The 55,889-nt window shown below is 68.2% G+C and carries 52 protein-coding genes (1 of these 52 only partly in view); 34 read left to right on the top strand and 18 right to left on the bottom strand.

The genetic code is table 11. The annotated features are described in order from the left end of the window. Positions 1 to 160, top strand: the final stretch of a protein-coding gene (locus ACYVBS_RS12575) for a heparinase II/III family protein (RefSeq protein ID WP_460824017.1). The gene continues 1,625 nt to the left of window position 1, outside the view; only the last 160 of its 1,785 coding nucleotides appear in the window; the start codon falls outside the window, past its left edge; its stop codon occupies positions 158 to 160. Between the two features lie 273 nt (positions 161 to 433). Here ACYVBS_RS12575 and wecB read toward each other — a convergent pair whose 3' ends face one another. The 3 genes from wecB to ACYVBS_RS12560 form a co-directional block, all read right to left on the bottom strand. Then, on the bottom strand, positions 434 to 1,543 hold the full coding sequence (wecB, locus tag ACYVBS_RS12570; RefSeq protein WP_460824016.1) for a non-hydrolyzing UDP-N-acetylglucosamine 2-epimerase: 1,110 nt from the start codon (positions 1,541 to 1,543) through the stop codon (positions 434 to 436). Between the two features lie 88 nt (positions 1,544 to 1,631). Next, positions 1,632 to 2,570 (bottom strand): electron transfer flavoprotein subunit alpha/FixB family protein, encoded by a 939-nt coding sequence (locus tag ACYVBS_RS12565; protein ID WP_460824015.1) that lies wholly within the window; start codon positions 2,568 to 2,570, stop codon positions 1,632 to 1,634. A gap of 17 nt (positions 2,571 to 2,587) precedes the next feature. Further along, the gene (locus ACYVBS_RS12560; RefSeq protein WP_460824014.1) at positions 2,588 to 3,334 is read right to left on the bottom strand and encodes an electron transfer flavoprotein subunit beta/FixA family protein; all 747 of its coding nucleotides are present in this window, start codon (positions 3,332 to 3,334) and stop codon (positions 2,588 to 2,590) included. Between the two features lie 175 nt (positions 3,335 to 3,509). Here ACYVBS_RS12560 and rfbB point away from each other — a divergent pair, with 175 nt between their 5' ends. From rfbB to ACYVBS_RS12525, 7 genes are all read left to right on the top strand, one after another. Beyond that, on the top strand, positions 3,510 to 4,565 hold the full coding sequence (rfbB, locus tag ACYVBS_RS12555) for a dTDP-glucose 4,6-dehydratase (RefSeq protein WP_460824013.1): 1,056 nt from the start codon (positions 3,510 to 3,512) through the stop codon (positions 4,563 to 4,565). Beyond that, on the top strand, positions 4,562 to 5,476 hold the full coding sequence (gene rfbA / locus ACYVBS_RS12550) for a glucose-1-phosphate thymidylyltransferase RfbA (RefSeq protein ID WP_460824012.1): 915 nt from the start codon (positions 4,562 to 4,564) through the stop codon (positions 5,474 to 5,476). Before rfbB ends, rfbA begins: the two co-directional genes overlap by 4 nt. 6 nt (positions 5,477 to 5,482) lie before the next feature. Then, entirely contained in the window at positions 5,483 to 6,043 is a 561-nt protein-coding gene (gene rfbC, locus ACYVBS_RS12545) for a dTDP-4-dehydrorhamnose 3,5-epimerase (protein WP_460824011.1), read from the top strand. Between the two features lies 1 nt (position 6,044). Continuing rightward, positions 6,045 to 6,962: a dTDP-4-dehydrorhamnose reductase gene (rfbD, locus tag ACYVBS_RS12540; protein WP_460824010.1), complete on the top strand. Its 918-nt coding sequence runs from the start codon at positions 6,045 to 6,047 to the stop codon at positions 6,960 to 6,962. An 83-nt stretch (positions 6,963 to 7,045) separates the two neighbouring features. Further along, on the top strand, positions 7,046 to 7,783 hold the full coding sequence (locus tag ACYVBS_RS12535) for a CoA transferase subunit A (RefSeq protein ID WP_460824009.1): 738 nt from the start codon (positions 7,046 to 7,048) through the stop codon (positions 7,781 to 7,783). Continuing rightward, complete coding sequence (locus tag ACYVBS_RS12530) at positions 7,783 to 8,409, top strand: CoA transferase subunit B (protein ID WP_460824008.1); 627 nt, start codon at positions 7,783 to 7,785, stop codon at positions 8,407 to 8,409. The genes ACYVBS_RS12535 and ACYVBS_RS12530 overlap by 1 nt, the downstream gene beginning before the upstream one ends. Positions 8,410 to 8,463: 54 nt before the next feature. Next, positions 8,464 to 9,939: a glycosyltransferase family protein gene (locus ACYVBS_RS12525; RefSeq protein ID WP_460824006.1), complete on the top strand. Its 1,476-nt coding sequence runs from the start codon at positions 8,464 to 8,466 to the stop codon at positions 9,937 to 9,939. On the opposite strand, the gene ACYVBS_RS12520 is transcribed toward ACYVBS_RS12525, so the two are convergent. From ACYVBS_RS12520 to ACYVBS_RS12495, 6 genes are all read right to left on the bottom strand, one after another. Continuing rightward, positions 9,875 to 10,837, bottom strand: coding sequence for a glycosyltransferase (locus ACYVBS_RS12520; RefSeq protein ID WP_460824005.1), 963 nt, complete (start codon positions 10,835 to 10,837; stop codon positions 9,875 to 9,877). The genes ACYVBS_RS12525 and ACYVBS_RS12520 overlap by 65 nt on opposite strands. Positions 10,838 to 10,846: 9 nt before the next feature. Next, a complete protein-coding gene (locus ACYVBS_RS12515; protein WP_460824004.1) occupies positions 10,847 to 12,463 on the bottom strand; it encodes an electron transfer flavoprotein-ubiquinone oxidoreductase in 1,617 nt (538 codons plus the stop codon). A 171-nt stretch (positions 12,464 to 12,634) separates the two neighbouring features. Further along, complete coding sequence (locus tag ACYVBS_RS12510; protein WP_460824065.1) at positions 12,635 to 13,297, bottom strand: ABC-type transport auxiliary lipoprotein family protein; 663 nt, start codon at positions 13,295 to 13,297, stop codon at positions 12,635 to 12,637. 35 nt (positions 13,298 to 13,332) lie between these two features. Continuing rightward, a complete protein-coding gene (locus tag ACYVBS_RS12505; RefSeq protein WP_460824003.1) occupies positions 13,333 to 14,259 on the bottom strand; it encodes an MlaD family protein in 927 nt (308 codons plus the stop codon). A 3-nt stretch (positions 14,260 to 14,262) separates the two neighbouring features. After that, positions 14,263 to 15,090: an ABC transporter ATP-binding protein gene (locus ACYVBS_RS12500; RefSeq protein ID WP_460824064.1), complete on the bottom strand. Its 828-nt coding sequence runs from the start codon at positions 15,088 to 15,090 to the stop codon at positions 14,263 to 14,265. Continuing rightward, complete coding sequence (locus ACYVBS_RS12495) at positions 15,066 to 16,211, bottom strand: ABC transporter permease (protein WP_460824002.1); 1,146 nt, start codon at positions 16,209 to 16,211, stop codon at positions 15,066 to 15,068. The genes ACYVBS_RS12500 and ACYVBS_RS12495 overlap by 25 nt, the downstream gene beginning before the upstream one ends. Positions 16,212 to 16,301: 90 nt before the next feature. Here ACYVBS_RS12495 and ACYVBS_RS12490 point away from each other — a divergent pair, with 90 nt between their 5' ends. Beyond that, entirely contained in the window at positions 16,302 to 17,552 is a 1,251-nt protein-coding gene (locus ACYVBS_RS12490; protein ID WP_460824000.1) for a threonine/serine exporter family protein, read from the top strand. Positions 17,553 to 17,677: 125 nt separating this feature from the next. On the opposite strand, the gene ACYVBS_RS12485 is transcribed toward ACYVBS_RS12490, so the two are convergent. The 3 genes from ACYVBS_RS12485 to ACYVBS_RS12475 form a co-directional block, all read right to left on the bottom strand. Beyond that, entirely contained in the window at positions 17,678 to 18,043 is a 366-nt protein-coding gene (locus ACYVBS_RS12485; protein ID WP_460823998.1) for an H-NS histone family protein, read from the bottom strand. A gap of 310 nt (positions 18,044 to 18,353) precedes the next feature. Then, on the bottom strand, positions 18,354 to 20,069 hold the full coding sequence (locus ACYVBS_RS12480) for a proline--tRNA ligase (RefSeq protein ID WP_460823997.1): 1,716 nt from the start codon (positions 20,067 to 20,069) through the stop codon (positions 18,354 to 18,356). 178 nt (positions 20,070 to 20,247) lie between these two features. Next, entirely contained in the window at positions 20,248 to 20,646 is a 399-nt protein-coding gene (locus ACYVBS_RS12475; protein WP_460823996.1) for a DUF4124 domain-containing protein, read from the bottom strand. A 79-nt stretch (positions 20,647 to 20,725) separates the two neighbouring features. Between ACYVBS_RS12475 and pssA the strand changes: the two genes are divergently transcribed. Genes pssA through ACYVBS_RS12455 form a run of 4 tightly spaced genes read left to right on the top strand, consistent with a single transcriptional unit; the run spans position 20,726 to position 22,924 of the window. Beyond that, positions 20,726 to 21,496: a CDP-diacylglycerol--serine O-phosphatidyltransferase gene (pssA, locus tag ACYVBS_RS12470; protein ID WP_460823995.1), complete on the top strand. Its 771-nt coding sequence runs from the start codon at positions 20,726 to 20,728 to the stop codon at positions 21,494 to 21,496. Beyond that, positions 21,493 to 21,987, top strand: a complete 495-nt coding sequence (locus ACYVBS_RS12465; RefSeq protein ID WP_460823994.1) for a hypothetical protein — start codon at positions 21,493 to 21,495, stop codon at positions 21,985 to 21,987. Before pssA ends, ACYVBS_RS12465 begins: the two co-directional genes overlap by 4 nt. Continuing rightward, positions 21,984 to 22,472: a ribosomal protein S18-alanine N-acetyltransferase gene (gene rimI, locus ACYVBS_RS12460; RefSeq protein WP_460823992.1), complete on the top strand. Its 489-nt coding sequence runs from the start codon at positions 21,984 to 21,986 to the stop codon at positions 22,470 to 22,472. Before ACYVBS_RS12465 ends, rimI begins: the two co-directional genes overlap by 4 nt. After that, positions 22,472 to 22,924 (top strand): hypothetical protein, encoded by a 453-nt coding sequence (locus ACYVBS_RS12455; RefSeq protein WP_460823991.1) that lies wholly within the window; start codon positions 22,472 to 22,474, stop codon positions 22,922 to 22,924. The genes rimI and ACYVBS_RS12455 overlap by 1 nt, the downstream gene beginning before the upstream one ends. 38 nt (positions 22,925 to 22,962) lie before the next feature. Here the strand turns inward: ACYVBS_RS12455 and ACYVBS_RS12450 are convergent, their stop codons facing one another. The 3 genes from ACYVBS_RS12450 to ACYVBS_RS12440 form a co-directional block, all read right to left on the bottom strand. After that, positions 22,963 to 25,860, bottom strand: a complete 2,898-nt coding sequence (locus tag ACYVBS_RS12450; RefSeq protein WP_460823989.1) for a valine--tRNA ligase — start codon at positions 25,858 to 25,860, stop codon at positions 22,963 to 22,965. 165 nt (positions 25,861 to 26,025) lie between these two features. Next, complete coding sequence (locus ACYVBS_RS12445; protein WP_460823988.1) at positions 26,026 to 26,469, bottom strand: DNA polymerase III subunit chi; 444 nt, start codon at positions 26,467 to 26,469, stop codon at positions 26,026 to 26,028. Between the two features lie 42 nt (positions 26,470 to 26,511). Continuing rightward, complete coding sequence (locus ACYVBS_RS12440) at positions 26,512 to 28,002, bottom strand: leucyl aminopeptidase (RefSeq protein WP_460823987.1); 1,491 nt, start codon at positions 28,000 to 28,002, stop codon at positions 26,512 to 26,514. A gap of 211 nt (positions 28,003 to 28,213) precedes the next feature. Between ACYVBS_RS12440 and lptF the strand changes: the two genes are divergently transcribed. After that, positions 28,214 to 29,293 carry an LPS export ABC transporter permease LptF gene (gene lptF / locus ACYVBS_RS12435; protein WP_460823986.1) on the top strand — a complete coding sequence of 360 codons (1,080 nt, stop codon included), beginning with the start codon at positions 28,214 to 28,216 and terminating at the stop codon, positions 29,291 to 29,293. Beyond that, a complete protein-coding gene (lptG, locus tag ACYVBS_RS12430; RefSeq protein WP_460823985.1) occupies positions 29,293 to 30,405 on the top strand; it encodes an LPS export ABC transporter permease LptG in 1,113 nt (370 codons plus the stop codon). The genes lptF and lptG overlap by 1 nt, the downstream gene beginning before the upstream one ends. Before the next feature lie 24 nt (positions 30,406 to 30,429). Here lptG and ACYVBS_RS12425 read toward each other — a convergent pair whose 3' ends face one another. After that, on the bottom strand, positions 30,430 to 30,891 hold the full coding sequence (locus tag ACYVBS_RS12425) for an RDD family protein (protein ID WP_460823984.1): 462 nt from the start codon (positions 30,889 to 30,891) through the stop codon (positions 30,430 to 30,432). A gap of 29 nt (positions 30,892 to 30,920) precedes the next feature. On the opposite strand from ACYVBS_RS12425, the gene xerD reads away from it, so the two are divergent. The 16 genes from xerD to ACYVBS_RS12345 all read left to right on the top strand — a co-directional run bounded on the left by xerD (position 30,921) and on the right by ACYVBS_RS12345 (position 49,811). Beyond that, entirely contained in the window at positions 30,921 to 31,874 is a 954-nt protein-coding gene (xerD, locus tag ACYVBS_RS12420; protein ID WP_460823983.1) for a site-specific tyrosine recombinase XerD, read from the top strand. A gap of 141 nt (positions 31,875 to 32,015) precedes the next feature. Next, a complete protein-coding gene (locus ACYVBS_RS12415) occupies positions 32,016 to 32,888 on the top strand; it encodes a thioredoxin fold domain-containing protein (RefSeq protein WP_460823982.1) in 873 nt (290 codons plus the stop codon). 215 nt (positions 32,889 to 33,103) lie between these two features. Then, positions 33,104 to 37,030: a phosphoribosylformylglycinamidine synthase gene (gene purL / locus ACYVBS_RS12410; protein ID WP_460823981.1), complete on the top strand. Its 3,927-nt coding sequence runs from the start codon at positions 33,104 to 33,106 to the stop codon at positions 37,028 to 37,030. Positions 37,031 to 37,215: 185 nt separating this feature from the next. Next, the gene (gspE, locus tag ACYVBS_RS12405; RefSeq protein WP_460823979.1) at positions 37,216 to 38,919 is read left to right on the top strand and encodes a type II secretion system ATPase GspE; all 1,704 of its coding nucleotides are present in this window, start codon (positions 37,216 to 37,218) and stop codon (positions 38,917 to 38,919) included. A gap of 4 nt (positions 38,920 to 38,923) precedes the next feature. Beyond that, entirely contained in the window at positions 38,924 to 40,141 is a 1,218-nt protein-coding gene (gene xpsF / locus ACYVBS_RS12400; protein ID WP_460823978.1) for a type II secretion system protein XpsF, read from the top strand. 76 nt (positions 40,142 to 40,217) lie between these two features. Further along, positions 40,218 to 40,652 (top strand): type II secretion system major pseudopilin GspG, encoded by a 435-nt coding sequence (gene gspG / locus ACYVBS_RS12395; protein WP_460823977.1) that lies wholly within the window; start codon positions 40,218 to 40,220, stop codon positions 40,650 to 40,652. 62 nt (positions 40,653 to 40,714) lie between these two features. Further along, positions 40,715 to 41,170 carry a type II secretion system protein XpsH gene (gene xpsH / locus ACYVBS_RS12390; protein ID WP_460823976.1) on the top strand — a complete coding sequence of 152 codons (456 nt, stop codon included), beginning with the start codon at positions 40,715 to 40,717 and terminating at the stop codon, positions 41,168 to 41,170. After that, on the top strand, positions 41,167 to 41,601 hold the full coding sequence (xpsI, locus tag ACYVBS_RS12385) for a type II secretion system protein XpsI (protein WP_460823975.1): 435 nt from the start codon (positions 41,167 to 41,169) through the stop codon (positions 41,599 to 41,601). Before xpsH ends, xpsI begins: the two co-directional genes overlap by 4 nt. Continuing rightward, a complete protein-coding gene (locus ACYVBS_RS12380; RefSeq protein ID WP_460823974.1) occupies positions 41,598 to 42,323 on the top strand; it encodes a prepilin-type N-terminal cleavage/methylation domain-containing protein in 726 nt (241 codons plus the stop codon). Before xpsI ends, ACYVBS_RS12380 begins: the two co-directional genes overlap by 4 nt. Then, positions 42,320 to 43,201, top strand: a complete 882-nt coding sequence (locus ACYVBS_RS12375) for a type II secretion system minor pseudopilin (protein ID WP_460823973.1) — start codon at positions 42,320 to 42,322, stop codon at positions 43,199 to 43,201. The genes ACYVBS_RS12380 and ACYVBS_RS12375 overlap by 4 nt, the downstream gene beginning before the upstream one ends. Further along, on the top strand, positions 43,198 to 44,364 hold the full coding sequence (locus ACYVBS_RS12370) for a PilN domain-containing protein (protein WP_460823972.1): 1,167 nt from the start codon (positions 43,198 to 43,200) through the stop codon (positions 44,362 to 44,364). Before ACYVBS_RS12375 ends, ACYVBS_RS12370 begins: the two co-directional genes overlap by 4 nt. Further along, complete coding sequence (gene gspM / locus ACYVBS_RS12365) at positions 44,339 to 44,962, top strand: type II secretion system protein GspM (RefSeq protein ID WP_460823970.1); 624 nt, start codon at positions 44,339 to 44,341, stop codon at positions 44,960 to 44,962. The genes ACYVBS_RS12370 and gspM overlap by 26 nt, the downstream gene beginning before the upstream one ends. Further along, complete coding sequence (locus ACYVBS_RS12360; RefSeq protein ID WP_460823969.1) at positions 44,952 to 45,725, top strand: type II secretion system protein XpsN; 774 nt, start codon at positions 44,952 to 44,954, stop codon at positions 45,723 to 45,725. The genes gspM and ACYVBS_RS12360 overlap by 11 nt, the downstream gene beginning before the upstream one ends. 16 nt (positions 45,726 to 45,741) lie before the next feature. Next, entirely contained in the window at positions 45,742 to 48,042 is a 2,301-nt protein-coding gene (gene gspD / locus ACYVBS_RS12355; protein ID WP_460823968.1) for a type II secretion system secretin GspD, read from the top strand. 21 nt (positions 48,043 to 48,063) lie between these two features. Beyond that, positions 48,064 to 48,951, top strand: a complete 888-nt coding sequence (locus tag ACYVBS_RS12350; RefSeq protein ID WP_460823967.1) for a glycosyltransferase family 2 protein — start codon at positions 48,064 to 48,066, stop codon at positions 48,949 to 48,951. Beyond that, positions 48,948 to 49,811 carry a glycosyltransferase family 2 protein gene (locus ACYVBS_RS12345; RefSeq protein ID WP_460823966.1) on the top strand — a complete coding sequence of 288 codons (864 nt, stop codon included), beginning with the start codon at positions 48,948 to 48,950 and terminating at the stop codon, positions 49,809 to 49,811. Before ACYVBS_RS12350 ends, ACYVBS_RS12345 begins: the two co-directional genes overlap by 4 nt. 23 nt (positions 49,812 to 49,834) lie before the next feature. Here ACYVBS_RS12345 and pyrF read toward each other — a convergent pair whose 3' ends face one another. Both pyrF and ettA read right to left on the bottom strand, forming a co-directional pair. Further along, positions 49,835 to 50,647: an orotidine-5'-phosphate decarboxylase gene (gene pyrF, locus ACYVBS_RS12340; RefSeq protein ID WP_460823965.1), complete on the bottom strand. Its 813-nt coding sequence runs from the start codon at positions 50,645 to 50,647 to the stop codon at positions 49,835 to 49,837. Positions 50,648 to 50,802: 155 nt separating this feature from the next. Beyond that, the gene (ettA, locus tag ACYVBS_RS12335) at positions 50,803 to 52,467 is read right to left on the bottom strand and encodes an energy-dependent translational throttle protein EttA (RefSeq protein WP_460823964.1); all 1,665 of its coding nucleotides are present in this window, start codon (positions 52,465 to 52,467) and stop codon (positions 50,803 to 50,805) included. A gap of 412 nt (positions 52,468 to 52,879) precedes the next feature. Here ettA and glyA point away from each other — a divergent pair, with 412 nt between their 5' ends. The 3 genes from glyA (at position 52,880) to ribD (ending at position 55,866) form a co-directional block, all read left to right on the top strand. Then, on the top strand, positions 52,880 to 54,133 hold the full coding sequence (gene glyA / locus ACYVBS_RS12330) for a serine hydroxymethyltransferase (protein ID WP_460823963.1): 1,254 nt from the start codon (positions 52,880 to 52,882) through the stop codon (positions 54,131 to 54,133). Positions 54,134 to 54,182: 49 nt separating this feature from the next. After that, positions 54,183 to 54,704: a transcriptional regulator NrdR gene (nrdR, locus tag ACYVBS_RS12325; protein ID WP_460823962.1), complete on the top strand. Its 522-nt coding sequence runs from the start codon at positions 54,183 to 54,185 to the stop codon at positions 54,702 to 54,704. A gap of 64 nt (positions 54,705 to 54,768) precedes the next feature. Continuing rightward, positions 54,769 to 55,866 carry a bifunctional diaminohydroxyphosphoribosylaminopyrimidine deaminase/5-amino-6-(5-phosphoribosylamino)uracil reductase RibD gene (gene ribD, locus ACYVBS_RS12320; protein WP_460823961.1) on the top strand — a complete coding sequence of 366 codons (1,098 nt, stop codon included), beginning with the start codon at positions 54,769 to 54,771 and terminating at the stop codon, positions 55,864 to 55,866. Positions 55,867 to 55,889: the final 23 nt, after the last annotated feature.

The following is a 55,889-nucleotide window of genomic DNA, read 5'->3' as shown; positions in this document are numbered from 1 at the left end:
AGCGCTGTTGCGTCTGGGCGTTGCGACGAAGGCGACTGGCTTACTGGGTATCTGCTCGAAAAAGTACAATGCTCTCGAGCCCGTAACCGTAGTGCGCGCGGAGTATCTTGGGCAGGGGAGACTGGATAGTCGGGCCCGTCTGGTCCTGACGAGAGGCTGATTGCGCCCCCGGATGTACCCTTGCGGGGTTCGCATGGGCATCATTGGCGATCCCTATGGTGCTGCTCGGTGCTCTGGCCCGTAGCGTCACCAGCGCAGGCAAATCCGCCCCCTACAGTGTTAGTGCGGGTTGTGCTCCTGTCGCCATTGTGTGGCCAAGCCGCGCAACCCATCCAGTCATCGAATCTATCAGTGGCGCACTTTCACCAACCACGTAGCGGCAGCTTCCATTGGCAGTTCCCCTCAAGTGCGCCCTGCATTGCAGCACCTTGGTTCAGCCCATGCTGGCGATGGCAGAACAGATCCGCGAACAAGCCTGCCCATCACCGTAGGGATTGTGCGCCATCGACATCCGCTGGTACTCGGCTCGATCATCCAACAGTCTTGAGACTTCGGACACGATGCGGGAATCGTCTGTCCCTACTAGCCGAACAGTGCCTGCATCCACGGCTTCTGGCCGCTCTGTGGTGTCACGCATGACCAGGACGGGCTTGCCCAGGGAGGGAGCCTCCTCCTGCACCCCACCGGAGTCGGTGAGAATGAGGTAGGACTGCTGCATCAGGTAAACGAACGGCAAGTAGTCCTGTGGCTCAATCAGGTGCACGTTGCCAAGTCCGCTCAGGTGGCGGCGCACTGGCTCCTGCACGTTGGGGTTGAGGTGGACAGGGTACACGATCTCTAGATCGGGACGCTGGGCCAATTCGGCCAGCGCCTTGCAGATGCGCTCGAAGCCGTCGCCGAAGTTCTCGCGACGGTGCCCGGTGACCAGCAGCAGGCGCTTGTCGGGCGAGAGGAACGGGAAACGGGCCTGCATGGCGCATCGCAGGTGCTCGTCAGCTTTCAACTTGGTGTCTACCTGGAGCAGTGCGTCGATGACGGTGTTGCCGGTGACGTGCACCGTCGACTCGTCGACGCCCTCGCGCAACAGGTTTTCCCGTGAGCCATTGGTGGGCGCGAAATGCAAGGAAGTGAGCGGTGCCGTCAAGCGGCGGTTCATTTCCTCCGGCCAAGGAGCCTGCATATTGCCTGTACGTAAACCCGCCTCCACATGGCCGACGGGAATCCTTGCATAGAAAGCTGCGAGTGCCGTGGATAACGTGGTGGACGTGTCACCGTGGACCAAGACCAGGTCGGGTTTGAGGTCTGCCAGTACGGGAGTCATACCCTGCACGATACGGGCTGTTACATCGGGTAAGGTCTGACCCGGCTGCATGATATCGAGATCAGCATCCGGTGTGATCTCGAAAAGCTCAAGTACCTGGTCGAGCATCTGCCTGTGTTGGGCGGTCACCGCAACCAAAGGCTCCAATTCGGCATGTTCGCGTAGTGCATGCACGAGCGGTGCCATCTTAATGGCCTCCGGTCTCGTGCCAAAAACCACCATCACCTTTTTCCTGGACGACATCCGCTACTAAGCTCCATTACAAACAGGGGTGCTGCAGCACCCCTTCGATTATTCAGACCACGGTGTTTCAGATTACCGCCTGCAGTTCAGGGATCAATTGGAAAAGATCTCCCACCAGACCGATATCCGCAATCTCGAAGATCGGCGCGTCACCATCCTTGTTGATCGCCACGATGGTGCCGGCGTCCTTGATGCCGGTCAGGTGCTGGATCGCGCCGGAAATGCCCACCGCGACGTACAGCTCCGGCGCGATGATCTTGCCGGTCTGACCCACCTGCAGCTCATTCGGAACATAGCCGGCATCCACCGCGGCGCGCGAGGCACCGACCGCCGCGCCCAGCTTGTCGGCCAGGTCGTAGATGATCTTGAAGTTCTCGGCCGAGCCGACGCCGCGACCGCCGGAAACCACGCGCTTGGCGCTCTGCAGGTCAGGACGGTCGGACTTGCCGGCGGCGAGGCCGACATAGCGGGTGTGGCCCGGCAGGGTTGCCGTCACCGTAGCGGCTTCGACCGCGGCAGCGCCACCCTTGCCGGCTTCCGGCCAGGACGCGGTGCGCACGGTGGCCACCACCGGTTCGTTGGCCGGCGCTTCGACCGTGACGATCGCGTTGCCCGCGTAGATCGGGCGCTTGAAGGTGTGGCTGTCTTCCACGGCCATTACGTCCGACACCTGCGACACGCCAAGCAGGGCGGCCACGCAGGGCATCAGGTCCTTGCCGAAGGTGGTGGAGGGGCCGAAGACGTGGCTGTAGCTGGCGGCCAGCGCGGCCACCTGTGGCGCCTGCACCTGGGCGATGGCGTTGGCATTGGCGGCGTTGGCCACCGTCAGCACCTTGCGCACGCCGTCGAGCGTGGCGGCCTCGGCGGCGATGGCGGCCGGGTCGGCGGCCAGCACCACGATATCGATGGCGGCGGGATTCAGCGCCTTGGCGGCGGACACGCACTTGGCGGTGGAGGGGTTGAGCTTGCCGTCGAGGTGCTCGGCGACGATCAGGACGTTGGACATGTCGTTATTCCTCGAACTCAGAGCAGGCCCTTGGCCTTCAGTGCCGCGACCAGTTCGGCCGCATCCTTCACCATCACGCCCTTGCTGCGCTTGGCCGGCGCGGCATAGTGTGTGGTCTTGAGGCCGTCGCCTTCCTGCACGCCGAGGTCGGCAAAGGCGATGGTCTCCATCGGCTTGCTCTTGGCCTTCATGATGTCGGGCAGCTTGATGAAGCGCGGCTCGTTCAGGCGCAGGTCGGTGGTGACCACGGCCGGAAGGTCGACTTCCAGCGTCTCCAGGCCGGCGTCGACCTCACGGGTCACGGTGGCCTTGCCGCCTTCGACCTCAAGCTTGCTGGCGAAGGTGGCCTGCGGGCGGCCCCACAGGGTGGCCAGCATCTGGCCGGTCTGGTTGGCGTCGTCGTCGATGGCCTGCTTGCCCAGGATGACCAGATCCGGCTGCTCCTTCTCGACCAGGTTAAGCAGGGCGCGGGCGGCGGTCAGCGACTGCAGGGGGCCATCGGCGACCACATGGATGGCGCGGTTGGCGCCCATGGCCAGGCCATTGCGCAGGTGGGCCTGGGCGTCGGCCGGGGCGATCGTGGCGACCACGACTTCGGTGGCGATGCCCTTGTCGCGCAGGCGCAGGGCCTCTTCCAGGGCGATTTCGTCGAAGGGGTTGGCCGACAGCTTCACGCCGTCGGTGACCACGCCGGAGCCGTCCGGCTTGACCTGGATGCGGACGTTGTAGTCCACCACGCGCTTGTAGCCAACGAGGATCTTCATCGTGCGGGAATTCCTGGTGGGGGTGGGCCCGGGAGCCATGAACTGACCATTTTAGCCTGTTGTGGTCGGCTCCGTGGATTTCCGTACTGTGGCGAATGTTCGTGCGTCCGGTCGCCGTATCCCGTTTCGCCCCGCCGCTACAATGGGCAGTGGAATCAACCGATCCTGGAGCAGCATGGCCACGTGGCTAGTCACCGGCGGCGCCGGTTTCATTGGCGGCAATTTCGTCCTGGAGGCTGTCCAGGCGGGCGTGAATGTCGTCAACCTTGATGCGCTGACCTATGCCGGCAACCTGGACACCTTGGCCGCCATTGCCAACGACCCGCTTCATGTCTTCGTGCACGGGGATATTGGGGGCGGGGCGCTGGTCGAGCGCCTGCTCGCCGAGCACCGGCCTGACGCCGTCATCAACTTCGCGGCCGAGAGCCACGTCGACCGCTCCATCGATGGCCCTGCCGCCTTCGTGCAGACCAACGTGGTGGGCACCCTGAGCCTGCTGGAGAAGACGCGCGACTACTGGAAGTCGCTGGACGCCCCGGCGCGAGATGCCTTCCGCTTCCTGCACGTGTCCACCGACGAGGTGTACGGCACGCTGGGCGAGACCGGCAAGTTCACCGAGACCACGCCGTACGCGCCCAATTCGCCGTACTCGGCGTCGAAGGCCGCGTCCGACCACCTGGTGCGCGCGTTCCACCACACCTACGGGCTGCCGGTGCTGACCACCAACTGCAGCAACAACTACGGGCCGTACCAGTTCCCGGAGAAGCTCATCCCGCTGGTGATTGCCAAGGCGCTGGCCGGTGAGCCGCTGCCGGTGTACGGCGACGGCCTGAACGTGCGCGACTGGCTGTACGTGGGCGATCACTGCGCCGCGATCCGCCGCGTGCTGGAAGCGGGCCGCATCGGTGAGACCTACAACGTCGGCGGCGACGCCGAGCGCACCAACATCACCGTGGTCAAGACGATCTGCGCGCTGCTGGATGCACGCCGACCGCTGGCCGACGGCCGCGCGCGCGAGTCGCTGATCACCTATGTCAAGGACCGCCCCGGCCATGACCGCCGTTACGCGATCGATGCGTCGAAGCTGCAGTCCGAGCTTGGCTGGGCGCCATCGGTGACGTTCGAGGAAGGTATCGCGCGCACCGTGGACTGGTACCTCGATAACCAGCCGTGGGTGCAGCGCGTGCTGGACGGCAGCTACCGGCTGGAACGCATCGGGGGCGTGGCATGACCGCGCATGTTCCGGTGGCGTCCACCAGCGGCCGCAAGGGCATCATCCTGGCCGGTGGTTCGGGCACCCGGCTGTATCCGATCACCCAGGCGATCAGCAAGCAGCTGCTACCGGTGTATGACAAGCCGATGATCTACTACCCGCTCAGCGTGTTGATGCTGGCGGGGATCCGCGAAGTGCTGGTGATCAACACCCCGCACGAGCAGGCGTTGTTCAAGGCGCTGCTGGGCGATGGCTCGCAGTGGGGCATGAAGATCGAGTACGCCGTGCAGCCCAGTCCCGACGGGCTGGCGCAGGCGTTCCTGATCGGCCGGGAATTCCTCGCCGGCAGCCCGAGCTGCCTGGTACTGGGTGACAACATTTTCCACGGCCCCGGCTTGACCGCGATGCTGCGCCGCGCGGACGAACGCCTGGAAGGCGCGACCGTGTTCGGCTATTGGGTCAAGGACCCGGAGCGCTATGGCGTGGCCGAGTTCGACGCCGATGGCCGCGTGGTGGGCTTGGAGGAAAAGCCGCCCGTGCCGCGCTCCAACTACGCGGTGACGGGGCTGTATTTCTACGATGGGCGGGCCAGCGACTTCGCGGCGGGCCTGAAGCCGTCGCCGCGCGGCGAGCTGGAAATCACCGACCTCAACAAGTGCTACCTGGAAGAAAGCGCGCTGCACCTGGAGCGCCTGGGCCGCGGCTACGCCTGGCTGGACACCGGCACCCACCAGTCGCTGCTCGAGGCTTCCAACTACATCGAGACGATCGAGGCGCGCCAGGGCCTGCGTGTGTGCTGCCCGGAAGAGATCGCCTGGAACAACCGCTGGATCGGCAATGATGACCTGGTGCGCTTGGCCAAGCCGCTGAGCAAGAACGGCTATGGGCAGTACCTGCTCAGCCTGATCGACCGCGGCTACGTGCCCTGAGGACACATGAAAGTCATTGAAACCGATCTGCCAGGCTGCCTGGTGTTTGAGCCGCGCGTCTTTGGCGACGATCGCGGCTACTTCTTCGAGTCGTTCAACCAGGACAAGCTGGCGCCGCTGGGCCTGTCCCCGCGCTTCGTGCAGGGCAACGTCTCGCGCTCGGCGCGCGGCGTGCTGCGCGGGCTGCACTACCAGTGGCCCAATCCGCAGGGCAAGTACGTGTCGGTACTGGAAGGCGAGGTGTGGGACGTGGCCGTGGACATCCGTCGCGGTTCGCCCACCTTCGGCAAGTGGACGGCCGTGCTGTTGAGCGCGGAGAACAAGCGTCATTTCTGGATCCCCGAAGGGTTCGCCCACGGCTTCGTGGCGCTGAGCGAGCACGCGCTGTTCACCTACCTGTGCACGGCCACCTACGACGCGGCCGCCGATGCCAACGTGCGTTGGGACGACCCGGCACTGGGGATCGACTGGCCGGTGGCCGAGCCGGCATTGTCGGCGAAGGATGCGGTCGCGCCGTTGCTGGCGGACATCCCGCTGGATCGCCTGCCCGTCTACGAAGGCGCTTGAAGTGCGGATCCTGCTGATCGGCGGCAATGGCCAAGTCGGGCATGCATTGCGGCGGAGTCTGATGCCGTTGGGGCAGGTGGTGGTCACCACCCGAACCGGTCTCCTGCCCGAGGGCGGGGCATGCGAAGCCCTGGACCTGGCCATGCCGGGCGATGCGGCGCGCACCGTGCGTCGAGTGGACCCGGACATAGTGGTGAATGCCGCCGCGTGGACCGCAGTGGACAAGGCGGAGACGGAGCGCGAGGCCGCCTTCCGCGCCAACGCGGGTGCGGTGGACGAGATCGCGCGCGCATGCGCCGAGCGCGATGTGCCGCTGGTGCATTACTCCACCGACTATGTCTTCGACGGAAGCGCCTCGCGCCCGTACCTGCCGGAGGACCCGACGGCCCCGCTGGGCGTGTACGGTGCCAGCAAGCTGGCCGGCGAGCAGGCCATCCGGGACAGCGGCGTGCGCCATCTCATCCTGCGCACGGCGTGGGTGTATGGGCTGCATGGGCACAATTTCCTGCGCACGATGCTGCGCCTGGGCGCCGAGCGGGAGGAGTTGCGCGTGGTGGCCGACCAGGTGGGCGGGCCGACACCCGCGTGGCTGATCGCGGACGTCACCGCCGCGATCCTGCAGCAGGGCATCGGGAGTGGCGGGACGCACCATCTGGTCGCGGACGGGCAGACGAGCTGGCACGGCTTCGCCGAGGCGATCATGGACGAAGCAGTGGCCGTGGGCCTGCTCGCCAAGCGACCCCGCGTCGTGCCGATCACCACGGCGGATTACCCGACGCCGGCGGCACGTCCGGCGTGGTCGGTGCTCGACACCGGCTCGTTGCGGCAGCGCTGGTCGATCGCGCTGCCCGCGTGGCGGGACGCGCTGGTCACCACGCTGGGCGGCGGCCAGGGCGGCCAGGGCGGCCAGGGCGGCTGAGGCCGTCCATGCCCACTCGTACAGTGTCGGGCCCCGTGGCACACCGGTAAACTTGGCGCCCTCCCGCAATGGAGTTGTGCCCCATGGCCGAAGCCACCGCCGTGTCCCCCACGGCCAAGAAGAGCAAGGTGTTCCCCTCTGCCGCTGCCGCCCTCGACGGGCTGGTGGCCGACAACCAGACCCTGGCGGTCGGCGGTTTCGGCCTGTGTGGCATTCCCGAAGCCTTGATCGCCGCGCTGCGCGATTCGGGCGTGAAGGGCCTGACCGCGATTTCCAACAACGCCGGCGTCGACGGCTTCGGCCTCGGCCAGCTGCTGGCGACGCGGCAGATCCGCAAGATGATCTCGTCCTACGTGGGCGAGAACAAGGAATTCGAACGCCAGTACCTGGCCGGTGAGCTGGAGTTGGAGTTCAATCCGCAGGGCACGCTGGCTGAGCGCCTGCGCGCGGGCGGTGCCGGCATCCCGGCGTTCTTCACCGCCACCGGTTACGGCACCATCGTCGCCGAGGGCAAGGAAACCCGCGAGATCGACGGCAAGCACTACGTGCTGGAGACTGCGCTCAAGGCCGACGTGTCGCTGGTGAAGGCCTGGAAGGCCGACAAGGCCGGCAACCTGGTGTTCCGCAAGACCGCGCGCAATTTCAACCCGGCCTGCGCGATGGCCGGCCAGGTCTGCGTGGTCGAGGTCGAGGAACTGGTGGAGATCGGCGAGATCGATCCGGACCACGTGCACCTGCCCGGCATCTACGTCGATCGCATCGTGGTCAACGCCACGCCCGAGAAACGCATCGAACAGCGCACCGTGCGAGGAGCGAAGTAATGGCCTGGACCCGTGACGAAATGGCGCAGCGCGCCGCGCAGGAGCTGAGTGACGGCGCCTACGTGAACCTCGGCATCGGCTTGCCGACGCTGGTGGCCAACTACATCCCCGACGGGATGGACGTGTGGCTGCAGTCGGAGAACGGCCTGCTGGGCATCGGTCCGTTTCCGACCGACGACGAAGTCGATGCCGACCTGATCAACGCCGGCAAGCAGACCGTCACCACGATGCCAGGCGCCAGCTTTTTCGGCAGCCATGATTCATTCGCGATGATCCGTGGTGGGCACATCGACCTCGCCATCCTCGGTGCGATGCAGGTGACCGACAGGGGCGACCTGGCGAACTGGATGGTGCCCGGCAAGATGGTCAAGGGCATGGGCGGCGCGATGGACCTGGTGGCCGGCGTGAAGCGCGTGGTGGTGCTGATGGAGCACACCGCCAAGAACGGCGAGCACAAGATCCTGCCGGAATGCACGCTGCCGCTGACGGGCGTGGGCGTGGTCAATCGCATCATCACCGACCTGGCGGTGATGGACGTGACCAACGAGGGCTTGAGGCTGGTGGAGTTGGCGCCTGGGGTGACCGAGGACGAGTTGGTGGAGAAGACCGGCGTGGCGCTTGCCTGACGCTGGCATGCCTTAACATCTTCGTGGTGTGAGCTCGCTGCGATGGTAATGAGCATGGATGGCACGGTGAAAGGAGTCCCAGTGGCACGTTTTGTCGGGACGGTGGGTACGTCACGCTTGATGCTGCGCGAGCACGCGATCGTGATGGCTACCGTTTTGGCAGTGAAGCTGGCCTGGTTGCTGGCGGACGCCACTCTGCGCCTCTACATGGGCGACTCAATGGTCTTCATGCAGGCGGGCGCCTCGTTCAGCGGCGTTGGCGCCCGGTCCTATCCTTATGGATGGGTGCTGCATTGGGTGGCGTTCCCGTTCATGACGCCCTGGGCAATCCTGCTGTGGCAGTCGTTGTGGGGCGCGCTGACCTCGTGGGCCTTGTTCGGGTTCCTGCGCCATGGCGTTGGCCTGCCGTTCGCGTTCAGCTTGGTTCCAGCACTGTTGCTGTCCGGCGAGCCGGCGCAGGTATTCATGGAGCGGATGGTGATGGCCGAGTCGTTTGGTCTGCTGGCGTTCGTGGCAACACTGCTATTGCTCTCGGCCTACCTTGCGCGGGGTAACGGGTGGTGGTACCTGATGGCGTGCGGTATGGGGCTGCTGGCTGGTGCGTTGCGCACTAATGTCCTGCCGGTGGTCATGGGGCTGGGCGTCGTCACCCCGTTGATTCGACTGATGGCGACGGGCGTAGGGACGCGGCCGACGCGCGCCGCGATGCAACTCCTGTTGCCCTTTGCGATGCTGGTAGTAAGCCACGTCGCGTACACCGTGGCTTACGGGCGGGCAGCAGGTCAATCTCCGGGTTACCTCGTGCACACCGGCATGATGCGGATCGGTCTAGTTGCGCCGTTGGTGCGCCCTGAGCATTTCGAAGGAACGGGCGTCTCAGGCGACATCCTGAAACAGGTGCACAGGCCACTGAATGACCACTGGCAGCGTGGTCACCACATCTGGGCGGAGGACGGCTTATGGCGACAAATTGAACGCCATTCGCCCAACCCCGAGTTGGTGGCACGCACCGTGACGCGCCGGGCGATGCTGTCCGACCCGGTTGGACTACTGGCGATTAACTTCGACACTTTGGGGGGCTACTTCAACTCCGACAAGGTTTACTGGAGGATGATGGACGACAAAGGTGTCATCGCGCCGTCCGAACGCGACCTGGAGCTTGTGCAGGAGTGGTTGAACTGGGATGCACGAGGCGTGGATGCCCAAGAAACGCCCGCCAGGCGGTACTTCGCTGCGTCGCACGCGTGGCTAACCGCTTGCCTGTTGGCGTTGGCGCCGTTGGCACTGGTATCCGTAGCAATGGGGTGGGGCAGCCGCAATTGGCCCCAAGTACTGCTGCTGGCGTTCGCCTCTTGGGGACTGGTTGCGTCACACCTGCTGTTCGCGCATATCGTCTCTTTCCGCTACCTGCACTCGTTTCCCTGGTTCGTGCTGGCGAATCTTTCGACCATCGTGTGGTTCACGATCAGGCGCTGGCGCGGTATCCACACGCCGTCGGTGATGGAACCCGCAGGTACGCCAGTGCCTTGATCTCGCGGCGCCCTTTGGCGACCGCGTGCAGGATGATGCCCGCGAGCAACGACAAGACGGAGAGGGTCATGAGCGACGCGGCAAGAATCGCGGTCGGGATCCGAGGCACCAGCCCTGTCTGCAGGTAGGTGAGCAGTAGAGGTATGCCCAGCGCCACCGATGAGGTCGCAAGCAATCCGGCGACACTTCCGTAAAAGGCGATCGGACGTTCGGTGCTGAAAAGCTTCAGCATCGTTCGCAGGATGCGGAAACCGTCGCGCCACGTGTTGAGCTTGCTGGCAGAGCCTTCAGGGCGCTCGCCATAGGGCGTCGTCACCTCGGCAACTGGTACGCGGAGCTCGAGGGCATGGACGGTGAGTTCGGTTTCGATTTCGAAGCCGCTGGCTTCGGCCGGGAAACTCTTGACGTAGCGGCGGGAGAATGCGCGGTAGCCAGACAGGATGTCGCGGCACGGGCGACCGAACAACCACGACAGGAAGCCAGTGAGCGCCCGGTTACCCCAGGCATGGCCGGGGCGGTAAGCGTTGTCCTGGTTGGCCTGCCGGATGCCGACCACCATGTCGCTGCCCTGCAGTACCGCCTGCACCAGCTTTGGCGCGCATGCCGCGGAGTACGTGGCATCGCCGTCGACCAGCACGTAGACATCGGCCTCGATGTCGGCGAACTGGCGGCGCACCACGTTACCCTTGCCTTGCAGCACGACACGGCTGACCCGCGCACCGGACTCATGGGCGAGTTGCGCCGTATCATCGGTGGAGTTGTTATCACCAACGAAGATCTCTGCCTGCGGCAGCGTGTGACGAAATTCGGCGATGACCCGCCCGATCGTCACCGCTTCATTGAAGCAAGGGACCAGAATCGCCACCCGGGGCGTAGACTTAATACTGAGTGCGTCCAAGGTTGCTTCTCACAGATTCTGGTAGTTCGGCCCCGAACCGCCTTCCGGCGTGACCCAGTCGATGATCTGGTAAGGGTCCTTGATGTCGCAGGTCTTGCAGTGCACGCAGTTGGCGGCATTAATTTGCAGGCGCTTGCCCGCCTCGTCCTGCACGATCTCGTACACGCCGGCCGGACAGAACCGGGTACAGGGGTTGTCGTACTCCTCGGCGCAGCGCGTCACGCACACCGAGGTGTCGTGCACGCGCAGGTGCACGGGCTGGTCCTCGTCGTGCTCGGTTGCGGCGAAGTAGACGCTGGCCAAGCGATCCCGCGGGGCGAGGGTGCGTTCAAGGTAGTCGCGCTTGGGCTGCTCCTGGGCACCGACCTTGTCCAGCGAGGACCAGTCCGGCTTGTTCTTCAGCGTCCAAGGAGACAGGCCGCCGGTCGCGGTCTCCCACGCGGCGTTCAGCATGCCGAACCACAGGCCGCGCTTGAAGCCCGGCTTGATGTTGCGAACCTTCTTCAGTTCCGCCATCGCATCGGACGCGCGCAACTTGGCGTCGAAGCCTTCCGGTGCCAACTGCGAGGCCACCAGGTGCTCGGCGGCGAGCATGCCGCTGCGGATCGCCTGATGGGTACCCTTGACCTTGGGAACGTTGAGCAGGCCCGCGGTGTCGCCGATCAGCAGCGCGCCGGGCATCTCGCACTGGGGCAGCGACTGCCAGCCGCCGGTGACGATGGCGCGCGCACCTGCGGAGACGATGCTGCCGCCTTCCAGCAGCGGCTTGATCATCGGGTGGTTCTTCCATTGCTGGAAGGCCTCCCACGGCTTGTATTCGGGGTCCTTGTAATCCAGGCCACTGACATAGCCCAGCGCGATCCGGCCCTTGTCCAGGTGGTACAGGAAGCTGCCGCCGTAGGTGTGGCTGTCGGCCGGCCAGCCGAGACTGTGCACGATCTTGCCCGGCTGCACGCGGTCCTCGGGGACCTGCCACAGTTCCTTGATGCCGATCGAATACGCCTGCGGGTCGCTGTCCTTGTCCAGTGCGAAGCGCTTGACCAGGCGCTTGGTGAGGTGGCCGCGGGCGCCTTCGGCGAGCACGGTGACCTTGGCGCGGATGTCGATACCGGCGGTGTAGCCCGGCTTGTGCGTCCCGTCCTTGGCCACGCCCATGTCGCCGATGCGCACGCCGATGACCTTGCCGTCGGCGTCATGCAACGTCTCCGCGGCCGCGAAGCCGGGGTAGATTTCGACGCCCAATGCCTCGGCCTGCGGCGCCAGCCACGCGCACATGGCGCCGAGGCTGACGATGACGTTGCCGTGGTTGTTCATGCCCGGCGGCACCGGCAGCTTGCGGCCGCCGTCCTTGCTGAGCAGCCAGAATTCGTCGTCGGTGGCGGGCACGCAGATCGGCGGCGGATTGTCGCGCCAGTTGGGCAGCAGGGCATCCAGCGGGCCGGTTTCGATCACCGCGCCAGAGAGGATCTGCGCGCCAATGGTCGAGGCCTTCTCGATCACGCAGACCGAGATGTCCGGATTGAGCTGTTTCAGGCGGATCGCGAACGACAGGCCGGCGGGGCCTGCGCCCACGGTGACGACGTCGTATTCCATCACGTCGCGTTCGATTTCGGCCTGGTCGGTCATGCTGGCGTCCCCGCTTGCGTCAATTCCGCCATTGTCGCGGGTTTCGGCTAGAGCACCAAATCCAAACGACCGTGGCTGACCTGTTGAGGAGGCCGTATTGCGGACGGGCGGTCATGGCGTGCGCGTCTGGCGCAGGCGGTCGGGTCCGCGCCGCCGCGGTCTGGCGGACGCTCAGCGCGCTGGCGTCGCGGCCCCTGTCGCCAAGGTCCACCCCGCCAGATCGCGCGCCATGCCGGCGAGCGCGGTCTCGAACGCATCCACCACTGAGGGCACCGCGGTGTCGCGCGCGGGCACCGCCTGCAGGAAGGTGCGCGAGGCGACCACGTCGGGGGCAGTGCCGTGGAGCAGCTTGGCACGCACTTCGATGGTCGCCGCGGGTTGGCCGCTGGCGTAATCGGACTCGAAGCGGCGCAGGTCCAGCACGAGGCGGTAGTCGGTGGCGATGCCCGTTCCCTGTCGGCTGACCACGCCGATGCGGCCGGAATCTTCCAGCGCGCGGAGGAGGGCATCCTCCAGCATCTCGCTGGGGCGCTTGGCCCACTGCGCGCCCTTGTACACCTGCAGTTCCTGGGGGGTCGGGCGCACGGCGATGCGCGCACTGTCGATCGCGCGCGCGGCCGAGGGCTGCGCCACCGTCAGCGACCACGTGACCGACGGCCAGTCGGGCTGCACCTGCACGCGCGGATCCGGCGCGTACTGGACGACGCCGTCGCCCTTGCCGGCGCCCAGCAGTGCGCAGCCGCCCAGGGACGCGATCAGCCCAGCGGCCAACATGGCGCGAGCCAGGAAACCAATGCGCGTCAGGAGCCGCGAAGGGGAACGGGTAGGGTTCATCAGTAGCGAACGGAGGGCGGTCGGCTTGGCGAGGCTCATTTCGGCTCGAACTCCTTGGGCGCGTCCCGCCCGAGCAGGTAATCGGCGGCGCCGCTGTCGAGGCGGTCACTCATGCGGCGCAGGTCACGGACCAGCACGCGCAATTCGGTGAGTGTCGGCGCGATCTGGCCGAGGCCGTCATTGGTGAAGCTTCGGATGGCACCGCGGTTTTCGTTGATCAGGGCATCGGCACCGCCGACCGCACTGTCGAGGCGGGTCAAGGTGCTGTCCAGTTTCGCGATCAGCGGCGGCAGCTTGGCGACCAGCTCCCGGTCGAGGTCTTCCACTGCGCCCTGCGTGGTGGCCAAGGTCGAGGTCAGCTGTTCGCTGGCCTTGCGGCCGTTGACGATCAGCGCGCGCAGATCCTCGCGCTGGTCGGCCACCGAGCCAGTCATCGCCTCGATGTGCTCAAGCGTGTTGGCGATGCGCTTGACGTTCTCCTCGCTGAGCACCTGGTCCAGCCGCGCCACGAGGCGGTTGGCGGTGTCGGCGATGTTCTGCAGCGCGGAGGCTTCCGTCTGGATGACGGGGGCCTCGCGGCGGTCGGTGTCGGTAAGCGACGGGCTGTTCGGGCTGCCACCCGTGAGCTGGATGAAGGGCGTACCGGTGATGCCGGTGATCGAGAGCTTGGCACGCGTGTCGGACTTAACCGGCGTGTCCGCCTGGACGCGGAGGTTGGCGATCACCCGGCGCGGGTCATCCGGTGCCAGCCGAAGCGTCTTCACCGTGCCCACGGAAATGCCGTTGTACTGCACCGAGCTGCCTTCGCTGAGGCCCGTGACCGGCTCGTTGAAAATCACGACGTAATCCTGCCAGCCGCGCTCGGACGAGTACTTGGCCGCCCACAATGCGAACAGCAGGATGAACAGCGTCACCACGATCGAGAACGCGCCGATGAGGACGTAGTTGGCCTTGGTTTCCATGGATCAAAGGTCCCGGTTGGCGGCGTGGGCGTCGCGCGCGGCGCGACCGCGGGGGCCGTGGAAATAGGACTGCACCCACGGGTGGTCCAGCTTCTCTACTTCGGCGACCGGGGCGCAGGCAATCACCCGACGGTCGGCCAGCACCGCGATGCGGTCGCAGATGGTGTAGAGGGTATCGAGATCGTGGGTGATCAGGAACACGGTCAGCCCCAGTGCGCGCTTCAGCGTCAGGATCAGCTGGTCAAACGCCGCAGCGCCAATGGGATCGAGGCCGGCCGTGGGCTCGTCGAGAAACAGCAGGGGCGGATCGAGGGCGAGTGCCCGTGCCAGGCCGGCGCGCTTGCGCATGCCGCCCGACAGTTGCGAGGGCAGCTTGTCCAAGGCGTCGGCTGGCAGCCCGGCGAGCTTGACCTTGAGCAGCGCCAGTTCGTAGCGCAACGAGTCGGGCAGGTCGCGGTGATGCTCCTTGAGCGGCACCTGGACGTTCTCCCCCACGGTCAGGGAGGAGAACAATGCGCCATCCTGGAACAGCACGCCGGTGTTGCGCTCGATCTCGCGGCGGCTTTCGTCGTCATTGCGGCGCGCATCGATCCCGAATACCTCAATCTGCCCGGCGACAGGCTCCTGGAGGCCCAGGATCGTGCGCATCAGCACCGATTTGCCGCTGCCCGAGCCACCAACGACGCCCAGGATCTCGCCCGGGCGCACGTCCAGGTCGAGGTCTTCGTGCACGACCTGTTCGCCGAAGCGGTTGGTGACGCCGCGCACGCGGATGGCCGGCGTGGCATCGGGGGCGAGGACGGCGTTCAGAAGTTCATCTCCATGAACCAGATGGCGGCCAGCGCATCCAGCACGATCACCATCGAGATGGCCTGCACCACGCTGGAGGTGGTGCGCTCGCCCACCGACTGCGCCGTGCCCTGCACCTGCAGGCCTTCCAGGCAGCCGATCAGCGCAATCACCACCGCGAACATCGGTGCCTTCACCAGGCCGACGATGAAGTGGCGCACCTCCATCGTGTCCTGCATGCGCGACAGGTACTGGGGCGGGGGTATGTCGAGTCCGTACGCGCCCACGGTCAGGCCGCCGAGCAGGCCGAACACCATGGCGACGAACGTGAGCAGCGGCAGCATCACCACCAACGCCAGCAGTCGCGGGATGACCAGCAGGTCGATCGGATCCATGCCCAGCGTGCGGATCGCATCGACTTCCTCGCGGCTCTTCATGGCGCCGATCTGCGCAGTGAAGGCGCTGGCGGTGCGGCCGGCGAGGATGATGGCGGTCAGCAGCACGCCAAACTCGCGCAGGAAGGAGATGTTGACCAGTTCGACCACGTAGATGACCGCGCCGAAATCGCGCAGCACGTTGGCCCCGAGGAACGCGACCACCGCGCCGACCATGTAGCAGAGCAGCGCCACCAGCGGCACCGCGTCCAGGCCGACCTGCTCCATGTGGTGCACGGTGGCGGTCGGACGAAAGCGCGTGGGCTCCCGCACCATGCGCACCAGCTTGGCCAGCACTTCGCCCAGGAACGCCAGCAGCGCAGTGGACTCCTTCAGGTTGTCCACCACCGAGTGGCCCATGCGCTCCAGCGCGGCGTTGACGCCGTACTCGCGCTTGCGCTTGGGGCGATCGTCGGCCACGTCTTCGATGGCCCCGACCAAGGCACGGTGGCGCTCGTGGAAGGCGAACGTGGCGAAATCAAGGTCGCGACGGCGGGCGAAGCGCATCAGCTGCAACACGCCGAGGGAGTCCAAGCGGTCCACGCCGGTGGCATCCACCGACGACGCGTCCTGGGGTACGTCCGACAGCCGCTGCCGAATCGCATCGGCATGGTCGAGCGTCCACGCCCCCGTCAGGCGGATCTGCGAAGGTTGGTGCGGGTCGGTGGTGAGCTCGGGCTGTCGCACGGAGTGGGGGCGGGCGGCGGTATCGGGCACTGGGACGAGCATACAGGCTCGGTGCCATCGCGTGTCCGGACCGTGATGAAAGCGCTCGTCGGACGCTATCGATCCACTGTCTTGCGTGCCATGCTTGCCGCCATGTCGACCCACGCGCTGCACAGTGCCGCCAGCTACGCGGACCGTATCAACTTCCTCATTGAACTCGCCGAGCGGCTCCACCTGTACGGCACCACCGCGCAGCGCTTGGAGGGCGCCGTCACCGCGACTGCGCAGCGGCTGGACGTGGAGTGCGAGCCCTGGTCCAACCCCACGGGCATGATCCTGACGTTCAGTGACCCGACGCGGCCGCCCGGGGAGCGTGATACGACGCGCGTGCTGCGGTTGCCGTTGGGGCAGAACGACCTGTACCGGCTGGCCGAAACCGATCGGATTGCCGAAGAAGTGATCGCCGGTCGCATGGGACTCGCCGAGGCCCATGCCGCCATGGGGGCGCTGGACCGTCCGCCCGGCCTTCGCGCGCGGTTGATGGAAGTGTTGGCCTTTGGACTGGCGGCGGCGGGCGTGGGGGGACTGTTCCGCTTGCCCTGGCTGGACATTGGCGTCGCGGGCGTCAACGGCCTGCTAACCGGCTGGCTGGTGCAGTACGCCGCGTCCCGGCCACAGTTGCGCGAAACCCTGGACGCGGTGGCGGCGGTGCTCGCTGCGACGGTGGCGATCCTGGTGGCCAGCCTGGTGGCGCCCCTCAACCAGAACACCGTGATCATTGCCTCGCTGGTGGTGCTGCTACCTGGCCTGGCACTGACCAACGCCGTCAACGAACTCAGCAGCCAGCACCTCATGTCCGGCACGGGACGGTTCGCGGGGGCGGTCACGACCGTGATGCAGCTGGCGGTGGGCGTGATCATCGCCCTGTACGTGGCGGACCTGGTCGGGTTGAAGCCGCAGGTGCGCGCCTTGCGCCCGCAAAGCGACTGGGTGGAGTGGCTGGCGCTGGTGGCCGCGGCGTTTGCGTTTGCGGTGCTGTTCAAGGCACATCGGCGCGATTACCCGCGGGTGATGCTCGCAGCCGCATCGGGCTATCTCATTTCCCGCTACGCGGGGCAGGCCTTTGGGACGCCCGCGGGCGTGTTCCTGGCGGCACTGGCGATGACCGCGGCCGGTAACGCGTACGCGCGCTGGTGGCACCGGCCCGGCGCGATCATCCGCGTGCCAGGCATCATCATGCTGGTGCCCGGCAGCATCAGTCTTCGCGGCCTGCTCAGCCTGCTGCAGACCCAGGATGTCAACGCAGGGCAGGAAGCGATCCTGGCGGTGATCAATATCCTGCTGGCGCTGATCGCCGGCTTGCTGTTCGGCAATCTGCTGCTGTCCGCGCGGCGGAACCTGTAACCACGCCAGCGGTGCGCGCATGCGGCGCACGCAGTTTGGAAGCCCCAAGCAACGACGCCGGCACGGGGCCGGCGTCGGTGGGTGTCACGGGTGGCCGGCCTCGGTGGTCGCCGGGCCGTGATGAATCACTTGATCAGGAACTCGTCCAGGCTGCGGCCCGAGGCCGTCAGCGCGGCCAGCCAGCGCGGCTGTTTGCCGCGGCCCGACCAGGTTTCGGTGGAGTTGCCGGGGTTGCGGTACTTGGGGGTCACCTTGCTGCCCGCCGTCGATTTGCGCGCGGCTGCCTTCCTGGGAGTCGCGGCCCGGACGGTGCTGCCACCTGCACCGAACAATTCGGCCACGGTGTAGCCCTCGGCCTTGATCAGTGCCATCACCTTCTTGCGCACCGCGGCGATGGGCTTGCGCTTGGCAAGCGTCGTCTTGCGCTTCTTGGCCTGAGTGATCAGCGCCTGCAGTTCCTTGGCGGACAGGGTGTCGAGATTGATCGACATGAAACCTCCGGTAATGGTCGGGATTATCCCAGTCGTGCGGGCGGGATATACGGGCCGCGGTATGCGGCGTACGCGGCCGATAGTAATGCGCCAGTTCGTGCCGGTAAATGCGGCTAATGAACGAGGTGGTTATCGCGAGCGGCCGAGGCGGTGAAACGAAACCGGTTTTTTCCGCGATTATTCCCGTCGCTTGATCGGCAGGTTTCCCGGGCACCGGCGTGGCCAGGCAATGGGTGCGCAAACAAAAACCCGGCCTTTCGGCCGGGTTTTCGTGGATGGCACGCGTCTGCCGTTGGACAGCGCGTGGCAATCAGCCAGCCAGCCCCAGCTTTTCACGCAGGCCTGCATGGTCGAGATTCTCGGCTTCGCTGGCACGGCGGTGGCGATATTCAAACGTGCCTGCGGCCACGCCACGCTCGGACACGACGATCCGGTGCGGGATGCCGATCAACTCCATGTCCGCGAACATCGCGCCCGGGCGCAGGCCACGATCGTCCATCACGGTTTCAATGCCGGCGGCATTGAGTTCGCGGTACAGCGCCTCGGCGGCCTCGGCCACGGCCGCATCCTTCTTCGGGTTGATCACGCACACTGCGGCCTGCCACGGCGCCATCGCGTCAGACCAGCACACGCCGTTGTCGTCGTGGTTCTGCTCGATGGCGGCGGCGACGATGCGCGACACGCCGATGCCGTAGCAGCCCATCAGCGGCACGGCGGCCTTGCCGGTTTCGTCCAGCACCGTGCACTTCATCGCCTCGGCGTAGCGGCGGCCGAGCTGGAACACGTGGCCGACCTCGATGCCGCGCGCGATGCCCAGCGTACCGTGGCCATCGGGCGACGGATCACCTTCGACCACGTTGCGGATGTCGGCGACTTCGGGTTCCGGCAGGTCGCGGCCCCAGTTGACGCCGGCCAGGTGGAAGCCGTTCTCGTTGGCGCCGACCACGAAGTCGGCCATGGCCGCCACGCTGCGGTCGGCGACCACGCGGATCGGGCGCACGGCGTTGATCGGGCCGAGGAAGCCGGGCTGCGCGCCCAGGTGCTCGACGATTTCCGCTTCGGTCGCCAGGCGGTACTCACCCAGGCCGGCGAGCTTGGGCAGCTTGATCTCGTTGACGACGTGGTCTCCGCGCACCAGCGCCAGCACGAACTGCGGGTTGCCCTCGGCATCCTCGCCCATGATCGCAACGGACTTGGCGGTGCGCTCCAGCCCAATGCCCAGCAGCGCGGCCACGTCCTCGCAGGTCTTCTGCGTGGGGGTGTCGACCCTGCGCATGGCCTCGCTGGCGGCCGGGCGCGGACCCGGGGCCACGGCCTCGGCCAGCTCCACGTTGGCCGCGTAGTCCGAACCGGTGGAGAAGGCGATCGCATCCTCACCCGAGTCGGCCAGCACGTGGAACTCGTGCGAGGCGTTGCCGCCGATCGCGCCGGTATCGGCGAACACCGCGCGGAACTTCAGCCCGAGGCGGGTGAAGATGCGGCTGTAGGTGTCGTACATGTTGCGGTATTCGCGCGCCAGGTCGTCCTCGCTGATGTGGAACGAGTAGGCGTCCTTCATCAGGAACTCGCGCGCGCGCATCACGCCGAAGCGGGGGCGGATCTCGTCGCGGAACTTGGTCTGGATGTTGTAGAAGTTGACCGGCAGCTGCTTGTAGCTGGACAGCTCGCTGCGCGCGAAGTCGGTGATGACCTCCTCGGCGGTGGGGCCGTAGCAGTAGCCGGCCTCCTTGCGATCCTTGATCTTGAGCAGCTGGCCGCCGAACTTCTCCCAGCGGCCCGTCTCTTCCCACAGCTCCTGCGGCTGGATGGTCGGCATCAGCAGCTCGATCGCGCCGGCGGCGTCCATCTCCTCGCGCACCGCGCGCTCGACCTTGCGCAGCACGCGCAGCCCCAGCGGGGTCCAGGTGTACAGGCCGGCCGCGAGCTTGCGGATCATGCCGGCCTTGAGCATCAGCTTGTGGCTGATGATCTCGGCGTCGGCCGGGGTTTCCTTGGTGGTGTGGAGGTGGAACTGCGACAGGCGCATCGATGGGGCTTCACGCGGAGGGAAGCGGCCATTTTGCCATGGGTGCGGGGCTGCCACCGCTGGCGGCCCGCTGGGACGCGGGCGGGAGTGGCCGTATTGCCCCCGCAGAGTGCCCGGAGTGCGGGGGATTACGCCGGCGTCGGGCCCGTGCTCCCAGGCGGGGTGCGGCCCGGTGTCGTCAGCGAGAGGGCGTAACGGGACCGCCTTCGCAGTAGGTCTTCACCGCCTGTTCGGCCTTGGCGGTGCGCTCGGCGCGCTCGGCGGGGGTCAACTCACGCTCGTGCTTGCCATCGCGATTCGCATCCAGGCCCACCGGGCCCGTGCCCTTGAGTATGGCGAGGTTGCTGCGCGCGTTGCTGCAGTCGGCATTGACCACCGGCTTGGAGGGCGCGGCGGGCGCGCGTGGGTCGAGGTTGCGCTGGGTGGCCTTCTGCCCGGGCGGCGGGAAGTCCGAATAGTGGGTCACGCCCTTGGCGTCCTTCCACTGGTAGACCTGGCCGGCGTGGGCCGGCAACGCGGCCCCCAACACCAGGGCGACGGCCGGCAGGATGGATGGGCGGAAAGCGGGGCGGCGCATGCGAGGCTCCGGCGCGAACAGGTGGGTGCGCCGATTGCAACACCCTGCCGGCGGGCCGGCAAGCGCTAAACTCCCGGACATGGATCAACCGCACATCCCGCGCCCCCGTCACCGGGGCATCTACCTGCTGCCCAACCTGTTCACCACCGGCGGCATGTTCGCGGGCTTCTACGCCATCATCGCGGCGACGCAGGGGCAGTTTGCCGACGCCTGCATCGCGGTGTTCATCGCCGCGGTCCTGGACGGGGTGGACGGGCGCGTGGCGCGCCTGACCAACACTCAAAGTGAATTCGGCGTGCAGTACGACTCGCTGGCCGACCTGATCAGTTTTGGACTGGCGCCCTCGATGGTGATGTACCACTGGGCGCTGGCGTCGATGAAGCTGGACGGCGTCACCCCTGGCAAGATCGGCTGGATTGCCGCCTTCCTGTATGCCGCGTGTGCCGCCCTGCGCCTGGCGCGTTTCAACTCGCAGGTGGGGCAGGTGGACAAGCGCTGGTTCATTGGCCTAGCCAGTCCTGCGGCGGCGGGGCTCGTCGTGAGCTTCGTGTGGACCTTCGACGCGTTTGGTTTCAGCGGCACGGAGTTGCGCTACGCCGCCTTGGCCCTGACCGTGGCGGCCGCGCTGCTGATGGTCAGTCGCATGCGCTACTACAGCTTCAAGGGGGCCGGCCCGCGCCATGACCGCGTGCCGTTCCTGGTGCCCGTGATGGTGGTAGCGGTACTGGTGGCCATCGCCATTGATCCGCCGACGGTATTGCTGGCGATCTGTTCGGTCTACGCGCTGTTCGGGCCGGCATACGCGATGTGGCGGCGACTGCGCCGCCGGCCGGAGGAGGTGGCTTCATGAGCGGCCTGTGGTCGGTCGAGCAGCAGGCGTGGCTGATGGCCCTGGGCCACCGCTTGCTGGTACTGGCCGGGGATGAGGCAGCGGCTCCGCTGGCCGAAGCCGGGGTGCCCGCGCACATGGACGAGCCCATGGGGTCGTCCGCGGCACGCGGTGCCCCGACACGGCCTGGCAACGACACCGGCAGTCCGCCGGCGAACGCGGCCCACCGGGCGCGCGCCGAGTACGTGCCCCAACGCAGGCCGGCGCCCCCTCGTGCCCCGCTGGAGGCGGATGATTCGGTGGCCCCGTCGCCGCGCCGCGCCAGCCCCCGTGCCCCAGACGATGCGCTGGAGCGCGCGGTGCTGCGCGTAACCGGCCAGCGCACGCGATCCGAGGCCCGTGCCGTGCTGGAACGTCTGGGCGTGGACTTGGCAGCGTTGCGCGGCAACCCCGCCGCCAAACGTGCGTTGTGGCGGCAATTGCGACCCTTTCAGCCCCGGTTCCGGCCATGAGCGCACTGCCCCGTGACGCGGCGATCCTGCCACTCAACCTGCGGCCGATGCGCGAGGACGACCTCGTCGCGGTGCAATCGGTGGAGGAACGCGCGTACGAGTTTCCGTGGACGCTCGGCATCTTCCGCGACTGCCTGCGCGCGGACTATCCGGCGTGGGTGCTGGATGAAGGCGGGGTAATCGTGGGCTACGTGCTCATGAGCGTGGCGGCGGGCGAGGCGCACATCCTCAACGTCTGCGTCGCGCCAGAGCAGCAGGGGCGCGGATTGGGGCGCAAACTGGTCCGCGCGATCCTGCACGTCGCGCGCGGCCGCGCGGCCGAGCGGGTATTCCTGGAAGTGCGACCGTCCAACACCGGGGCGATTGCCCTGTACCACGATGAAGGCTTCAATGAGATCGGGCGACGCCCGCGCTACTACCCGGCCAAGGACGGGCGCGAGGATGCGATCGTCATGGCGATGGAACTTTTCAGCGAGGAAGCTTGATGAGTCGTCGGACAGCGTTGGCGTTGGGGTTGTGGTGGGTCGCGGCAAGCGTGCAGGCAGGTGAAGTCACCACGCCTGAGTCCGTGCCTGTGCTGGAGGCGGTCCCCGGGTGCAAGCACGCCAAGCTCGGGCGTGTGTCCATTTCGCTGGGGACGAAGAAGGCGACGCGACCGCGGGGCGTCGCTTATGACCTGGCGTTCCGCAAGCTGGGCGCGGCGGCCTCGGAGCGGGGCGCGACGGCGGTCGTCCTGCGCGGCCACGAGGCGGCCTACGACGATCGGGTCAAGCACTCCGACCCGCGGCCGGTTTATATCGGCCTGGAGGGGCTCGCGATCCGGCTGGATGCCGCCGCAGCGGGTTGCGCGCTGTCCCTGCTGGACGCGGGCGAATTTGCCGAGCGCTCGCGTGGCGCCGAGCGGATTGACGCCAGCACCGAGAACAAGGCGTTCTGACCGCCGCCGATGGGCGCCGCATGGCGCCCATCGGAACCTCAGCCCAGCTTGGCGCGCTGGGCCTGCAATGCGGCCAACTGCGTGCTCCAGTCCACCAGGCGCTGGCGTTCCTGCTCGACCACCGCCGGCGGGACCTTGTCCGTGAACTTGGCGAGCTTGGCCTCGCTCTTCTCCTTTTCCGACGCGACGCGGACGAGTTCCTTGTCCAGGCGTGCGCGCTCGGCGCCGAGGTCCACCAGACCTTCCAACGGCACCAGCAACTTCAACTCACCAACGACGGCGGCAGCGGCGGCCGGCGCCTGGTCGGCGCTGGCCAGCCATTCGATGCGCTCGACACGGGTCAAGAATTTCAGCTGCGATTCGAAGCGGGCCACGCGCGTGCGGTCGGCGTCGACGCCATCGGCCAGCAGCAGCGCCACGGTCTTGCCCGGGGCGACATTGAGCTCGCTGCGCACCTTGCGCAGGGCCGAGACCATCGCCTTGAGCCATTCCACGTCGGCTTCGGCGGCGGCATGTTCGCCACCGAGGTCGCCGGCCTGCGGGTAGGGCTGGCGCATGATCGTGCCCGTGAGGCCGAGCTTGGGCGCCACGGCCAGCCACAGCTCCTCGGTGACGAACGGCACCAGCGGGTGCAGCAGGCACAGCAGGCGTTCGAGCACGTACAGCAGGGTGTGGCGGGTGCTCTCGGCCGCGGCGGCGTCATCGCCATTGAGTGCGGGCTTGGCGAGCTCGACGAACCAGTCGCAGAACTGGTTCCAGGCGAATTCGTACAGCGTCTGCGACAGCAGGTCGAAGCGGTAATCGGCGAAGTGCTGCGCGGCCTCGGACGCGGTCCGCTCCAACTGCGCCAGGATCCAGCGCTCCGCGTCGGTCACCGGCTGCGGCAGGGCGGGCGCATGGCCTTCCGGCAGCGCGTCGCGCGCGGCGAAGCCTTCGGTGTTCATCAGCACGAAGCGCGTGGCGTTCCACAGCTTGTTGCAGAAGTTCTTGTAGCCCTCGGCGCGGTTGAGGTCGAACTTGATGTCGCGGCCGTGGCCCGCCAGCGCGGCCATGGTGAAGCGCAGCGCATCGGCACCGAACGCCGGGATGCCCTCGGGGAACTCCTTGCGCGTGGCCTTCTCGATCTTCTCGGCCATCTTCGGCTGCATCAGGCCGGTGGTGCGCTTGGCCACCAGCGCGTCCAGGGTGATGCCGTCGATGATGTCCAGCGGGTCGAGGATGTTGCCCTTGGACTTGGACATCTTCTGCCCGTCCTTGTCGCGCACCAGGCCGGTCACGTACACGTCGTGGAACGGCACTTCGCCGGTGAAGTGGTCGGTCATCATGATCATCCGGGCGACCCAGAAGAAGATGATGTCGAAGCCGGTGACCAGCACGGAGGAGGGGACGTAGCGCTCGTAACCGCGCTTGGTCATCGCATCCGGGTCGGGCCAGCCCATGGTGCTGAACGGCCACAGCGCGGAGGAGAACCAGGTCTCCAGCACGTCGTTGTCCTGGGTCAGCGCGACGTCCGGGCCGAGGTTGTTGAGGGTGCGCACTTCGGTTTCGCTGCGCCCCACGTAGGCCTTGCCCGCCGCGTCGTACCACGCCGGGATGCGGTGGCCCCACCACAGCTGGCGGCTGATGCACCAATCCTGGATGTTCTCCATCCAGTGGCGGTAGGTGTTGATCCAGTTGCCGGGAACGAACTTGACCTTGCCGCTCTCGGCGAGCTCAAGGCCGCGTGCGCCCAGCGTGTCCATCTTCACGAACCACTGGTCGGTCAGGTAGGGCTCGATCACCTGGCCGGTGCGGTCGCCGCGCGGCACCTGCAGCTTGTGCGGCTTGGTCTCGATGAGGCGGCCGGCGGCTTCCAGGTCGGCGAGCACGGCCTTGCGTGCGTCGTAGCGGTCCAGGCCGTGGTACGCGGCGGGCACATTGAGCAGCGCGTTCGCGTCGGGGACGTCGGCGCGATGCGCCGAGTCGTGCTGGGCGGCCGCGCCGTGCGCGTGTCCCACCACCTTCGCGTCCGGGGTGAAGATGTTGATCAGCCCGCGGTTGGGCAGCGCATCGAACGCGCCGGTGCCGACGTGGCGGTTCCACACCTGGTAGTCATTGAAGTCGTGCGCCGGGGTCACCTTGACCACGCCGGTGCCGAATTCGCGGTCCACGTAGTCGTCGGCGATGACCGGGATCTCGCGGCCCGTCAGCGGCAGCGTGACCGAGCGACCGATCAGGTGGGCGTAGCGCTCATCCTCCGGATGCACCATCACCGCGGCGTCGCCGAGCATGGTTTCCGGGCGCGTGGTGGCGACCACCACCGCGCCGCTGCCGTCGGAGAGCGGGTATTCGATCGACCACAGGTGGCCGTCCTCTTCCTCGTTGACCACTTCCAGGTCCGAGATCGCGGTCTTCAGCACCGGGTCCCAGTTGACCAAGCGCTGACCACGGTAGATCAGGCCGTCCTCGTGCAGCTTCACGAACGCCTCGGCGACCGCGTCGGCGGCCATCGGGTCCATGGTGAACACACTGCGCGACCAGTCGCCGGAGGTGCCAATGCGGCGCATCTGGCGCTCAATGGTGTCGCCCGATTGCTGCTTCCACTCCCACACCTTGGCGATGAAACCCTCGCGGCCCAGTGAGTCGCGGGTCTCGCCCTTGCCTTCCAGCGCGAGGTTGCGCGACACCACCATCTCGGTGGCGATGCCGGCGTGGTCCGTGCCCATCTGCCACAGCGTGTCGTAGCCGCGCATGCGGTGGTAGCGCACCAGCGCGTCCTGCAGCGTGTGCTGGAACGCGTGGCCCATGTGCAGGGTGCCGGTCACGTTGGGCGGCGGCAGCAGGATGGTGTAGGGCTGGCCCTTGCCGCTGGGCTTGAACGCGCCGCTGCTCTCCCACTGCTGGTACAGGCGGGATTCGAATTGGGTCGGATCGTAGCTGGAGGAGAGCGAGGTCATGGGCAGGTCGCAATCAATTGAATGGGAGAGGAACGCGCGATGGCGCCTGCCGTAGAGGGCGGCGATCCCATGCATCGCGTTGCCGCGACTGCGCCCTCACCAGGGTGGGGGCAGCCAGGATTTGCGTGGCCTTCGTGGCGCGCCGTGGCGCCCCGATAGCCGGGGTCACATGTCGTACTTCTTCAACTCCAGGCCACGGGCCTGGTACTGCCGCCAGCGCTCGCGCAACGGCCCGCGCGCGGATTCGTCGGCCGGCACCACTTCCAGCACGCGGTCGAAACTGCCTTCCACCGGGTTGTCGCGCAGGTTGATCACCAGCGGGCGCACCGGCGTGTCCACGGCGGGCGGCGCGATCAGCACCGGCGCCAGGTGGTCGCCGTCTTCCTCGTCGCCTTCCTCGGTCATGCCGGCGATCTGGTGCGGTACGAAGGCGTCGTCGTCGAACGACCACAGCAGGTCGTCCAAGGCCTCGGCCTGTGCCGCGTCGCGCGTCAGCACCAGGGTCCACAGCCCCGCCTCGTGCGCCTTCTTCGCCAACTGGCACACCAGCAGCAGCGGCTCCTCGCGGAACCGCGGCTTCTGGATCAGGTAGAACTCGGCACTGGCCATGCGGGCGCGGGTCCGGGCGTCAGGAGATCGATGGGTGCGCGATCAGGCGGCCGGGGCGGCCGCGCGGTCGAGCAGCCACTGGCTCAGCAGACCCACCGGGCGGCCAGTGGCCATGCCCTTCTTGCCCTCGTCGCTGGCCGAGCCGGCGATGTCCAGGTGCGCCCAGCGCTGGCCCTCGGTGAAGCGCGCGAGGAAACAGCCTGCGGTGATCGCACCGGCCCAGCGGCCGCCGATGTTGTACACGTCCGCAAAGGTCGACTCGAGCATGGTCTGATATTCGTCCCACAGCGGCAGGCGCCAGGCGCGGTCGAACACGTTCTCGCCGGCGACCAGCAGTTCGTTCGCCAGGTCGTCGTGCTTGCTCATCAGGCCCGAGGCGTACTTGCCCAGCGCCACCATGCACGCACCGGTCAGGGTGGCGACGTCGACCAGTGCGGCCGGCTCGAACTTCTGCGCCCAGGTCAGCGCGTCGCACAGGATCAGGCGGCCTTCGGCGTCGGTGTTGCCGACCTCGATCGTCTTGCCGGACATGCTGGTCAGCACGTCGGATGGGCGGTAGCTGTCGGCGTCGGGCATGTTTTCCACCGCCGGCACCACCACCACCAGGTTGATCGGCAGGTTCATGCCGACGGCGGAGACGAACGTGCCCATCACCGTGGCGGCGCCGCACATGTCGTACTTCATCTCCTCGATCCCGCCCTGGGTCTTGAGGTTGATGCCGCCGGTGTCAAAGGTGATGCCCTTGCCGACCAGCACGTAGGGCTTGGCGTCGCCGCCGTTGCGGTACTGCAGGGCGATCAGCTTGGGCGGGTTGGCCGAGCCGCGGCCGACGGCCAGCAGCGAACCCATGCCCAGTGCCTCCATCTGCGCCACGTCCAGCACCTCGCACGAGGTGGTCGCGAACTTGCCGGCGAAGGTCTGCGCCTGCTCGGCCAGGTAGCCGGGGTTGCAGATGTTGGGCGGCAGGTTGCCCAGCTCGCGGGCGAACTTCACGCCATTGGCGATCGCCTTGCCCTGCGCCAGTGCGGTTTCGTCGGTGCCGGTGATGGCCAGGGTTCGCAGGCCCGGCTCAACCTTCTTCTTCGCCTTTTCGCCGAGGGTGGTGGTGTAGCGGTAGCAGGCGTGGTCAGCGGCGATCACGGCCTGGCGGATGTTCCAGGCGGCGTCACGGCCGGCCACGGGCACTTCGGCGAGAGTGAACACCGCGTGGGCCACCGGGCCGCTCTTGAGCGCACGCGCCGCATCGCCGACCGCCTTGAGGTACTGCGGGACGCCGAACTTGGCGGTTTCGCCCAGCCCGACCACCAGCACGCGCGGGGTCGTGACACCCGCCAGGTCGTGCAGCAGCGCGGTCTTGCCGGTCTTGCCGCTGACGTCGCCCCGCTCCAACAGGGCGCGGATGCGACCGCCGCTGGCCGTGTCCAGCGCCTGGCCCGCCGGGGTCAGGGTGTTGTCGGCATAGGCACCCACCACGAGGCAGTCGGAGCTGGCGGAAGCGGGGGCGTCGCGGTTCAGGTCGAATTCGAGGGTCATACGGCAGTTTCCAAGGGATGCAGAGGCCATTACGGCCGTTTCAGGCGTCATTCCGTACAATCCGGCGGCGCCAACGGTCGTTTCAGGCCAGAATGCGCGGCGGGCGGGGCCCTGGCGGGCCCGGCTTCGCCGGACGAACCCCCAAGTCTAAAGCACCGTGCCGGATTCCCGAAAAAGGGACCCCGGGGCGCCGACCACCCACCGAGGCCCGATGCCCAAGCTCGACCGCTACCTGTTCAGCGAATTCGCCCAGTCCACGTTTGCGGTGCTGGTGGTGCTGCTCATCGTCAGCATGGGCGCGGTGCTGGCCGACGTGCTTCGCGATATCACCAGCGGCCGGGTGCCCGCGGGGTTGTTGCTGGCCCAGATCGGGCTGCAGTTCCTCAATTACCTGCCGATCATCCTGCCCCTGGCCTTGCTGCTGGGGCTGATGTTGGGGGTGGGGCGGCTGTATCGGGATTCAGAGATGCCCGTGATTACCGCGGCAGGCGTTGGGCCGCGCCGGCTGTTGCGGCCTGTAATGATGCTGGTGGTGCCGGTGGTGACGGTCATCGCCCTGAGTTCGTTGTGGTTGGGCCCCTTGGCCCACCGCATCTCCAAGCAGATGATCAGCGAGGCCAACCGCAACCTGCTGGTGGCGGGTCTGGAGCCGGGCCGCTTCATCGAGTTGCCTGGAGGGGGCGTGGTGTATGTGGGCAACATGTCGGGCGACGGCACGCAATTCCAGCGCATTTTCATCCACCGTCAGAACGACGAGCGGATGGATGTCACGACTGCCAATACCGGCCATCTGACTGTTCACCCCGACGGCGAGCGCTTCATCACATTGGAGAAGGGCTTCCAGGTGGAAGGTCCCCGTCACGACGGTCTGGGCTACCGGCTGCTGCGCTATGCCAGCAACGACGTGCGCCTTCCGCCGGGCGAGGGCAAGTTCGACCCGAAGGATCCCGAAGTGATGTCCACACTCGCACTGCTGGGCGACAGCCGGCGAGAGGCCAACGCGCAGGTACATGCGCGCCTGGCGCCGCCGCTGTTGGCGCTGGCGTTCGCCTTGCTCGCCGTTCCGCTATCCCGTACCTCCCCCCGACAGGCCCGCTACGGCCACCTGCTCATGGGCTTCCTCGGTTTCGTCGTGGCGACCAGCCTGATGTTGATGGCGCGCGGCTGGCTGGAGGATGGCAAGCTGCCGCCCGCCGTCGGCATGTGGTGGCTGGTACTGCCGTTGCTCGTGCTGGGCATCTGGACATACGCGCGTGATGGCCATCCGCGCGGCCTGTGGAGGCGTCGCTGATGGTTGCGTTCGCGAGGGCTTTCCCCCGGGTCCATGACCTGTTCTTGGCGCGCGCGGTGCTGGGCTCGGTGCTGCTCACCTGGGCCGTGTTGCTTGGCCTCGACGTGATGTTGGGCCTTGTCAGCGAGGTCAGTGACATCGGCAAGGGCAGTTACGACTTCCCGAAGGCCGTGGCCTACATGGCCTACACCGTGCCCCGCCGGGCCTACACCCTGTTCCCCACCTCCGCCGTCATCGGCGCCCTGATGGCGCTGGGCCAGTTGGCGGCCACGTCGGAACTCACCGCCCTGCGGGCGGTGGGGCTTTCCCGGCGCCGCCTCAGTCTCACCGTGGCGGGCGCATTGGCCCTGCTGACCCTGGCCATGGTGGCTAATGGCGAGACGTTGGCCCCGTGGGGGCAGCGCCAGGCAGACGCGCTCAAGGCCTCCGCCAAGTCCAATGACCTGATCGTGGCGCGTTATTCCGGACTGTGGGCGCGCGAAGGCGAGGTCATCCTCAACGCCGGCGGTGGCGACGAGCGTGACAATGGGCAGGACCGCTGGCTGGAATTGCGCGATGTCAGCCTGTACGAGTTCGAGTCCGACGGCAGGCTGAAGTCGATGGCGGTGGCAAAGGTCGCCGAGCACCGCCCGGGCGGATGGTTGCTGCGTGACGTGACCCGCACCACCTTCGGCGAGCGCTCCGTGGCGCGCCAGCAGGTGGCCGAGGAACGGTGGGCGTCGCGGCTGGACACCACCGCACTCACCGCCGGCATGGCCAAGCCGCGGTACATGCCGTCGCCGGAACTGAAGGACGCGATCGACTACCGCCTGCGCAACGGCCTCGATGCCGGCGACTTCCAGGAGATCTACTGGGGCCGCTGGTTCTACGCGCTCAATGCGCTGGCGCTGTGCCTGGCCGCGATCCCGTTCGCGTTCGGCAGCCTGCGCAGCGGCGGGCTGGGCAAGCGGCTGTTCATCGGCATCGTGTTCGCCTTGGGCTTCTGGCTATTGCAGACCCAGTTCGTGCGCCTGGCGCAGGTCTACAAGTTCGACTTCCGCGTGGCGTACATGCTGCCGACCCTGATCATGGTCGCGGTATCGGTGGTGCTGTTCCGTCGCCGCTCGGGCTGAGCGGCAGGCACTGCCCGGGGCTGCTTAGTTGGACTTGAGATGTCGCACGAGGCGCGTGCCGCTGATCCGGTCGTGCCAGGTGAGGCGGTCGCGGTCGAACCACGCCCACCAGAAGCCCAGTCCGGCGGCCAAAACCGACAGCGTGCCGACGGTATAGCGGATGCGCAGCGCGCGCAGGGTGGCCGGACCGCCGTCGACGGCGACGACCTGCAAGCGCCATGGGCGCATGCCCAGCGTCTGACCGCCTCGGCGCCAACTCAACACGGCATACGCGCCCGTGGCCACCCAGCAGCACGCCCACAACGCCCAGGCCCACGCGCTGTAGGGATGGATGTATTCGCGGGCCGCATGGCCGCTCAGGTAATGCGCGGCGTTGAACAATGCCCCGAGCAACATCCAGATCGCCAGCGCGGGGAAGAAGTCGTAAAGCAAGGCAAGCAGGCGCCAGCCAACCAGGGCGCGCGTGGGATTGGGGTGCGATGTCATCGCCAAAGGATAGTCGCTAAGCTGCGTCGATGACGTCGCGCACTCCCGCAGAGCGCCGCCAACGGGTCATGGCGCTGCCCCCCGTTCCCGAGGCGGACCAGCATCTCATCGGTCGTTTTCTGGAAGCCCTGTGGGCTGAGAACGGTTTGGCCAGGCAGACCCTGGACAGTTATCGCCGCGACCTGGAGGGCCTGGCCCGCTGGCATGCCGCTCGCGCAGGGGGCCTGGCCGCCATCGACCGCGCTGCGTTGTTCGACTTCCTGGCGTGGCGCACCCACGACGGCTATTCGCCGCGAAGCAACGCCCGCCTGCTGTCGGCGTTGCGGGCGCTCTACGCCTGGCTGCTGCGGCGGGGTGAGCGCGCGGATGATCCGACCGCCTTGCTGGAGCCTCCCCGCTTGCCGCGCTCGTTGCCCAAGGCGCTGGCCGAAAGCGAGATCGACGCGCTGCTGGCCGCGCCCGACATCGCCACGCCACTGGGGTTGCGCGACCGGGCGATGCTGGAGCTGATGTATGCCGCTGGGCTGCGCGTGAGCGAGTTGGTTAACTTGCCCGCGACCGCGGTCAACCTGCGGCAGGGGGCGTTGCGCGTCACCGGCAAGGGCAGCAAGGAGCGGCTGGTGCCACTGGGTGAAGAGGCCCAGGACTGGCTGCAGCGTTACCTTGACGACGCCCGCCCGGCACTGGCGGGCAAACGGGCTTTGGCCGCGCTGTTCCTCGAACCCAGCGGGCAGGCGCCGAACCGCCAGCAGTTCTGGCACCTGGTCAAGCGCCATGCCGTCGCGGCCGGCATCGACCCGCGGCGGATCAGTCCGCATGGACTGCGCCACAGCTTCGCCACCCACCTGCTCAACCGCGGCGCCGATTTGCGCGCGCTGCAGATGCTGCTGGGCCATGCGTCGCTGTCGACCACCCAGATCTACACCCTGGTGGCGCGCGAGCAGCTCAAGCAGTTGCATGCACGCCACCACCCCCGCGGCTGAACCCAAGGTGCCGCGCATCGCGATTTCGGCGCCGTCCGGCCCCCATGGCGCCGGGGCCGACGCGGCTCGTGACACAATCCGGTGGAACCCAGGCCGGTGGCCACGGTCGAATCCACGAATCCCCACGGAAGACAGTCCTTCATGAAGCGCATCCTCATTGCCGCGCTGGGCGCGATCAGCCTTTCCGCCTGCGCCCAGCAGGCCCCGCAGTCCGCCCAGGCCCCCGGCGCCCAGGCCAGCAGTGCCAACCCGGTGGCCGCGGCCAAGCCCGTCGCCGGCACGCCCGAAGCGCGCGCGGTGGAGGCCATCCGCCAGCTCAACCCGCAGGTCACGGTGGAAAAGGTGGCAGCCGCGCCGGTGCCCGGTTTCCGCGAAGCCATCGTCGGAGGCCAGGTGGTCTACATCAGCGACGACGGCAAGTACCTGTTCCTGCCCGGGTCGGGCGGCGCGCTGTTTGACGTGGGCGCCAAGAAGAACCTGAGCGAAGTCACCCTTGCCAGCATGCGCGTGGACCTGCTCAAGACCATTCCGGCCAGCGAGCGCATCGTGTTTTCGCCGCCCAACCCCAAGCACACGGTGACCGTCTTCACCGACGTCGAATGCGGTTACTGCCGCAAGATGCACAGCGAGATCGCCGAGTACAACCGCCAGGGCATCGCGGTCGAATACCTGGCATTCCCGCGCATGGGCATCGGCAGCGAGGACCACAAGAAGATGGTGGCGGTCTGGTGCGCGGCCGATCGCAAGAAGGCCTTGACCGATGCCAAGAATGACAAGGCGCTCAAGATGGTCGACTGCAAGAACACGGTCACCATGCAGTACGACGTCGGCCAGCGGGCCGGCCTCACCGGCACCCCGATGATCCTGACCAAGGATGGCACCCAGGTCGGCGGCTACCTGCCCCCGGCGCAACTGCGTGCCGTGCTGGATCGACTCTCGGGCGAGGGCGCCAAGCCGTCGTCGCCGGCCACCCCGGCACCGAGCGAGCCGGCGAAGCCGACCGCGGGAGCCTGACGCCGGTCGCGGGGCCCTGGCGATCGCCAGGGCCTGCCGCACTGTCGGGCCGCTGACCGTCGGCCTTGGGCCAGCGGATTGGCAAGATGGCCGCCTGGTGTCCGTGAGCCAACGAGGTGTCCCTCGGGCTCGGGGCACGGTCGGCGGGGTCCGGCCAACGCGGCCCCGGCCCCTCGGTTACAATGTCGGGCCCGACGTAGCACGGTTCCCCGGACATGATCGTCCTCGAGGGCGCTTCCGCCCTGTCTTCGTTCCGCCGCGAACGCCTGCAAGCCCGCCTCCAAGCCATCCATGCCGACCTGCGCCTGCTGGGCGCGTGGTGGGTGTACTGGGTCGATGCCGACCCCGGCCAGACGCCGGATGCCGCCGCCCTCGACCGCATCCTGCAAGCCAGCGCCGCCGCCGCGCCGCGTGAGGCCGGCGCGGTGTCCCGCTACGTGACGCCGCGCCTGGGCACGCTGTCGCCGTGGGCGTCGAAGGCCACCGAGCTGCTGCGCGGCGCCGGGCAGCCGGTGCACCGCGTGGAGCGTGGCATCCGCTACGAACTGGCCGGCTGGCCGGCCGATGCCGCCACCCAGGCCGCGCTGGCCAAGGTGCTGCATGACCCGATGACCCAGTCGGTGTTGGACACGCGCGAGGCCGGCGAAGGCCTGTTCGCGGTGCCGACGCGCGGCGAGGTGGAGCGCATCCCGCTGGACCAGCTGGAAGCCGCCAACACCCGACTGGGTCTCGCCCTGGCCGATGACGAGATCGCCTACCTGCGCGAGCGCTACACCGCGTTGGGCCGCAACCCGGCCGACGTCGAGCTGATGATGTTCGCGCAGGCCAACTCCGAGCACTGCCGGCACAAGATCTTCAACGCGTCGTGGACCATCGACGGCCGTGAGCAGCCGACGTCGCTGTTCAAGATGATCAAGAACACCCACGCCCACACCCCGGAGCACACGCTGTCGGCCTACGCCGACAACGCCGCGGTGGTGGAGGGCTACGCCAGCCGCCGCTTCCGTCCGGACCCGGCGACCGGCGCCTACCGCAGCGAGGCCGAGGTTGACTCGGCGTTCTGCATCAAGGTCGAGACCCACAACCACCCGACCGCGATCGCGCCGTTCCCTGGCGCGTCCACCGGCAACGGCGGCGAGATCCGCGACGAAGGCGCCACCGGCCGCGGCGGCAAGCCCAAGGCCGGCCTGACCGGCTTCAGCGTGTCGCACCTGCGCATTCCGGGCCTGCCGCAGCCGTGGGAGCGCGAACGCGCGCTCAACCCGCGCATGGCGCCCGCGCTGGAGATCATGCTCGACGGCCCGATCGGCGGCGCTGCGTTCAACAACGAATTCGGCCGGCCCAACCTGACCGGCTATTTCCGCAGCTTCGAGCTGGACGAGGGCACGCATGCCCGCGCCTACGACAAGCCAATCATGCTGGCCGGCGGCGTCGGCGCCATCGACCGCGTGCAGGTCACCAAGCTGGGGCTCAAGCCCGGCGATGCAGTGGTGGTGCTCGGCGGCCCGGCGATGCTGATCGGCCTGGGCGGCGGTGCCGCCAGCTCCGTGGCCTCGGGCGAGAGCGCCGAGGACCTGGACTTTGCCAGCGTGCAGCGCGACAACCCGGAGATGGAACGCCGCTGCCAGGAAGTCCTCGACCGCTGCGTGGCCATGGGTGACAACAACCCGATCGCCACCGCCCACGACGTCGGTGCCGGCGGCCTGTCCAACGCCATCCCCGAGCTGCTGCACGACTCCGACCTCGGCGGCGTGATCGACCTGGGCAAGGTGCCGAAGGACGATCCGTCCCTGTCGCCGATGCAGTTGTGGTGCAACGAATCACAGGAGCGCTACGTGCTCGGCGTGCCGGTGGACCGCATCGCCGAGTTCACCGCCATCTGCGAGCGTGAGCGCTGTCCGTTCGCCGTCGTCGGCCATGCCACTGCCGAGGAGCATCTGGTCGTCGGCTACGGCGCTACCGTCGCCAACGCGCGCGAGCCCGGCCACGACTGGCCGATCGACATCCCCATGGACGTGCTGTTCGGCAAGCCGCCGAAGATGCACCGCGACACCGCGCACCCGGCCGAAGCGCCGTGGCCCGCGCTGCAGTGGGCCGGTCTGGACCTGCGCGATGCCGCGCTGCGCGTGCTGGCGCATCCGACCGTCGCGTCCAAGAGCTTCCTCGTCACCATCGGTGATCGCAGTGTCGGAGGCCTGACCGCGCGCGACCAGATGGTCGGCCCGTGGCAGCTGCCAGTGGCCGACTGCGCCATCACCTTCACCGGGTTCGAGGGCTTCGTCGGCGAGGCAATGGCTATCGGCGAGCGCACCCCGCTCGCGCTGCTCGACGCGGCCGCCGCAGCGCGCATGGCCGTGGGCGAGGCGATCACCAACCTGTGCGCCGCGCCGGTGGAGTCGCTCAACCGCATCAAGCTGTCCGCCAACTGGATGGCCGCCGCCGGCCACCCGGGCGAGGACGCGCTGCTGTTCGACGCCGTCAAGGCGGTGGGCATGGAGCTGTGCCCCGAGCTGGAGCTGAGCATCCCGGTGGGCAAGGACTCGCTGTCGATGCAGGCGCAGTGGCACGCCGAGGGCGCGGCCAACAAGTCGGTGTCGCCGGTGTCGCTGATCGTCAGCGCGTTCGCGCCGGTGGTTGACGTGCGCCAGCAGCTGACCCCGCTGCTATCGCGCGAGGACGAATCCGAGCTGTGGCTGATCGGCCTGGGCGCCGGCAAGCAGCGCCTCGGCGGTTCGGTGCTGGCGCAGTGCCATCCCGAAGCGGGCGACGGCAACGACACGCTGCCGGCCTTCGCCGGCCAGGGTGAGGAGCGCGGCGACCTGGGCGTGCCCGACCTGGACGACCCGCAGCGCCTGCGCGACTTCTTCGAACTGATCCGCGAGGCGCGTGAAGCGGGCCTGCTGCTCGCCTATCACGACCGCTCCGACGGTGGTGCCTTCGCCGCGCTGGTGGAGATGGCCTTCTGCTCGCGCCGCGGCCTGGACATCAGCCTGGATGGCTGGGGCGAGGACCCGTTCCGCACCCTGTTCAACGAGGAACTCGGCGCGGTGGTGCAGATCGCCGACGAGGACCGCGCCGCGTTCGCCGACCTGGTCGCGCGCCACGGCCTGATCGATTGCGCGCAGCGCATCGCCAAGCCGACCAGTGCGCCGGTGGTGCGCGTGAGCCAGGACGGCGGCACGCTGGCCGAATGGCGCTGGGAAGAGCTGTTCGATGCCTGGTGGGCCACCAGCCACGCGCTGCAGAAACTGCGCGACAACCCCGAATGCGCCGACGAGGAGCGCGCCGTTGCGCGCGACTTCAACGCGCCGGGCCTGAAGCCGAAGCTGGGCTTCGACCCGCAGGACGACATCGCCGCGCCGTTCATCAACACCGGCGTGAAACCGAAGGTGGCGATCCTGCGCGAGCAGGGCGTCAACAGCCAGATCGAAATGGCGTCGGCGTTCGACCGCGCCGGCTTCGAGGCCTTCGACGTGCACATGAGCGACCTGATCAGCGGTCGCGTGCAGTTGGATGGCTTCACTGGCTTCGCCGCGTGCGGCGGCTTCAGCTACGGCGACGTGCTGGGCGCGGGCCGCGGCTGGGCAACCAGCATCCTCGAGCGCAATGCGCTGCGTGATGCGTTCGCCGCGTTCTTCGCCCGCACCGACACCTTCGCGCTGGGCGTGTGCAACGGCTGCCAGATGCTCAGCCAGCTCAAGCCGATCATCCCCGGCGCTGAGCATTGGCCAGTGTTCCTGCGCAACCGCGGTGAGCAGTTCGAAGGCCGCCTGTCGCTGGTCGAGGTGGTGGAGTCGCCGTCGCTGTTCCTGCGCGGCATGGGCGGCTCACGTCTGCCGATCGTGGTCTCGCACGGCGAAGGCCGCGCCGAGTTCGACAGCACCCTCGACCGCACCGCGGCCAATGTGTCGCTGCGCTACATCGACGGCAACGGTGCGGTGGCCACGCAGTACCCGCTCAACCCGAACGGGTCGACCGACGCCATCGCCGCGCTGACGACCACCGACGGCCGCGTCACGATCATGATGCCGCACCCGGAGCGCACCCCGCGCAGCGCCAACCTGAGCTGGGCGCCGAAGGACTGGGGCGTCGACTCGCCGTGGCTGCGGATGTTCCGCAACGCGCGCGTGCACGTGGGCTGAGTCCGCTCTGCCCCGGCCCGCGCACGCGTGGCCGGGGCGCTCTCGCGGCTCCCCCGCGGTGCGGAGCGGCTAGCCGCGACGCCGGTGCCCCTTGGCCGCTCATCCGTAGCGCCTACGTGACCTGCTAAAGTCAGGCCCCACGGTTTGCCGGAGGTGGTGTGAACGCGGTGGTCACGGAGACAGGAATGGTTCCGCCAGGGGAAGGCGGCGTGGAGGCGCGCATCGTCGAGGCGTTGCTGGCCAAGGGTCGGCTCAAGGACGCCGACCTGGGGCGTGCCCGTCGTCTGCAGGAAGAGGCCGGTGGGCCGCTGCTGGTCCTGCTCGCCCGCCTGGGGCTGGTGTCCGAGCGCGACCACGCTGAAACGGTGGCCGAAGTGCTCGAGCTGCCGCTGGTCAGCGCCAAGGAGCTGCCCGAGCTGCCGCCCGAAGGCAGCCCGCTGACCGTCAAGTTCATGAAGCAGTTCCACGTCTGCCCGGTGGCCGAGACCGAGACCACGGTCGACGTGCTGGTGGCGGACCCGCAGGACGCCTACATCCTCGACGCGGTGGGCCTGGCCAGCGGCCGCGAGGTGCGTCCGCACGTGGCGCTGCGCTCCGAAATCGACGACCTGGTCGAGCGCTGGCACGGCCAGGGCCGCAGCGCCATGGGCGCGATCATTGAGACCGCCGAAGGCGAGGGTGGTGGCGATCTGGAAGACGTGGAGCACCTGCGCGACCTCGCCTCCGAGGCGCCGGTCATCCGCCTGGTCAACCTCATCATCCAGCGCGCGGTGGAGCTGCGCGCGTCCGACATCCACATCGAGCCGTTCGAGAACCGGCTCAAGGTGCGCTATCGCGTGGACGGCGTGCTGATCGACGGCGAGAGCCCTCCGGTCAACCTCACCGCCGCGGTGATCAGCCGCATCAAGATCATGGCGAAGCTCAACATTGCCGAGCGCCGCCTGCCCCAGGACGGCCGCATCATGCTACGCGTGCAGGGCAAGGAGCTGGACCTGCGCGTGAGCACCGTGCCCACCGCGCACGGCGAGAGCGTCGTGATGCGCTTGCTCGACCGCGAAACGGTGGTGTTCGACTTCAAGCGGCTGGGCTTCACCGACCACTTCCTGCCGCAGTTCCAGAAGGTGCTGGACCAGCCGCACGGCATCCTGCTGGTCACCGGTCCCACCGGCTCGGGCAAGACGACCACGCTGTATACCGCGCTGAGCAAGCTCAACACCCCCGACGTGAAGATCATCACCGTCGAGGACCCGATCGAGTACCAGCTGGAAGGCATCAACCAGATCCAGGCCAAGCCGCAGATCGGGCTGGACTTCGCCCATGCGCTGCGCAGCATCGTCCGCCAGGATCCGGACATCATCATGATCGGCGAAATGCGCGACCTCGAAACCGCGCGCATCGCCATCCAGTCCGCGCTGACCGGCCACCTGGTGCTCAGCACGCTGCACACCAACAACGCCGCCGGTGGCATCGCGCGCTTGCTGGACATGGGCGTGGAGGACTACCTGTTGACCTCCACCATCAACGGCATCCTCGCCCAGCGCCTGGTGCGCCGGCTGGAGCCCACGCATGCGGAGAAGTACCCCGCGTCGCCGGAGGAGATCGAGAAGTTCGGCCTGCGCCGGTACCAGCCCGAGGGTGAGATCTTCCTGTACCGCGCGCGCGGCTCGGCGCTGGCGCCGACCGGCTACCTCGGTCGCACCACCATCGTGGAATTCCTGGTGATGAACGATGAGTTGCGCCGCGCGGTGATGCGCCACGCCGGCATGGGCGAGATCGAGCAGATCGCGCGCCAGCACGGCATGCGCACCATGTACGAGGACGGCATCGCCAAGGCGCTCGCAGGCGAAACGACCATCGAGGAAGTGCTGCGCGTGACCGAGGACGCCTGACGCCATGCCGTTGTTCCGCTACAAGGCGCTCAACGCCCGCGGCGAGATGCTCGACGGGCAGATGGACGCCGCCAGCGACACCGAGGTGGTGCTGCGCTTGCAGGAGCAGGGCCACCTGCCCGTGGAGGCGAGGCTCGCCAGCGAAGGCGGCGGCGCACCGTTCTGGGCGGGTATGTTCAAGCCCAAGGCGTTCGCCGGCGAGCGACTGGTGCAGTTCGCCCAGCAACTGGCGACGTTGCTCGGTGCGGGGCAGCCGCTGGATCGCGCGTTGTCGATCCTGCTCGAATTGCCCGAAGACGAAGCCGCCAAGCGCACCCTCGCCGACGTGCGCGACGCCGTGCGCGGCGGCACCTCGCTGTCCGCCGCGCTGGAACGGCAGCACGGCACCTTCTCGCGCCTGTACGTGAACATGGTGCGTGCGGGTGAGGCCGGCGGCAGCCTGCACGAGACCCTGGCGCGCCTGGCTGATTACCTGGAGCGCAGCCGCGCGCTGCAGGGGCGCGTGATCAACGCGCTGATCTACCCGGCCATCCTGATGGTGATGGTCGGGCTGAGCCTGCTGTTCCTGCTGGGCTACGTCGTCCCGCAGTTCGCGCAGATGTACGAAAGCCTCGACGCCGAGCTGCCGCTGTTCACCAAGATCGTGCTCGGTGCCGGCCTGTTCGTGCGCGACTGGTGGATCGTGCTGATCGTGGTGCCGGCGCTGGCGTTGTGGTGGCTGGACCGCAAGCGTCGCGATCCGGCTTTCCGCGAGGCCCTGGACGCCTGGCTGCTGCGCCAGCGGTTTGCCGGTGCACTGGTGGCCAAGGTCGAGACCGCGCGACTGGCGCGCACGCTGGGCACGCTGGTGCGTAATGGCGTGCCGTTGATGGCGGCACTGGGCATCGGCCGCAACGTCATGGGCAACCGCGTGCTGGCGGCCGATGTCGAAGCCGCGGCCAACGAAGTGAAGAATGGCGTCGCGCTGTCCACCGCGCTGGGCAAGGGCAAGCGCTTTCCGCGGCTCGCGCTGCAGATGGTGCAGGTGGGCGAGGAGTCCGGCGCGCTGGACACCATGCTGCTCAAGACCGCCGAGACCTTCGAGCAGGAAACCGCGCTGGCGCTGGACCGCATGCTGGCCGCGCTGGTGCCGCTGGTGACCGTGGTGCTGGCGGGCGTGGTGGCCGTGGTGGTGCTGGCGGTCCTCACGCCGCTGTACGGCCTCACCAATGCGATTGGCTGAATGGCGCACGCCCCTCGCCGGTGGGGGGTTGGCGTGCGATGCTCGTTGATCTGGAATCACGTAACGGATGGATGCAATGCGACACACCCGCTCCCTGACCCGCTCCCCCGCCATCGCCGCGCAGCGCGGCATGAGTCTGATCGAGATCATCATCGTGATCGTGCTGATCGGCGCGGTGCTGACCTTCGTGGGCAGCCGCGTGCTGGGCGGGGCCGACCGCGCCAAGGCCAACCTGGCCAAGTCGCAGGTGGCCACGCTGGCGCAGAAGGTCGAGTCGTTCCAGATGGACACCGGTCGCCTGCCCAACGCGCTCGAAGAGCTGGTCACGCAACCCGGTGACGCCGCCGGTTGGCTGGGCCCGTACGCCAAGGCCGCCGAACTCAAGGACCCGTGGGGCCACGCCATCGACTACCGCGCGCCCGGCGAAGGCCGTGATTTCGACCTGGTGATCCTGGGCAAGGACGGCAAGCCGGGCGGCAGCAGCTACGACACGGACATCAAGTACGAGTAAGCCGGGCCACGTCCACGCGTGACCCGTGCGGCTCGATGGAACGCAGGGTGGGAACCGGGCCGATGAAGCGCGCACAACGGGGCGTGTCATTGCTGGAGATGTTGCTGGTGATCGCGCTGATCGCCGGCATCTCCGTGCTGGCCGCCGCATCGTTGGGCGGCGGTTGGCGTGGCATGCAACTGCGCTCCACCGCGAAGGAGATCGCCGCGCAATTGCGCTACACCCGCACCCTCGCGCTCTCGACCGGCCAGCCGCAGCGGTTCGTCATTGACCCGCAAGGCCATCGCTGGCAGGCGCCCAATAACCGCAACGGTGACATTCCCGAGGCCTTGGGCGTGCGCTTCATCGGCGCGCGCGAGGTGCAGCCCACGGCAGGCGAGGGCGCGATCCAGTTCTTCAACGATGGCGCCGCCACGGGCGGCCGCATCGAACTCAGCGACGACCGGGCGGCGTGGCGCATCGACGTGGCCTGGATGACCGGCGAAGTGCGCCTGAAGCGGGTGGAGGCGACCCCGTGAGCCGCCCCGGGCGCCAGCGGGGTTACACGCTGATCGAGGTGATCGTGGCCTTCGCGCTGCTCGCCTTGGGGCTTACCCTGTTGCTCGGGACGCTTTCGGGGGCGACCCGCCAAGTGCGGCAGGCAGCTGACAGTGGGCGGGCGGCGTTGCACGCCCAGTCATTGCTGGACGAACTGGACATGGACGCGCCATTGCAGGCGGAGCAACGCGAAGGCGAATTCGAGGGCGGCACCTATCGCTGGCGGTTCGACGTCCGACCCTGGCGCGAGCCCGCTTCCGAATCCAACGTCGCGGTGGCGCCCGCGACCGCGCAGGGACCGCGCCTGATGGAGCTGGAGCTGCAGGTGGAATGGGGCGACGGGCGTCCGGGGCAGCGGCTGTCCGTCCGCAGCCTGCGGCTGAAGACGGGCACCGGCGAGGCGGCGCCATGAGCGCGCGAGGTTTCAGTCCGCCCCACGAGCAAGGCGCTCGGGCTTTCACCCGGCCAAGCGGCAGTGCCACCAACGCGGCCGGCTTCACCCTGATCGAAGTGCTGCTGGCGACGGTTCTGCTGGCCACCGCGCTGACACTCGCGTTTGCCACGCTCAGTGCCGCGACGCGCACCGCGTCGCGTGGCGAGAGTCTGGCCCAGCGCAGCGAGCGCGAACGGGCCGTGGCCAGCTTCCTGCGCAAGCGGTTGTCCTCCGCACGGCCGGTGGCCTTTGCGTTCGATGCGCAGACCGGCGCGTCGCAACGCTTCGTGGGCCATCCCGACCGGGTGCGTTTCGTGGCCGATCTGCCCGACTACCTGGGGCGCGGCGGCCCGTACCTGCATGACCTGAAAATCGATGACACCGGGGAGGCGCCGAGCCTGGCCCTGGACCTGCAGCTCGTTCTGGCGGGCGAGGCGTTCGCCGACGATCCACCGCGACCGCCGGAGGTGCTGGTCGAGGGCCTGCGCGAGGCCACCTTCCGCTACCGGGGCCTGGGCGAGGACGGCGCACTGGGCGAGTGGCAGGACCGCTGGACGGCGGCGACGCAGCTACCCCTGCTGGTGGAAGTCACGCTGACCGATGCCGATGGACGCGCCTGGCCGCCGCTGGTCGTGGCACTGCCGATGGCCAGCAGCGTGGCCAGCCCGGCCATCGGTGAATCCGAGGCGGCGGCCCAATGAGGGCGGCCCGTGCATTGCGACCAAACCGACCGCGTGGCGCAGCGCTCCTGCTGGTGCTCTGGCTGCTGCTGTTGCTTGCGGGCCTGATCGGCGGGTTCGCGCTTACCGCGCGCGTGGAGTCGATGCAGGGGCGGGTGCTGTCGCAAGGCGTGGCCGCCAATGGCATCGCCCGTGCCGGCTTTGAATATGCCCTCACCCGTGTCGACGACCCGGACCCCCGGCGCCGCTGGGTGCCCGATGGGCGCCCGAACGCGTGGCGCTATGCCGATGCGGACATCACGGTCACCCTGGTGGACGAGAACGGCAAGATCGACCTCAACCAGGCCGATGCCAACCTCCTGGCCGGGCTGTTCCGGGCCGTGGGTGAACCGGCCGATAGCGCCACCCGGCTGGCCGCTGCGGTGATGGATTGGCGCGACAGCGACCTGCTGACCCAGCCGGCGGGTGGGGCGGAAGACCCCGATTACGCCGAGGCCGGCCGGCCCTATGGCGCGAAGGACGCGGAGATGGAGAGCGTCGCCGAACTGGAGCAGGTACTGGGCATGAGCCCGTCGCTCTACGCCAAGGTCGAACCCCACGTCACCGTGCACAGTGGCCGTGCGGCTCCGGACCCCGCGTTCGCTCCCCAAGTGGTGCTGGATGCCATGGGGCAGGATGGCCGCGCCTTGGTGGCGGCCCGGACGGCACCGGGCACCGCGCCCGGGCAGGGCGGCCCGCTCGTGGGCAGCGGGAGCGGCACGTATAGTATCCAGAGCCGTGTACGGCTGACGGACGGCCGTGAAACGGCGTTGCGGGCCGTCGTGCGCATTGGAGGCAACGCGGTGCCGGGCATGGCCTACACCGTGCTGCGTTGGGAGGAAGGAGCTTCGCCGCAATGAATCGGTTGCGTGACCGCCTGGGACGTGCTGGAACGCTGATGCCTGTCGGCGCCGGTGGGTTCCTTGCATGGTGGGGAACGTCGTTGTCGGCCTGGCTGCCCGAACGCTGGCGGCACGCGCTGGGGCTGGGCACCGGGCACCTGCTGCTGCAGCCGGGCGTCGAGGGCGTGCAACTGCGGCTCCAGCAGGGCGCGGAAATTCGCGACCTGGCGCACCTGCCACCGTTGCCCGCCGAACCACCGGGCACCGGCTCGCCGACCGACACGCCAGGCGACCCTCTGGCGCGGGTGCTCTCCGCGCGCGCGGCCGAGCTGCCGCGCGCGCTGCTGCTGCCGCCCAGCGTCGCGTTGCGGCGTGAACTGGTTTTGCCGGCCGCCGCGGCGGAGCGCCTGCGCGATGTCGTCGGTTTCGAAATTGATCGACAGACCCCTTTCACCGCCGATGCCGTCGTGTTCGACGCGCGCGTGTTGCGGCGCCGGGACGCGCAGCTGGATGCGGAACTGGTGGCGGTGCCGCGCCAGGCCATGGAGGCCCACCTCGCGCGCTTGGGGCCGATGGCTGACACGTTGGCCGGTGTGGATGTCGCCGGTGCCGACGGCGTGCCCGTGGGGATCAACCTGCTGCCCGTGGAGCGCCGTTACCGTCGCCCCGACCCCTGGCGCGTGTGGAACTGGGCCTTGGCGGGCATCGCCGTCGTCGGCCTGGGATTCGCGCTGTGGCAGGTGCTCGACAATCGCACCCGCGCCGCCGATGCGCTGGAGCAGCGCCTGGAGCGCGACGCCGCGCCCGCGCGCCGCGCCGCGGCACAGCGCCAGCAACTGGTGTCGTTGATCGAAGGACAGGCGTTTCTCGACAACGCGCGCCGCACCCGGCCCGCCGCGGTCGAGGTGATCGACGAGCTTTCGCGCCGGCTGCCGGATGGCACGTACCTGGAGAAACTGGCCATCGAGGAGGATCGCCTGACCGTCATCGGCCTCAGCAACGAAGCCCCCGCGCTGATCGGCCGTCTCCAGGGCTCGCCGCTGTGGCGGTCGCCGGCGCTGACCGGCGCCTTGCAGCCGGATACGGCGTCAGGCCGGGATCGTTTCACCCTGGGCGCCGACATCGGGCCGTCCGCTCCTGCCAAGGAGGCTGCGCGTGGCAACGCCCGTTCTGACCGCTGACCGCGACCGTTGGCTGGCGCTGGGCCTGCTGCTGGCACTGCTGGCGCTGGCCTATGCGGCGTTCGTGCACCCCTGGTGGACCGCGCCGATGCTGCAGCTGGGTGAGCGCATCGACGCCTTGCAGCAGCGTGAGCAGCGTATCCGCGCCGAGTTGCGGCAGGCCCCTGAAGTCACCCGGCGCCTGGCCGAGGCCACCCGGCGACAGGCCACCACCCCCGGCTTCCTGCCCGAAGGCAATGCCGAGTTGGCCACCGCGGGCCTGATCCAGCGACTGGAACAGGTGGTGGGCGAGGCCAGTCCGGGCAATCGCAGCTGCGCGATCACCAACCGCTCTCCGCTGGCGGGGCAGCGTTCGCCCGAGCGCTTCACCCGCATCGTGGTGCAGGTGCGGTTGCGCTGCGGCAACGCCGAACTGGCGCAGGTGCTGCATTCGCTGGAGAGCGGGGCGCCGCGCCTGTTCGTGGACAACCTCAACATCCTCGCGCAACGCATGTACTTCGCACCGGGCGTGCGCAACACCGGCGAAGGCGGGCTCGACGTGTCGTTTGACCTGTACGGCTACCTGCCGCCTTCCGTGGAGGTGCCGCGTGCGCGTTGACACCGTGCGGCCAAGGACGTGGCTGCTGGCTGGGGCCGCAGGATGGGGCGTCTTGGCGTGGTTGCTCGGACTCGCCGGCATGGGCGCGTCGCTGCCCAAACCGGCAGACGATCCGGCCCTCGCCAAGCCGTTGCCCGCGCTGCGCGCCCCGGTGGCGAGTCGCCTTGGCCCGCTGGGCCAATACGGCGAAATCGCGCAGCGGCCGCTGTTCACCACCGATCGCCGGCCCAAGCCGTTCTACCTCCAGGGCGAGGGGGCGGCCAGCGCCGCCGCGGCGTTCGACTACGTGCTGACCAGCGTGCTGATCACGCCAGGGCTGCAAATGGCCATCCTGCAAACGCCCGATGGCAGCCAGTCGCTGCGGGTCAAGCTGGGCGAGGCGCCCGAGCCCCAGCCCGCCTGGCGGTTGGCGGCATTGAATGCGCGCAGCGCGGTGTTCGAGGGCCCGGAAGGGCAGAAGACGCTGGAGTTGCGGGTCTACGACGGCACGGGGGGGCAGCGTCCCACCCCCACCGCAACGGCCACGGCAGCGCAACAGCCCCCCGCCGCAGGCGACGCAAGCGAGCGCCCCGGTCCGCAAGGGCCGGCCGTGGTCGATCCCGCGCCGGCCACGCCGACCGGTACTCCGGCTGCGCCCGCCACGGCCAGCCCACAGACACCGAGCACCCCGGAGGCCCAGATGGAGGCCATCCGTAAACGCATCCAGGCCCGCCGCGAGCAATTGCGGCGCGAAGCCGCCCAAGCGCAACCGCCGGCCAAGTAACCCCAGAGTGCAAGCCATGACTTCTTCCGACCCCAAGCGCGTGCGCACCGGCCAGAGCCGGGCGGCAGTCCATCCGGCGACCGGCACGCCACTCACACGGGCGTTGTGGCTCGGCTGCAGCGTGGCGTTTGCCACGTCGTGCACCACGGTGCCCCAGGCCAAGGTGAGCCGCGAAGCCGACCCGGTCGCATTGCAGCGCGCGTCTGCCGCTCCAGCCGCCGCCACGATGGGCGGAGGCGTGCGGAGCGAGCCACTCGCCGCCAGTGAGGCCGGTCCGCAGCCGCAGATCCGCCGTGGCACGGGACAAGTCATCAACCGCAGTGCCGCCGCGGCGCCGCCGCCCAATTTCGGGGGCAGCACCGGGCAGGCCACCTTCAACTTCGAAGGCGAGTCGCTGCACGCGGTGGTCAAGGCCATCCTGGGCGACATGCTGGGCCAGAACTACGTGATCGCGCCGGGCGTGCAGGGCACCGTGACGCTGGCCACGCCCAAGCCGGTCAGCCCGGCCGACGCGATGAACCTGCTGGAGATGGTGCTGGGCTGGAACAATGCCCGCATGGTCTACAGCGGTGGGCGCTACAACATCGTGCCGGCCGACCAGGCGATGGCCGGCAATGTCGCCGCCCGCACCGGCCCCGCGGCGACCGCGCGCGGTTTCGAAGTGCGTACCGTGCCGTTGCGCTACGTTTCGGCCAGCGAAATGGAGAAGATCCTCAAGCCTTACGCCCGACCCAATGCGGTGGTTGGCGTGGACGGCGCGCGCAACGTGATCACGGTCAGCGGTACGCGCGCCGAACTGGAGAACTACCTGCGCACCATCCAGGTCTTCGACGTCGACTGGCTGTCGGGCATGTCGGTGGGCGTGTTCCCACTGAAGTCCGGCAAGGCAAGCAAGGTGGTGGCCGACCTGGAAAAGGTGTTTGGCGAGCAGAGCAAGACGCCGGTGGCCGGCATGTTCCGCTTCATGCCTTTGGAGGGCGCCAACGCGGTGCTGGTGATCACCCCGCAGGCCGCGTACCTGGACGACATCCGCACGTGGCTGGAGCGCATTGACGGCGCAGGCGGCGAGTCGCAGCTGTTCACCTACGAGTTGAAGTACATCAAGGCCAAGGACCTTGCGGATCGCCTGGCCGAAGTGTTTGGCAGCACCGGCGGCGGCAACGCCGGCGGCAATGGCGCGCCATCGCTGATGCCGGGGCTGGAGTCGGTGGAGCTAAAGGACGGCGGCAACGGCAGCGTGGCCCAGATGACAGGCGAAGGCGGCAGTGCCAGCGGCAGCAGCACCGGAACGAGCGGCGGCATGGGCGAAGGCATGGCGCTGAACCCGCGCAGCAGCGGCGGCAATGGCGCGGTCACGCTGGACGTGGAGGGCAGCCGCGTGGGCGTGTCGGCGGTGGAGGAGACCAACTCGCTGCTGGTGCGCGCCAACCCCGCAGCCTGGCGTTCCATCCTCGAGGTGATCGAGCGCCTGGACGTAATGCCGATGCAGGTCCAGATCGAGGCGCAGGTGGTGGAAGTCTCCCTGACCGGCGACCTCAGCTACGGCGTCAACTGGTACTTCGAAAACGCCGTGTCGGCGGCGGTGGAGGACGGCGGCGCCGGCCTGCCCAGCGCGCTCGGCCGCAGCATCTGGGGTGACATCTCCGGCGTGGTCGGCTCGGGCGGCATGGGCTGGACGTTCCTGGGCAAGAACGCCGCCGCGGTGATCACCGCACTGGACGAAGTCACCGACCTCAAGCTGCTGCAGACCCCCTCGGTCGTGGTGCGCAACAACGCCGAGGCCACGTTGAACGTGGGCACCCGCATTCCGATTGAGTCGGTGACGGTCAATCCGGGCACGGGCGTGAATACGTCCTATGGCCAGGTGCAGTACCTCGACACCGGCGTGATCCTCAAGGTGCGCCCGCGCGTGAGCAAGGACGGGATGGTGTTCCTCGACCTGGTGCAGGAGGTCAGCTCGCCCGGCCCGCTGCCCGCGCGCTGCTCCGATGCCGACTTCGAGGGCGCCTGCAATCCGCCGGTCAACACCCGCAAGCTCAAGACCGAGGCCGCGGTGCAAAGCGGCGACACGGTGATGCTGGCCGGCCTGATCAGCGATGGCGTGACCAAGGGTTCGTCCGGCCTGCCGGGCCTCAGCCGCCTTCCGATCATCGGTGGGCTGTTCGGCACGCGCTCGACCACCACCACGCGCAGCGAAGTGGTCGTGCTGCTGACGCCCACCATCATCCGCAACCCGCAGGAAGCGCGTGACCTGACCGACGAGTACGGCCAGCGCTTCCGCGCGTTGAAGCCGCTGCCGGCCAAGCGGGCGTTCTGATGGTCGAAGCAGGGCGTGGGCATGGGTGAAGTGCCGGGCGGATTGCCCATCGTGCTGCTGCCGGTGGGCAGCGACGACGACGCCCTCGATGCCTGCCTTGCCGCGTTGGAGGCCTGCACGCCCGCTGGCACGCGGGTGTGGCTGGCCGACGACGCCTGCGCCGGCCCGCGTGGCTACGCCATCGTCGAACGCTGGATGGCGCGTACGCGCCTAAAAGCCGACTACACCCGCCGCCAGCGCGGTGTCGGCGAAGTCACGCACCTGGACCAGGCACTGGCGGCCTGCGATGGCATGGACGTGGTCGTGCTGGCACCCGATGCGGTGCCCTTGCCGGGCTGGCTGGAGCGCATGGCGGCCAGCCTCCGGGCCGATGGCGCCATCGGCACCGTGACGCCGTGGTCCAACGCCGGCGAAGTGGCGGCCTGGCCGCGCATTGGTGAGATCGCACCAATGCCCACCGAGCCTTTGCGACTGGCCCACGCCGCCGCGCACATGCCGGCGTTGCTGCCTGAGCTGCCGGCCGCCGTGGGGCACGCCGTGCTGTTACGCGGCGCTGCCCGCGCGCGCGCCGGTGGGCTGGATGCCGACAGTTATGGCTCCTGGTATGCGGCGCTGATCGACCTTTCCTTGCGCCTGGCGGGGCTGGGTTGGCGCAACGTGCTGTGCGATACGGCGTTCGTGGCGCGCCCGACCGAGGGCGTGCCCGCCGATGGCGACATGGACCGGCTCGCGGTGCGCTGGCCGGATTGGCATGCCCGCCTGGCCCAGTTCCTGATGCAGGACCCGCTGCGTGGCACGCGCGATCAGTTGTCACGCCTTCTCGCCACGCTCGGCCCGCCGGAGCCGCAACCCGATCTGTTCGACCCCGTCGATGCTGCGTCCGTCGATGCCGCGAGGCCCGTGGCATGAGCGTCGCTGCCGGGAGTGGCCGCGTCGGTGCGATCGTCGTCACCTACCAGAGCGCGAGCACCATCGATGCGTGCCTCGCGCGGCTGCGCGTCGCCGCCGACATCGGTGCCATCCGCGTGGTCGACAACGACTCCCGTGATGACACGCTGGAAGTCGTGCAGCGCCATGCGCTCGCCGATCCGCGCGTGCGCTTCATTGCCAACCCTGACAACCCGGGCTTTTCCGTCGCCTGCAACCAGGGCGCGCGGGAAGTGGCCACCCCGTGGCTGGCGTTCGTGAACCCGGATTGCCTGGTGGAGGCGGACACCTTTAGCCGTCTGCTGGCCCTCGCGCCCAACGAACCGCCGACGCTGGTGGGGGCCGACCTGGTGGACGAGAAGGGTCGCCGCGACCCCGCCGCGCGCCGCCGCGACCCCGACTTCGCGCGGATGCTACAGGGCGTGCTGCGCAACCCGGCCGGCAAGTCGCAGCTTGCCGTGCCCATCGACGTTGGCCTTTCGCTGCAGGCGGTCGAGGCCGTGTCAGGGGCGCTGATGCTGATGCCGCGTGGCCTGTTCCAGCGCATCGGCGGGTTCGACGAAGGCTACCGCTTGCATGCGGAGGACCTCGACCTGTGCCGGCGCGTGCGCGATGCGGGCGGGCAGGTGGCCGTGGCCAATGCGGTGCGCGTGCTGCATGTGCGCGGTGTGTCCAGCCGCTCGCGCCCGGTGTTCGTCGAATGGCACAAACACCGCGGGCTGTGGCGCTATTTCAGCAAGTTCGAGTCATCGCGACGTGGCCCCATCATCCGCGCGGCCGTCTTCGTCGCGATCTGGCTGCGCTTCCCGCTGTCGGTGGTCCGGGCGGCGCTGAAACGCTGACCGCTGCGCCGGGCAACAACCCATCAACGGTGCAGGTTGATCTCGTCGCGCAGGGCCTTAGCGGCGGCCGCGGCCGCCTCGGCGTAATCCTCGCCACGCGAGGCATACAGCACCGCGCGCGAGCTGCTGATCATCAGGCCGGTGCCGTCGGCGGTGCGTGCGTTGCGCACCACCGCCCCTGCATCGCCACCTTGCGCGCCCACGCCGGGCACCAGGAAGGGCACGTCGCCGACGATGGCGCGCACTTCGCGCAGTTGCTCCGGCCAGGTCGCACCGACGACCAGGGCGCAGTTGCCGTTGCCGTTCCATTCGCGTGCGACCTTCTCGGCCACGTGCTGGTACAGCGGGCGGCCATCGACCACCAGGTCCTGCAGGTCCCCGGCGCCCGGGTTGGAGGTGCGGCACAGGATCACCACGCCGCGGTCGGCACGGTCGAGGAACGGCTGCACCGAGTCGCGGCCCAGGTAGGGGTTGGCGGTGACCGCATCGGCGGCATAGCGGTCGAACGCTTCGGTGGCGTAATGCTGCGCGGTGCTGCCGATGTCGCCACGCTTGCTGTCCAGGATCACCGGGATGCCGGGATGGCGCGCATGTATATGCGCGATCAGGCGCTGCAGCGCGGCTTCCTCACCCAGTGCGGCGAAGTGCGCGATCTGCGGCTTGAACGCGCAGGCGTATTCGGCGGTGGCGTCGACGATGTCGATGCAGAAATGCAGCACCGCGTCCGGGTCGCCGGCGAACTTCGCCGGGAACTTCGCCGGCTCCGGGTCCAGGCCCACGCAGACCAGCGAATTGGCCTGTTCCCAGCGGTTGCGCAGCTGCTGCATGAAATTCATCGTCGACTCCTGTGGCCTGCGCACCGGGCGGTGGCTCGTGGCGGGTCTGCGTGCGGTGCGTGGTTCGCGCCGTCGCGCAACGTGTTTCCGGTCTGCCGGAACGGCCTTGCGTGCATGCGAAGACGCCCACTCGGCGTGGGCGTCTTCGTCGTGGCTTACTTCAGTGCCTTGAAGCGCAGGCGGTGCGGCTGCGCACCTTCCGCGCCCAGGCGACGCTTCTTGTCTTCCTCGTACTCGCGGTAGTTGCCCTGGAAGAACTCCACGTGCGAATCGCCTTCGAAGGCGAGGATGTGCGTGGCGATGCGGTCCAGGAACCAGCGGTCGTGCGAGATCACGAAGGTGTTGCCCGGGAACTCCAGCAGCGCGTCTTCCAGCGCGCGCAGGGTTTCGATGTCCAGGTCATTGGACGGTTCGTCGAGCAGCAGCACGTTGCCGCCCTGAAGCAGGGTCTTGGCCATGTGCAGGCGGCCACGCTCACCACCGGACAGCGAGCCCACCAGCTTCTGCTGGTCCTGGCCCTTGAAGTTGAAGCGACCGATGTAGGCGCGCGACTGGATCTCCACGCCGTTGATGTTGAGGATGTCCAGGCCGCCGGAGACTTCCTGGAACACGTTGTGGTCGCCTTCCAGCTTGTCGCGGCTCTGGTCGACGTAGGCCAGCTTCACGGTCGGGCCGGTCACGATCTCGCCGGAGTCGGGCTTCTCCTGTCCGGTGATCATCTTGAACAGCGTCGACTTGCCGGCGCCGTTGGGGCCGATGATGCCGACGATCGCGCCCGGCGGCACGATGAAGCTGAGGTCGTCGATCAGCAGGCGGTCGCCGAACTTTTTGGTGACGTGCTTGAACTCGATGACCGAGTTACCCAGGCGCTCGCCCGGCGGAATGAAGATTTCGTTCGTTTCGTTGCGGCGCTGGTAGTCGACCGACTGCAGCTCGTCCAGGCGGGCCAGACGGGCCTTGCCCTTCGAACGGCCGCCCTTGGCGTTTTGTCGCGCCCATTCCAGTTCCTTGGCGATGGCCCTCTGCCGCGCCTTTTCCTGGTTCTCTTCCTGCTTCAGGCGCTCTTCCTTCTGCACCAGCCAGTCGGTGTAGTTGCCCTTCCACGGGATGCCGCGGCCGCGGTCGAGCTCGAGGATCCACTCGGCGGCGTTGTCGAGGAAGTAGCGGTCGTGGGTGACGGCCACCACGGTGCCGGTGTAGCGGGCGAGGAACTGCTCCAGCCATTCCACCGACTCGGCGTCGAGGTGGTTGGTCGGTTCGTCGAGCAGGAGCATGTCCGGCTTCTGCAGCAGCAGCTGGCACAGCGCGACGCGGCGCTTTTCACCGCCCGACAGGTTGCCGATCACCGCATCCCACGGCGGCAGGCGCAGCGCGTCGGCGGCCACTTCCAACTGCTGTTCCATCATGTGCGCATCGCCCGAGGCAAGGATGGCCTCCAGGCGCTGCTGCTCGGCCGCGAGCTTGTCGAAGTCGGCGCCTTCCTCGGCGTACGCGGCATAGACCGCGTCCAGCGCGTGCTGAGCGTTGATGATCTCGCCCAGGCCCACTTCCACCGCCTGGCGCACGGTGTGGGTCGGGTCCAGCTGCGGCTCCTGTGCCAGGTAGCCGACCTTGATGCCCGGTTGCGGGCGCGCTTCGCCGGTGAAGTCCTTGTCCACGCCGGCCATGATCTTCAGCACGGTCGACTTGCCCGCGCCGTTGAGGCCCAGCAGGCCGATCTTCGCGCCCGGGAAGAAGGACAGCGAGATGTCCTTGATGATCTGGCGCTTGGGCGGAACGGTCTTGCTGACACCGTTCATGGTGTAGATGAATTGCGACATGGGTGCTCCGGTCGGGCGCGGCGCCCGGGGGGCGACGCTGGGCATACGGCGGCGACCTGCACGGGGCAGGGCCGGGGAATCTGGGGATCACGCCATTATCGCGGATGTGGGGGCCGACTGCCACGCGCGGCGACCGGATGGCCGTGGCAGGTTGCCGGGGCTTCATCTCCGCCGGGGCCCCGGCGGACGTGTTCGAAGGGTCGAAGCCGCCGTGGCGCGGGGTCCGGGGCGGCGGGGGCTGGCCTTCGACCCGGTGATGGCGGGTTATCTGGTCTGGGCAGGACGCCGGGCAACCCGGCGCTGAGCAGGCTGTGCGGCGCCGGAGCCTTGCGGCCTCAGTGGTCCGGGACCGTTCACGGCCGCTACACTTGACCATTCTCCCCCCAACCCCCCCCATCCCGTCGGAGTGGCAATGTTCCAGCGCAATGCCCGTATCGAAGCTTTTGACCCTGAACTCGCCAAGGCCATCGCCGACGAGACCCGCCGCCAGGAAGACCACGTCGAGCTGATCGCCTCCGAAAACTACGCCAGCCCGCTGGTGATGGAAGCGCAGGGCAGCCAGCTGACCAACAAGTACGCCGAAGGCTACCCGGGCAAGCGCTACTACGGTGGCTGCGAATACGTGGACGTGGCCGAGAACCTGGCCATCGAGCGCCTGAAGCAGCTGTTCGGCGCCGACTACGCCAACGTGCAGCCGCACTCCGGCTCGCAGGCCAACCAGGCCGTGTACTTCGCCCTGCTCAACCCGGGTGACACCATCCTCGGCATGAGCCTGGCCCACGGCGGTCACCTGACCCACGGCGCCAAGGTCAACATCTCCGGCAAGCTGCTCAACGCCATCCAGTACGGCGTCAACGACCGGGGCCTGATCGACTACGACGAAGTCGAGCGCCTGGCGCTGGAGCACAAGCCGAAGATGGTCGTCGCCGGCTTCTCCGCCTATTCGCAGAAGATCGACTGGGCGCGCTTCCGCGCCATCGCCGACAAGGTCGGGGCCTACCTGTTCGTGGACATGGCGCACGTCGCCGGCCTGGTTGCCGCCGGGGTGTACCCGAATCCGCTGCCGCACGCGCACGTGGTCACCTCGACCACGCACAAGACCCTGCGCGGCCCGCGCGGCGGCATCATCGTCGCCAAGGACCCGTCCGAGGAGCTGGTGAAGAAGCTGCAGAGCATCGTCTTCCCGGGCATCCAGGGCGGTCCGCTGATGCACGTGATCGCGGCCAAGGCCGTGGCCTTCAAGGAAGCGCTGCAGCCGGAGTTCAAGGCCTACCAGGAGCAGGTCGTCAAGAACGCGCAGGCGATGGCCAAGACCATCATCGCGCGCGGCTACAAGATCGTGTCCGGCGGCACCGAGAACCACCTGATGCTGATCGACATGATCGGCAAGGACGTCAGCGGCAAGGACGCGGAAGCCGCGCTGGGCAAGGCGCACATCACCGTCAACAAGAACTCCGTGCCCAACGACCCGCGCTCGCCGTTCGTGACCTCGGGCCTGCGCATCGGCACCCCGGCCGTCACCACCCGCGGCTACAAGGAAGCCGACTGCGTGGCGCTGGCCGAGTGGATCTGCGACGTGCTCGACAACCCCAATGACGACAAGGTCATTGCGGGGGTGCGCGAGAACGTCAGCAAACAGTGCCAGCAGTTCCCGGTTTACGGTTGATGCACACGACGCCCCGCTCATGCGGGGCGTCTGCATTTAAGCTAAACGCATGCATTGCCCCTTCTGCCAGCACCTGGACACCCGCGTGATCGATTCGCGCGTGTCCGACGACGGTGCCACCATACGCCGCCGCCGCGTCTGCGAAGCCTGCGGCGAGCGCTTTTCCACCTTGGAAACCATCGAGCTGAAGCTGCCGGCCATCGTGAAGAGCGATGGGCGCCGCGAGGCGTTCGATGCGCGCAAGCTGCGCAGCGGCTTTGACCGCGCATTGCAGAAGCGGCCGGTGTCGGAGGAGCAGATCGAGGCCGCGGTCCGCGCCGTGGTGCACCGTGCGCGCATGACCGCCGAGCGCGAGCTGCCCTCGCGCCGGCTGGGCGAGTTCGTGATGAGCGAGTTGCGCAAGCTGGACCACGTGGGCTACGTGCGCTTCGCCTCCGTGTATCGCGACTTCCAGGACGTGGCCGACTTCCGCGAGGAACTCGATCGTCTGGAAAGCGACCACGGCGGTGAAGGGCAACTGCCGTTGCTGGAAGGCGAGGCGGAGCCCGTCGCCAAGGGGCGCAAGCGCTGAGGGTGTTGGCAGCCGTCAGTGCTTGGCCGTGCCGGCAGTGACGACGTCCGCTTCTGGAGGACCGATGGACCACTTTTCCGCCACCGACCACGCCATGATGGCCCGCGCCATCCGCCTGGCCGAGCGTGGCGCCTACACCACCCGTCCCAACCCGATGGTCGGTTGCGTCATCGCCCATGGCGATGAGGTGGTGGGCGAGGGCTGGCACGTGCGTGCCGGCGAGGCGCATGCCGAGGTGCATGCGCTGCAGCAGGCGGGCGAGCGGGCCAAGGGCGCCACCGCATACGTGTCACTCGAACCCTGCGCGCACACCGGTCGTACCGGACCCTGTGCCGAGGCGCTGATTGCGGCCGGCGTTTCGCGGGTCGTCGCCGCCATGCGGGACCCGTTTCCGCAGGTCGACGGCGCCGGTTTTGACAAGCTGCAGGCCGCTGGCATCGCCGTCGCATGCGGCCTGATGGCCGGTGATGCGCGCGCGCTCAATCGCGGCTTCCTCTCGCGGCACGAGCGCGGACGCCCATGGGTGCGGGTCAAGCTGGCGACCAGCCTCGACGGCCGCACCGCGCTCAATAACGGCGAATCCAAGTGGATCAGCGGCGAAGCCTCGCGCCACGACGTGCAGCTTTGGCGCGCGCGGGCCGGGGCCATCCTCACCGGCGCCGGCACCGTGCTCGCCGACGACCCGTCGCTGACCGTGCGCCTCGGCGATGACACGCCGTTCCTGCCGCCGTTGCGCGTGGTGCTCGACCCCGGGTTGGCCACCGTCGCCCGCGGCCGCGTGCGCGAGGGCGACGCGCCGACACTCTACATCCACGCACCCGATGCCAAGCTGCCGCGCGGTCTGACCGCGCAGGTCGCGTCCGCACCGGTGAAGGGCGGCCTGTTCGACCTCGAGGCCGTGCTCAAGCTGCTCGCCGCGCGCGAGATCAACGAGGTACAGATCGAAGCGGGCGCCACCCTGGCCGGCGCATTCTTGGCCGCGGGGCTGGTAGACGAAATCCTGCTGTACGTGGCGCCCGTGTTGCTGGGCGAGAACGCCCGGCCGATGTTCGATGGCCTGGGCATCACCACCATGGCCGAGCGTCATCACCTGCGCGTCGTCGAGTCGCGCTACATCGGCCACGACGTGCGGTTGCTGCTGCAGCCGGTGCACACGGGCTAGAAGCACGCGGCGATCGCAGGAGC

The organism is Lysobacter olei (genome assembly GCF_054777355.1).
Note: the sequence above shows the minus strand (reverse complement) of the source record. Positions and strands in the feature narration are given on the sequence as shown.

What these genes read in the sequence shown, in the direction of transcription:
- rfbA (WP_460824012.1), top strand. Translation starts at nt 4,562, where the DNA reads ATGACCGCGCATGTTCCGGTGGCGTCCACCAGCGGCCGCAAGGGCATC.
- ACYVBS_RS12425 (WP_460823984.1), bottom strand. Translation starts at nt 30,891, where the DNA reads ATGACATCGCACCCCAATCCCACGCGCGCCCTGGTTGGCTGGCGCCTG.
- rfbC (WP_460824011.1), top strand. Translation starts at nt 5,483, where the DNA reads ATGAAAGTCATTGAAACCGATCTGCCAGGCTGCCTGGTGTTTGAGCCG.
- ACYVBS_RS12415 (WP_460823982.1), top strand. Translation starts at nt 32,016, where the DNA reads ATGAAGCGCATCCTCATTGCCGCGCTGGGCGCGATCAGCCTTTCCGCC.
- ettA (WP_460823964.1), bottom strand. Translation starts at nt 52,467, where the DNA reads ATGTCGCAATTCATCTACACCATGAACGGTGTCAGCAAGACCGTTCCG.
- gspE (WP_460823979.1), top strand. Translation starts at nt 37,216, where the DNA reads ATGGTTCCGCCAGGGGAAGGCGGCGTGGAGGCGCGCATCGTCGAGGCG.
- ACYVBS_RS12515 (WP_460824004.1), bottom strand. Translation starts at nt 12,463, where the DNA reads ATGACCGACCAGGCCGAAATCGAACGCGACGTGATGGAATACGACGTC.
- lptG (WP_460823985.1), top strand. Translation starts at nt 29,293, where the DNA reads ATGGTTGCGTTCGCGAGGGCTTTCCCCCGGGTCCATGACCTGTTCTTG.
- ACYVBS_RS12530 (WP_460824008.1), top strand. Translation starts at nt 7,783, where the DNA reads ATGGCCTGGACCCGTGACGAAATGGCGCAGCGCGCCGCGCAGGAGCTG.
- gspD (WP_460823968.1), top strand. Translation starts at nt 45,742, where the DNA reads ATGACTTCTTCCGACCCCAAGCGCGTGCGCACCGGCCAGAGCCGGGCG.
- ACYVBS_RS12450 (WP_460823989.1), bottom strand. Translation starts at nt 25,860, where the DNA reads ATGACCTCGCTCTCCTCCAGCTACGATCCGACCCAATTCGAATCCCGC.
- ACYVBS_RS12495 (WP_460824002.1), bottom strand. Translation starts at nt 16,211, where the DNA reads ATGCTCGTCCCAGTGCCCGATACCGCCGCCCGCCCCCACTCCGTGCGA.
- nrdR (WP_460823962.1), top strand. Translation starts at nt 54,183, where the DNA reads ATGCATTGCCCCTTCTGCCAGCACCTGGACACCCGCGTGATCGATTCG.
- ACYVBS_RS12475 (WP_460823996.1), bottom strand. Translation starts at nt 20,646, where the DNA reads ATGCGCCGCCCCGCTTTCCGCCCATCCATCCTGCCGGCCGTCGCCCTG.
- lptF (WP_460823986.1), top strand. Translation starts at nt 28,214, where the DNA reads ATGCCCAAGCTCGACCGCTACCTGTTCAGCGAATTCGCCCAGTCCACG.
- ACYVBS_RS12535 (WP_460824009.1), top strand. Translation starts at nt 7,046, where the DNA reads ATGGCCGAAGCCACCGCCGTGTCCCCCACGGCCAAGAAGAGCAAGGTG.
- ACYVBS_RS12375 (WP_460823973.1), top strand. Translation starts at nt 42,320, where the DNA reads ATGAGGGCGGCCCGTGCATTGCGACCAAACCGACCGCGTGGCGCAGCG.
- ribD (WP_460823961.1), top strand. Translation starts at nt 54,769, where the DNA reads ATGGACCACTTTTCCGCCACCGACCACGCCATGATGGCCCGCGCCATC.
- ACYVBS_RS12445 (WP_460823988.1), bottom strand. Translation starts at nt 26,469, where the DNA reads ATGGCCAGTGCCGAGTTCTACCTGATCCAGAAGCCGCGGTTCCGCGAG.
- rimI (WP_460823992.1), top strand. Translation starts at nt 21,984, where the DNA reads ATGAGCGCACTGCCCCGTGACGCGGCGATCCTGCCACTCAACCTGCGG.
- purL (WP_460823981.1), top strand. Translation starts at nt 33,104, where the DNA reads ATGATCGTCCTCGAGGGCGCTTCCGCCCTGTCTTCGTTCCGCCGCGAA.
- ACYVBS_RS12485 (WP_460823998.1), bottom strand. Translation starts at nt 18,043, where the DNA reads ATGTCGATCAATCTCGACACCCTGTCCGCCAAGGAACTGCAGGCGCTG.
- pssA (WP_460823995.1), top strand. Translation starts at nt 20,726, where the DNA reads ATGGATCAACCGCACATCCCGCGCCCCCGTCACCGGGGCATCTACCTG.
- ACYVBS_RS12370 (WP_460823972.1), top strand. Translation starts at nt 43,198, where the DNA reads ATGAATCGGTTGCGTGACCGCCTGGGACGTGCTGGAACGCTGATGCCT.
- ACYVBS_RS12480 (WP_460823997.1), bottom strand. Translation starts at nt 20,069, where the DNA reads ATGCGCCTGTCGCAGTTCCACCTCCACACCACCAAGGAAACCCCGGCC.
- ACYVBS_RS12455 (WP_460823991.1), top strand. Translation starts at nt 22,472, where the DNA reads ATGAGTCGTCGGACAGCGTTGGCGTTGGGGTTGTGGTGGGTCGCGGCA.
- ACYVBS_RS12350 (WP_460823967.1), top strand. Translation starts at nt 48,064, where the DNA reads ATGGGTGAAGTGCCGGGCGGATTGCCCATCGTGCTGCTGCCGGTGGGC.
- ACYVBS_RS12440 (WP_460823987.1), bottom strand. Translation starts at nt 28,002, where the DNA reads ATGACCCTCGAATTCGACCTGAACCGCGACGCCCCCGCTTCCGCCAGC.
- pyrF (WP_460823965.1), bottom strand. Translation starts at nt 50,647, where the DNA reads ATGAATTTCATGCAGCAGCTGCGCAACCGCTGGGAACAGGCCAATTCG.
- ACYVBS_RS12490 (WP_460824000.1), top strand. Translation starts at nt 16,302, where the DNA reads ATGTCGACCCACGCGCTGCACAGTGCCGCCAGCTACGCGGACCGTATC.
- xpsH (WP_460823976.1), top strand. Translation starts at nt 40,715, where the DNA reads ATGAAGCGCGCACAACGGGGCGTGTCATTGCTGGAGATGTTGCTGGTG.
- ACYVBS_RS12560 (WP_460824014.1), bottom strand. Translation starts at nt 3,334, where the DNA reads ATGAAGATCCTCGTTGGCTACAAGCGCGTGGTGGACTACAACGTCCGC.
- ACYVBS_RS12345 (WP_460823966.1), top strand. Translation starts at nt 48,948, where the DNA reads ATGAGCGTCGCTGCCGGGAGTGGCCGCGTCGGTGCGATCGTCGTCACC.
- wecB (WP_460824016.1), bottom strand. Translation starts at nt 1,543, where the DNA reads ATGGTGGTTTTTGGCACGAGACCGGAGGCCATTAAGATGGCACCGCTC.
- rfbB (WP_460824013.1), top strand. Translation starts at nt 3,510, where the DNA reads ATGGCCACGTGGCTAGTCACCGGCGGCGCCGGTTTCATTGGCGGCAAT.
- ACYVBS_RS12510 (WP_460824065.1), bottom strand. Translation starts at nt 13,297, where the DNA reads ATGAACCCTACCCGTTCCCCTTCGCGGCTCCTGACGCGCATTGGTTTC.
- ACYVBS_RS12565 (WP_460824015.1), bottom strand. Translation starts at nt 2,570, where the DNA reads ATGTCCAACGTCCTGATCGTCGCCGAGCACCTCGACGGCAAGCTCAAC.
- ACYVBS_RS12505 (WP_460824003.1), bottom strand. Translation starts at nt 14,259, where the DNA reads ATGGAAACCAAGGCCAACTACGTCCTCATCGGCGCGTTCTCGATCGTG.
- ACYVBS_RS12465 (WP_460823994.1), top strand. Translation starts at nt 21,493, where the DNA reads ATGAGCGGCCTGTGGTCGGTCGAGCAGCAGGCGTGGCTGATGGCCCTG.
- gspG (WP_460823977.1), top strand. Translation starts at nt 40,218, where the DNA reads ATGCGACACACCCGCTCCCTGACCCGCTCCCCCGCCATCGCCGCGCAG.
- ACYVBS_RS12380 (WP_460823974.1), top strand. Translation starts at nt 41,598, where the DNA reads ATGAGCGCGCGAGGTTTCAGTCCGCCCCACGAGCAAGGCGCTCGGGCT.
- glyA (WP_460823963.1), top strand. Translation starts at nt 52,880, where the DNA reads ATGTTCCAGCGCAATGCCCGTATCGAAGCTTTTGACCCTGAACTCGCC.
- xpsF (WP_460823978.1), top strand. Translation starts at nt 38,924, where the DNA reads ATGCCGTTGTTCCGCTACAAGGCGCTCAACGCCCGCGGCGAGATGCTC.
- xerD (WP_460823983.1), top strand. Translation starts at nt 30,921, where the DNA reads ATGACGTCGCGCACTCCCGCAGAGCGCCGCCAACGGGTCATGGCGCTG.
- ACYVBS_RS12525 (WP_460824006.1), top strand. Translation starts at nt 8,464, where the DNA reads ATGGATGGCACGGTGAAAGGAGTCCCAGTGGCACGTTTTGTCGGGACG.